This window comes from Nonomuraea sp. NPDC003707 (assembly GCF_053587055.1).
Map to the genome: position 1 here is coordinate 1 of NZ_JBSFNK010000015.1, position 57,006 is coordinate 57,006.

The 57,006-nt window shown below is 70.2% G+C and carries 51 protein-coding genes (1 of these 51 only partly in view); 11 read left to right on the forward strand and 40 right to left on the reverse strand.

All coding sequences use genetic code 11. The features are described 5' to 3' along the window. From ACWDRB_RS33755 to ACWDRB_RS33770, 4 genes are all read right to left on the reverse strand, one after another. Window positions 1-1,448 (reverse strand): DNRLRE domain-containing protein (locus tag ACWDRB_RS33755; RefSeq protein WP_449900544.1); only part of this gene is annotated, 1,448 nt, incomplete at its 3' end. A gap of 235 nt (window positions 1,449-1,683) precedes the next feature. Beyond that, complete coding sequence (locus ACWDRB_RS33760) at window positions 1,684-2,388, reverse strand: alpha/beta hydrolase (protein ID WP_350730048.1); 705 nt, start codon at window positions 2,386-2,388, stop codon at window positions 1,684-1,686. A 14-nt stretch (window positions 2,389-2,402) separates the two neighbouring features. Beyond that, window positions 2,403-2,693, reverse strand: coding sequence for an ATP/GTP-binding protein (locus ACWDRB_RS33765; RefSeq protein WP_319720101.1), 291 nt, complete (start codon window positions 2,691-2,693; stop codon window positions 2,403-2,405). Further along, on the reverse strand, window positions 2,690-4,135 hold the full coding sequence (locus tag ACWDRB_RS33770; RefSeq protein ID WP_449900547.1) for a 3-hydroxybutyryl-CoA dehydrogenase: 1,446 nt from the start codon (window positions 4,133-4,135) through the stop codon (window positions 2,690-2,692). Before ACWDRB_RS33770 ends, ACWDRB_RS33765 begins: the two co-directional genes overlap by 4 nt. A 36-nt stretch (window positions 4,136-4,171) precedes the next feature. Here ACWDRB_RS33770 and nucS point away from each other — a divergent pair, with 36 nt between their 5' ends. The 3 genes from nucS to ACWDRB_RS33785 all read left to right on the forward strand — a co-directional run bounded on the left by nucS (window position 4,172) and on the right by ACWDRB_RS33785 (window position 7,404). After that, complete coding sequence (gene nucS / locus ACWDRB_RS33775; protein ID WP_449900549.1) at window positions 4,172-4,834, forward strand: endonuclease NucS; 663 nt, start codon at window positions 4,172-4,174, stop codon at window positions 4,832-4,834. A 410-nt stretch (window positions 4,835-5,244) separates the two neighbouring features. Beyond that, window positions 5,245-6,717, forward strand: a complete 1,473-nt coding sequence (locus tag ACWDRB_RS33780) for an aldehyde dehydrogenase family protein (RefSeq protein ID WP_449900551.1) — start codon at window positions 5,245-5,247, stop codon at window positions 6,715-6,717. Between the two features lie 144 nt (window positions 6,718-6,861). Continuing rightward, the gene (locus tag ACWDRB_RS33785; protein ID WP_363962798.1) at window positions 6,862-7,404 is read left to right on the forward strand and encodes a TetR/AcrR family transcriptional regulator; all 543 of its coding nucleotides are present in this window, start codon (window positions 6,862-6,864) and stop codon (window positions 7,402-7,404) included. A gap of 104 nt (window positions 7,405-7,508) precedes the next feature. Here the strand turns inward: ACWDRB_RS33785 and ACWDRB_RS33790 are convergent, their stop codons facing one another. From ACWDRB_RS33790 to ACWDRB_RS33805, 4 genes are all read right to left on the reverse strand, one after another. Then, on the reverse strand, window positions 7,509-7,826 hold the full coding sequence (locus tag ACWDRB_RS33790; RefSeq protein WP_350730039.1) for an STAS domain-containing protein: 318 nt from the start codon (window positions 7,824-7,826) through the stop codon (window positions 7,509-7,511). Between the two features lie 76 nt (window positions 7,827-7,902). Further along, on the reverse strand, window positions 7,903-9,069 hold the full coding sequence (locus tag ACWDRB_RS33795) for a sensor histidine kinase (RefSeq protein WP_449900553.1): 1,167 nt from the start codon (window positions 9,067-9,069) through the stop codon (window positions 7,903-7,905). Then, a complete protein-coding gene (locus ACWDRB_RS33800; RefSeq protein WP_449900556.1) occupies window positions 9,070-10,179 on the reverse strand; it encodes an ABC transporter permease in 1,110 nt (369 codons plus the stop codon). Next, complete coding sequence (locus ACWDRB_RS33805; protein WP_449900558.1) at window positions 10,176-11,072, reverse strand: ABC transporter ATP-binding protein; 897 nt, start codon at window positions 11,070-11,072, stop codon at window positions 10,176-10,178. The genes ACWDRB_RS33800 and ACWDRB_RS33805 overlap by 4 nt, the downstream gene beginning before the upstream one ends. A gap of 127 nt (window positions 11,073-11,199) precedes the next feature. Between ACWDRB_RS33805 and ACWDRB_RS33810 the strand changes: the two genes are divergently transcribed. Beyond that, on the forward strand, window positions 11,200-11,790 hold the full coding sequence (locus tag ACWDRB_RS33810) for a cob(I)yrinic acid a,c-diamide adenosyltransferase (RefSeq protein WP_357727568.1): 591 nt from the start codon (window positions 11,200-11,202) through the stop codon (window positions 11,788-11,790). 25 nt (window positions 11,791-11,815) lie between these two features. On the opposite strand, the gene ACWDRB_RS33815 is transcribed toward ACWDRB_RS33810, so the two are convergent. The 24 genes from ACWDRB_RS33815 to thrC form a co-directional block, all read right to left on the reverse strand. Next, window positions 11,816-12,193 carry a DUF2550 domain-containing protein gene (locus ACWDRB_RS33815; protein ID WP_364244776.1) on the reverse strand — a complete coding sequence of 126 codons (378 nt, stop codon included), beginning with the start codon at window positions 12,191-12,193 and terminating at the stop codon, window positions 11,816-11,818. A 23-nt stretch (window positions 12,194-12,216) separates the two neighbouring features. Then, window positions 12,217-12,618: a F0F1 ATP synthase subunit epsilon gene (locus ACWDRB_RS33820; RefSeq protein WP_350730028.1), complete on the reverse strand. Its 402-nt coding sequence runs from the start codon at window positions 12,616-12,618 to the stop codon at window positions 12,217-12,219. Window positions 12,619-12,719: 101 nt separating this feature from the next. Next, on the reverse strand, window positions 12,720-14,168 hold the full coding sequence (gene atpD / locus ACWDRB_RS33825; RefSeq protein WP_355191421.1) for a F0F1 ATP synthase subunit beta: 1,449 nt from the start codon (window positions 14,166-14,168) through the stop codon (window positions 12,720-12,722). Window position 14,169: 1 nt separating this feature from the next. Continuing rightward, a complete protein-coding gene (locus tag ACWDRB_RS33830) occupies window positions 14,170-15,072 on the reverse strand; it encodes a F0F1 ATP synthase subunit gamma (protein ID WP_364244773.1) in 903 nt (300 codons plus the stop codon). Window positions 15,073-15,075: 3 nt separating this feature from the next. After that, on the reverse strand, window positions 15,076-16,725 hold the full coding sequence (gene atpA, locus ACWDRB_RS33835; RefSeq protein WP_355191420.1) for a F0F1 ATP synthase subunit alpha: 1,650 nt from the start codon (window positions 16,723-16,725) through the stop codon (window positions 15,076-15,078). A 23-nt stretch (window positions 16,726-16,748) separates the two neighbouring features. Beyond that, window positions 16,749-17,558, reverse strand: a complete 810-nt coding sequence (locus ACWDRB_RS33840; protein ID WP_397369726.1) for a F0F1 ATP synthase subunit delta — start codon at window positions 17,556-17,558, stop codon at window positions 16,749-16,751. Continuing rightward, window positions 17,558-18,106 (reverse strand): F0F1 ATP synthase subunit B, encoded by a 549-nt coding sequence (locus ACWDRB_RS33845; RefSeq protein WP_397369727.1) that lies wholly within the window; start codon window positions 18,104-18,106, stop codon window positions 17,558-17,560. The genes ACWDRB_RS33840 and ACWDRB_RS33845 overlap by 1 nt, the downstream gene beginning before the upstream one ends. Before the next feature lie 34 nt (window positions 18,107-18,140). Continuing rightward, on the reverse strand, window positions 18,141-18,371 hold the full coding sequence (gene atpE / locus ACWDRB_RS33850) for an ATP synthase F0 subunit C (protein WP_344876161.1): 231 nt from the start codon (window positions 18,369-18,371) through the stop codon (window positions 18,141-18,143). Between the two features lie 71 nt (window positions 18,372-18,442). Continuing rightward, complete coding sequence (gene atpB, locus ACWDRB_RS33855) at window positions 18,443-19,243, reverse strand: F0F1 ATP synthase subunit A (protein WP_449900568.1); 801 nt, start codon at window positions 19,241-19,243, stop codon at window positions 18,443-18,445. Window positions 19,244-19,316: 73 nt separating this feature from the next. Further along, on the reverse strand, window positions 19,317-19,478 hold the full coding sequence (locus ACWDRB_RS33860) for an AtpZ/AtpI family protein (RefSeq protein ID WP_364244820.1): 162 nt from the start codon (window positions 19,476-19,478) through the stop codon (window positions 19,317-19,319). 121 nt (window positions 19,479-19,599) lie between these two features. After that, window positions 19,600-20,022, reverse strand: coding sequence for a hypothetical protein (locus tag ACWDRB_RS33865; RefSeq protein ID WP_397369729.1), 423 nt, complete (start codon window positions 20,020-20,022; stop codon window positions 19,600-19,602). A 130-nt stretch (window positions 20,023-20,152) separates the two neighbouring features. Next, window positions 20,153-21,433, reverse strand: a complete 1,281-nt coding sequence (locus tag ACWDRB_RS33870) for a glycosyltransferase family 4 protein (RefSeq protein ID WP_449900570.1) — start codon at window positions 21,431-21,433, stop codon at window positions 20,153-20,155. A gap of 57 nt (window positions 21,434-21,490) precedes the next feature. After that, window positions 21,491-22,756, reverse strand: a complete 1,266-nt coding sequence (locus tag ACWDRB_RS33875; RefSeq protein ID WP_350730012.1) for a serine hydroxymethyltransferase — start codon at window positions 22,754-22,756, stop codon at window positions 21,491-21,493. A gap of 457 nt (window positions 22,757-23,213) precedes the next feature. Next, entirely contained in the window at window positions 23,214-23,588 is a 375-nt protein-coding gene (locus tag ACWDRB_RS33880) for a hypothetical protein (RefSeq protein WP_350730010.1), read from the reverse strand. Further along, entirely contained in the window at window positions 23,588-25,642 is a 2,055-nt protein-coding gene (locus tag ACWDRB_RS33885) for a hypothetical protein (protein WP_449900574.1), read from the reverse strand. Before ACWDRB_RS33885 ends, ACWDRB_RS33880 begins: the two co-directional genes overlap by 1 nt. A 90-nt stretch (window positions 25,643-25,732) precedes the next feature. Further along, window positions 25,733-26,380 (reverse strand): L-threonylcarbamoyladenylate synthase, encoded by a 648-nt coding sequence (locus ACWDRB_RS33890; RefSeq protein ID WP_355191410.1) that lies wholly within the window; start codon window positions 26,378-26,380, stop codon window positions 25,733-25,735. A 28-nt stretch (window positions 26,381-26,408) separates the two neighbouring features. Then, on the reverse strand, window positions 26,409-27,263 hold the full coding sequence (gene prmC, locus ACWDRB_RS33895; protein WP_185071361.1) for a peptide chain release factor N(5)-glutamine methyltransferase: 855 nt from the start codon (window positions 27,261-27,263) through the stop codon (window positions 26,409-26,411). Continuing rightward, window positions 27,260-28,312, reverse strand: a complete 1,053-nt coding sequence (gene prfA, locus ACWDRB_RS33900) for a peptide chain release factor 1 (RefSeq protein WP_350730007.1) — start codon at window positions 28,310-28,312, stop codon at window positions 27,260-27,262. Before prfA ends, prmC begins: the two co-directional genes overlap by 4 nt. An 80-nt stretch (window positions 28,313-28,392) precedes the next feature. Continuing rightward, complete coding sequence (rpmE, locus tag ACWDRB_RS33905; RefSeq protein WP_106248153.1) at window positions 28,393-28,611, reverse strand: 50S ribosomal protein L31; 219 nt, start codon at window positions 28,609-28,611, stop codon at window positions 28,393-28,395. Window positions 28,612-28,733: 122 nt separating this feature from the next. Further along, window positions 28,734-29,369, reverse strand: coding sequence for a response regulator (locus tag ACWDRB_RS33910; RefSeq protein WP_185071359.1), 636 nt, complete (start codon window positions 29,367-29,369; stop codon window positions 28,734-28,736). Between the two features lie 57 nt (window positions 29,370-29,426). Further along, window positions 29,427-30,692: a sensor histidine kinase gene (locus tag ACWDRB_RS33915; protein ID WP_449900580.1), complete on the reverse strand. Its 1,266-nt coding sequence runs from the start codon at window positions 30,690-30,692 to the stop codon at window positions 29,427-29,429. 140 nt (window positions 30,693-30,832) lie between these two features. Then, window positions 30,833-32,953: a transcription termination factor Rho gene (gene rho, locus ACWDRB_RS33920; protein ID WP_449900583.1), complete on the reverse strand. Its 2,121-nt coding sequence runs from the start codon at window positions 32,951-32,953 to the stop codon at window positions 30,833-30,835. A gap of 456 nt (window positions 32,954-33,409) precedes the next feature. Then, complete coding sequence (thrB, locus tag ACWDRB_RS33925; RefSeq protein ID WP_363962786.1) at window positions 33,410-34,336, reverse strand: homoserine kinase; 927 nt, start codon at window positions 34,334-34,336, stop codon at window positions 33,410-33,412. A 12-nt stretch (window positions 34,337-34,348) separates the two neighbouring features. After that, complete coding sequence (thrC, locus tag ACWDRB_RS33930; protein ID WP_350730001.1) at window positions 34,349-35,407, reverse strand: threonine synthase; 1,059 nt, start codon at window positions 35,405-35,407, stop codon at window positions 34,349-34,351. A 158-nt stretch (window positions 35,408-35,565) separates the two neighbouring features. Here thrC and ACWDRB_RS33935 point away from each other — a divergent pair, with 158 nt between their 5' ends. Further along, the gene (locus ACWDRB_RS33935; protein ID WP_449900588.1) at window positions 35,566-37,062 is read left to right on the forward strand and encodes a glycosyltransferase; all 1,497 of its coding nucleotides are present in this window, start codon (window positions 35,566-35,568) and stop codon (window positions 37,060-37,062) included. A 29-nt stretch (window positions 37,063-37,091) separates the two neighbouring features. On the opposite strand, the gene ACWDRB_RS33940 is transcribed toward ACWDRB_RS33935, so the two are convergent. Then, entirely contained in the window at window positions 37,092-38,738 is a 1,647-nt protein-coding gene (locus ACWDRB_RS33940; RefSeq protein ID WP_449900590.1) for a glycosyltransferase, read from the reverse strand. Beyond that, the gene (locus ACWDRB_RS33945) at window positions 38,735-39,820 is read right to left on the reverse strand and encodes a glycosyltransferase family 2 protein (protein ID WP_449900593.1); all 1,086 of its coding nucleotides are present in this window, start codon (window positions 39,818-39,820) and stop codon (window positions 38,735-38,737) included. Before ACWDRB_RS33945 ends, ACWDRB_RS33940 begins: the two co-directional genes overlap by 4 nt. A gap of 223 nt (window positions 39,821-40,043) precedes the next feature. Here ACWDRB_RS33945 and ACWDRB_RS33950 point away from each other — a divergent pair, with 223 nt between their 5' ends. The 4 genes from ACWDRB_RS33950 to ACWDRB_RS33965 are packed head-to-tail and all read left to right on the forward strand — an operon-like array spanning window position 40,044 to window position 45,677. Then, on the forward strand, window positions 40,044-40,481 hold the full coding sequence (locus ACWDRB_RS33950; protein ID WP_449900595.1) for a hypothetical protein: 438 nt from the start codon (window positions 40,044-40,046) through the stop codon (window positions 40,479-40,481). Then, window positions 40,478-41,977, forward strand: a complete 1,500-nt coding sequence (locus tag ACWDRB_RS33955; protein WP_449900597.1) for a glycosyltransferase — start codon at window positions 40,478-40,480, stop codon at window positions 41,975-41,977. The genes ACWDRB_RS33950 and ACWDRB_RS33955 overlap by 4 nt, the downstream gene beginning before the upstream one ends. Then, a complete protein-coding gene (locus ACWDRB_RS33960; RefSeq protein WP_449900602.1) occupies window positions 41,974-43,989 on the forward strand; it encodes a glycosyltransferase in 2,016 nt (671 codons plus the stop codon). The genes ACWDRB_RS33955 and ACWDRB_RS33960 overlap by 4 nt, the downstream gene beginning before the upstream one ends. Next, window positions 43,986-45,677: a glycosyltransferase gene (locus tag ACWDRB_RS33965; protein WP_449900604.1), complete on the forward strand. Its 1,692-nt coding sequence runs from the start codon at window positions 43,986-43,988 to the stop codon at window positions 45,675-45,677. Before ACWDRB_RS33960 ends, ACWDRB_RS33965 begins: the two co-directional genes overlap by 4 nt. On the opposite strand, the gene ACWDRB_RS33970 is transcribed toward ACWDRB_RS33965, so the two are convergent. The 4 genes from ACWDRB_RS33970 to ACWDRB_RS33985 form a co-directional block, all read right to left on the reverse strand. After that, a complete protein-coding gene (locus ACWDRB_RS33970; protein WP_449900606.1) occupies window positions 45,674-46,963 on the reverse strand; it encodes a homoserine dehydrogenase in 1,290 nt (429 codons plus the stop codon). The genes ACWDRB_RS33965 and ACWDRB_RS33970 overlap by 4 nt on opposite strands. Continuing rightward, window positions 46,960-48,342: a diaminopimelate decarboxylase gene (gene lysA / locus ACWDRB_RS33975; protein ID WP_449900608.1), complete on the reverse strand. Its 1,383-nt coding sequence runs from the start codon at window positions 48,340-48,342 to the stop codon at window positions 46,960-46,962. The genes ACWDRB_RS33970 and lysA overlap by 4 nt, the downstream gene beginning before the upstream one ends. A 124-nt stretch (window positions 48,343-48,466) precedes the next feature. Further along, window positions 48,467-49,102, reverse strand: a complete 636-nt coding sequence (locus ACWDRB_RS33980) for an anticodon-binding protein (protein ID WP_449900610.1) — start codon at window positions 49,100-49,102, stop codon at window positions 48,467-48,469. A 22-nt stretch (window positions 49,103-49,124) separates the two neighbouring features. Then, window positions 49,125-50,969 (reverse strand): hypothetical protein, encoded by a 1,845-nt coding sequence (locus tag ACWDRB_RS33985; protein WP_449900612.1) that lies wholly within the window; start codon window positions 50,967-50,969, stop codon window positions 49,125-49,127. A gap of 72 nt (window positions 50,970-51,041) precedes the next feature. On the opposite strand from ACWDRB_RS33985, the gene ACWDRB_RS33990 reads away from it, so the two are divergent. Together ACWDRB_RS33990 and treS are read left to right on the forward strand one after the other, a co-directional pair. Next, complete coding sequence (locus ACWDRB_RS33990) at window positions 51,042-52,676, forward strand: asparagine synthetase B family protein (RefSeq protein ID WP_449900614.1); 1,635 nt, start codon at window positions 51,042-51,044, stop codon at window positions 52,674-52,676. 264 nt (window positions 52,677-52,940) lie between these two features. Then, the gene (gene treS / locus ACWDRB_RS33995) at window positions 52,941-54,656 is read left to right on the forward strand and encodes a maltose alpha-D-glucosyltransferase (RefSeq protein ID WP_449900616.1); all 1,716 of its coding nucleotides are present in this window, start codon (window positions 52,941-52,943) and stop codon (window positions 54,654-54,656) included. On the opposite strand, the gene ACWDRB_RS34000 is transcribed toward treS, so the two are convergent. Together ACWDRB_RS34000 and ACWDRB_RS34005 are read right to left on the reverse strand one after the other, a co-directional pair. Beyond that, a complete protein-coding gene (locus ACWDRB_RS34000) occupies window positions 54,643-56,910 on the reverse strand; it encodes an FtsX-like permease family protein (protein ID WP_449900618.1) in 2,268 nt (755 codons plus the stop codon). The two genes, treS and ACWDRB_RS34000, sit on opposite strands and share 14 nt — an antisense overlap. Then, on the reverse strand, window positions 56,907-57,006 hold the 3' end of the coding sequence (locus ACWDRB_RS34005; RefSeq protein WP_350729980.1) for an ABC transporter ATP-binding protein. The gene runs 629 nt beyond the window's last position; only the last 100 of its 729 coding nucleotides appear in the window; the start codon falls outside the window, past its right edge; the stop codon is at window positions 56,907-56,909. The genes ACWDRB_RS34000 and ACWDRB_RS34005 overlap by 4 nt, the downstream gene beginning before the upstream one ends.

Genomic DNA, 57,006 nt, shown 5'->3' on the forward strand with positions numbered 1-57,006 from the left:
CGGCCCTTGACCGAGTTGTCGGTGTCCTTGAGCTTGGCCCACAGCTTGGGAGTGGCCGTGCTGATGACCGGCCGCCCGTCACCGGAGACGCAGGGGCCGCCCGGGTCCGACCAGGCGTCGGCGGCCACTGGGTCGGTCGGGATCGAGTTGTACTCGATGACGGCGACCGGGTTGTTCTTGAACTTCTTCCAGGCCCAGAGGTCGGTCTCGCTGGTGGCATAGAGACCGATGGTCATGGTGTTCCACTTCTTGGCGGCGGCGTCGGCGGCCCACGACGTGACGTCGAACTCCACACCGCCGGGCGCGCAGGACCCCGTGCCATAGCCCTTGGCCACGTTCACCGTGGAGAGCAACCTGGTCTTCGCCGGCGGGTTCTTCCAGGTGGTGCTCTTGCTGATCGCGCCGGTCCCCCAGGCCTCCACCTTGCGGGCGCTGCAGGAGTACGACCACGTCTCATACGTGCGCAGCGTCGCCTTGATGATCTGCTTGCCGTGGATGGTCGCGCCGGTGGCCATCTGGAAGAACGAGCGGTTCGTCTGGGTGGAGCTGATGTGGCCGACCCGGGCGATGTCGCTGGAGTTGAGATAGTTGGAGGTGGGCCAGTTGCTCCAGACCGCCGTCCACGAGCCTCGCGAGGCCGAGAAGTACGGGTCCAGGTAGACGGGGAACTTGGTCTTCGGATCCGCCAGCATCTTCCTGTCCGGCTTCAGCCGCAGCTGCCTGCCCGCCAGCTCCACGCCCATCGCGGACTCGCGGGCCTCCGGGGAACGGCCTTCCCTGAGCGCCTTCAGACCGGCGATGCCCTCGGAGTCCCACATCTTCGGCGTGGGCGCGATGAAGATCGTCCCTCCGCTCTCGTCGACGGCCTCCAGGTTGCCCGCCTTGTCCGTTTTCACCGACAGGCCGGTGACCGAGAGGGGGTAGGCGAGCTCGGTCAGGCCCGCCGCGGCCTCCCGGGACTTGACCACCAGGATGTGGGAGAAGCCGTCCACGTCCGCGGTGACCTGCAGGTCCACGCCCGGCATGACCTCGGGGTAGGTGGCGGTGTCGCCGTTCAGCGTGGGCTTGGGCAGGGTGCCCTGCCAGCCCAGCTCCAGGGACTTGGCGCCGCGCGCCATGCGGGCGAGCGGTCCGGAGCCGCCGCCGGAGAACGTCAGGTCGGCCGCCGTGGCGACCGTCTCGACCGCGCCGTCCGGGCGCAGGCGGAGCGTGGTGTCCACCGGGACCCAGCCGCCGGACTTGCGCACGCGCACCGGGCGGACGTACTGCTCCAGGGTGAACGTGCCGTCGGGCTTGGCCCAGACCTGGCGGGTCTCGCTGCGCTGTGTTTCCACCTCGACGGGCTTGCCGGTGCTGCGGGCGAGGGTGAGCGCGGAGTCCTCGGGTGGTTGGACGGTCTGCGGTGGTTCCACTGTCTTCGCCGCGACGGCGGGCACCGGGTCAGGCACCGCCAAGATCGTGAAAGCTAACGCCGCCGCAACCAACCCACGAACTGCCCGCATACGTCCTCACCCATGGTGAGCAGGGGTTACGCGCGAGAAGGCATACCCGCCCGGCGTCTCCACGATCTTCGGTTGACGATCGGATTTTCACTCTGACAACACGAGAGGTCTAGAGTTTTGCTCATTCTGCTCAAATTTCCTTCATAAACATGATTTGTCCGGAAATTTCCGTCATGGCACATCAGACGTCCGTGGGCAGCGGCGATGCGGCCGGGTTGACCCGCTTGACGATCTCGTTCAGCACGATGCGGACGTACGGCTCCCCCACCCACAGGTGCTTGGCCCCGTCCACCCCGATGACCTCCGCCTGGGGCACTCTCGCGAACCTCGCGCGGGCCTCCTCGGGCCGCAGGTAGTCGTCGAACTCGGGCACCAGCACCGTCAGCGGCCGGCCGAACCGCGCCCAGGCGTCCAGGTCGTGGTCGGTGGCCCGGTGCAGCGGGGGAGAGAGCAGGATCGCGCCCTCCACCAGCGGGTCGTGCGCCCACTTCAGCGTCAGCTCCGTGCCGAACGACCAGCCGACCACCCACACCTGGGGCAGGTCGTGGTACTCGGCGTACTCCAGCGCCGCCGCCACGTCGAACCGCTCGCCCTCTCCCCCGTCGAACGTCCCCTCCGAGGTGCCGCGCTCGGAGGACGTGCCCCGGGTGTTGAAGCGCAGCACGGCCAGGTCGGCGAGGGCGGGCAGCCGGTTGGCGGCCTTCTTGTAGACGTGGCTGTCCATGAACCCGCCGTGGGTGGGCAGCGGGTGCAGCGTCACCAGCGTCGCGACGGGGGGACGGTCGAGGGGCAGTGCCAGCTCACCGACCAGGGTCAGGCCGTCGCCCGTCTCCAGCTCGATCGGCTCGCGCCGGGCGGGCAGCACGGTGGCCGCGCGAATCTCCACTTCGGGGGTTCCCTTCAATAACGGGTGCGGCCGGGGCCGCGGTCGAGTCTCTTGCGCCAGCAGGCGGTGTGCCAGTGACGGCGCTCCTCGTCGCCTCCCGGCCAGTTGGGCCAGGCGACGAGGTGCGACTGGCCGCTGCGGATCTCCTGGTCGCAGCCCGGACATCGGTAGTCCTTGGTCGAGGAGGCGCCGGTGAGCATGCGCACCTTCCACTCGCCGTCGGGCCATTCCTCCACTTTGTCCAGCCCGGTCGGGAAGCCGAAGGGACGGGAGGACTCCCTGCGGCGGGCGCGGCGTGGGCTCATGGACGCGGGAATCGGCTGACGCCGGCGGTGACGAGCTGGTCGAGCAGAGGGGCGGGCGCGAAGGCGGGCTCGCGGTATTCGGCGTAGAGGGCTCTCAGCCCGTCGCGGACCTTCGCCAGGCCCAGCGACTCCAGCATCTCGAACGGCCCGGCGGGATAGCCGCAGCCCAGGCGCATGGCCGCGTCGATGTCGTCGATCGAGGCGTACCCGGAGTCGTGCATCCGCACGGCGTCGTTGAGGTAGGGGAACAGCAGGGCGTCGACCACGAACCCCGCCCGGTCCTTGCACGGCACCGGCGTCAGCCCGGCGATCTTCACCAGATCCCTGGCGGCGCTCGCGGCCTCCTCCGAGGTCAGCACCGTGGCGGCCAGCTCGGCCACCTGGTCGCCGGCGAGGTGCACGCCGACCATCCTGGCGGGGTCGGGGAGGCGTACGGCGTGCTCGATCACGGGACGGTCGGCCAGGCGCAGCACGACGTCGGGGTCCTCGGACTCCTTGAACCCGGCCGCCCGCAGCCGCTCCGCCAGCCCGTCACCGCCGGCCCCGGCCACGCCGAACGTGCCCAGCCTCGACTTCGCCGGCTCCTCCTGCGGCGAGTCGCCGTAGAAGCCCCGGCCCGACTTGCGGCCCAGCAGCCCGGCCGTGACCAGCTCGCGCAGCAGCGGCGCGGGCGCGTGCCGCCGGTCGCGCGTCTCGTCGAACAGCACCTCCATCACCCCGTACGCGGTGTCGAGGCCGATCAGGTCGAGCAGCGTGAACGGCCCCATCGGCAGCCCCACGCCCAGCTTCATCGCGGCGTCGATGTCGTCGCGCCCGGCCACGCCCAGCTCCATGAGCGCCGCTGCCTGGTTGAGGTAGGGCAGCAGCAGCCGGTTGACCACGAACCCGGCCCGGTCGCCCACCGGCACGGCCGTCTTGCCCAGCCTGCCCGCCAGCGCCGCGACATCCGCCACGAGGCCGGGCGCGGTCACCACCGTCCCCACGACCTCGACCAGCTTCATCACCGGCGCCGGGTTGAAGAAGTGCATCCCCACGACCTGCCCCGGGCGGCCGGTCGCGGCGGCGATGGCGGTGACGGACAGCGAGGAGGAGTTGGTGGCCAGGACGGTCCCGGGCTCGCAGATCCGGTCGAGGTCCTTGAACAACGCGATCTTGTAGTCGAGGATCTCGGGGATCGCCTCCACCACCAGATCGACGTCCCGCAGGTCCTCGCGCGAGGTGGTCAGCGTGATGCGGCCGAGGATCTCGTCGCGCTGCCCGGGGGCCAGTTTGCCCTTGTCGACGGCCCTGCCGGTGGAGCGCTCGAGATGCCCGCGACCCCTGGCCAGCGCCTCGGCGTCGGCCTCGACCCCGATCACGCGCAGGCCGGCCCGCGCGAACACCTCGGCGATCCCGGCTCCCATCGTGCCGAGCCCGACCACTCCCACCCGTTCGAACGCCATGCGTCCAGTTTTCCAGAGCCGCTAAGGTGGGGCGTCATGCGGCTGGTCATCGCGCGATGCAGCGTGGATTACATCGGACGGCTCACGGCGCACCTCCCCATGGCGCCCCGACTCGTGTTGATCAAGGCGGACGGGAGCGTGAGCATTCACGCCGACGACCGCGCCTTCAAGCCGCTCAACTGGATGAACCCGCCGTGCAAGCTCAAGGAGGGCGACGGCACCTGGACCGTCACCCACGGCAAGACCGGCGAGAAGCTGGTCCTGACGATGGAGGAGATCCTCCACGACTCCAGCCACGAGCTGGGCGTCGATCCCGGGCTGATCAAGGACGGCGTGGAGGCTCACCTGCAGGAGCTGCTCGCCGAGCACATCACGACGCTGGGGGACGGCTACTCGCTGATCCGGCGCGAGTACATGACGGCGATCGGGCCGGTGGACATCCTGTGCCGGGACGGCCTGGGGGCGACCGTGGCGGTGGAGATCAAGCGGCGGGGGGAGATCGACGGCGTCGAGCAGCTCACGCGCTATCTGGAGCTGCTCAACCGCGACCCGCTGCTGGCGCCCGTGCGCGGCGTCTTCGCGGCACAGGAGATCAAGCCGCAGGCGCGCGTGCTCGCCACCGACCGCGGCATCGACTGCGTCACCCTCGACTACGACGGGCTGCGCGGCATCGAGCCGGAAAATCCGACTCTGTTCTAACGCCGAACTCATCCCCTGACAAGCTGTCCGTGACCCGTTGAATGCTGTACCTCGATTTTCTCAAGGGTGCTCGGCCTCATCGTGTTGACGGCGGCGGGCGCCGCGCGCGAGCCCTGGGACCTGCGCGTGGAGCCGGTCGACGGTGAACCGGCCGACCGCCAGATGAGACTGGCTCGGGTAGTGGTGTCCACGAACTCGGGCCGGCTCGCCATAGGTCGTGAACAGAACCCGCACAGCCCCCCACGGTTGAAATAAAGGGCTTTGGAATCGCGCCACATATTCACACGAATGGGGCCCGGCCCGCCAATTCCCTAACGCACGTCCCGCCGCGGCGAGACAGCACTCTGCGCGATCGTCCTACTGCGGAGAGCTCTCTAGTAAGCGATGGCTTACCGGACTATCGTGACGTCATGACGACGCTCACGTTCGACTCGCTCAACCCGGCGACCGGTGAGGTCGTCGGCACCCATCCCCGGCAGGGCCCCGACGCCGTACACGCGGCCGTGGGCCGCGCGGCCGAGGCGGCGGCCTGGTGGGCCGGGCTCGGCCACGCCGCGCGCAGGCAGCGGCTGCTCGACTACAAGGCCGTCCTCACCAGGCACCTGAGAGAGCTGAGCGGGCTCGTGCACGAGGAGACGGGCAAGCCGGTGGGCGACGCGACGCTGGAGATCGTGCTGGCGATCACCCACCTCGACTGGGCCGCCCGCAACGCCCGCAAGGTGTTGGGCCGCCGCCGGGTGAGCACCGGCATGGTCGGCCTCAACCTGGCCGCCACGCTCGAATACCTCCCCCTCGGCGTGGTCGGGGTGATCGGCCCGTGGAACTACCCGGTCTTCACCCCCATGGGCTCCATCGCCTACGCCCTCGCCGCCGGCAACGCCGTGGTGTTCAAGCCCAGCGAGCTCACCCCGGGCATCGGCGTGCGGCTGGCCGAGCTGTTCGCGGAGTCGGTGCCCGAGCATCCCGTGTTCCAGGCCGTGACCGGGCTGGGCGAGACCGGGGCCGCGCTGGCCGCCGATCCGAGGGTCGGGAAGGTGGCGTTCACCGGCTCGACCGCCACCGCCAAGCGGGTCATGGCGGCCTGCGCCGAGAACCTGACGCCCATCGTGGCCGAGTGCGGCGGCAAGGACGCGTTCATCGTGGACGCCGACGCCGACCTCGCCAGGGCCGCCGACGCCTGCCTGTGGGGCGCGATGTCCAACGCCGGCCAGACCTGCGTGGGCGTCGAACGCGTCTACGTCGTCGACGCCGTCTATGAAAGTTTCATGCGCGAGCTGTCCGGCCGGGTGACAAAGGTGAGGGCCGGCGAGGACTACGGCCCGATCACGATGCCGGGCCAGGTGGACATCATCCGGCGCCACATCGACGACGCCACCAAGTCCGGAAAAATCGTGACCGGTGGCCCCGACTCCGTCCGCGCTCCCTACGTGGAGCCCGTGATCGTCGAGGACGTGCCGGAGGACTCCCCCGCGGTGCGCGAGGAGACGTTCGGCCCGACGATCACCGTCCGCCGCACCCGCGACGCCCAGGAGGCCCTGGAGCTCGCCAACGCCTCCGCGTACGGCCTGGGCGGGACAATCTTTTCCGGGAACACGCGCAGGGCGATGGAGCTCGCCCGCAGGATGCGTACCGGGATGACCGCCATCAATTCGGTCATCTCATTCGCCGGAGTGCCTGCGCTGCCCTTCGGCGGAGTGGGAGACTCGGGGTTCGGACGGATCCACGGGGCCGACGGTCTACGCGAGTTCGCCAGGCCCAAAGCGATCTCCCGCCAGCGCTTCGCGATGCCGGGGATGAACCTGACCTCGTTCACCCGAGGGCCCTCCGAGCTTGAGCGGCTGATCAGGCTCGTGACCTTCTTGCATGGGCGACGTAAAAGATAACATTCTTACCCTTTCCCAAAACGGATCATCCGTCCATAATTGTGTGCTCTGGGGGCCACGATCATGTTGGACGGGTGGAATGTGAACCGGTCTTACCGGGGAATGTCGGCTGAGCAAAGGCTGGCAGACAGACGGGAGCGGCTGATGACGGCCGCCTACACGCTATACGCGAAGCCGGGGTTCACGGCGACGACCATCGAAAGGCTGTGCTCGGAGGCGCGGATCTCCAACCGCGCCTTCTACGAATGTTTCGGTGGACGCGAGGAACTCCTCCAAGCGCTGCACGAGCGCTGCGTGGAAGAAAGCCTGGCCGTGGTGGCCAAGGCGGTCCAGGAGGCGCCGAAGACACTTGACGATCGAGTCAAGGCGGGGATTCGCGCCTATATCGAGTTCACCACGGCGGACTGGCGACGGGCCCGCATCATGCATGTTGAGGTTCGCCGATCAGGAGATGTCCTGACACTGTCCCGTCAACGCGCGGTGGACGCGTTCGCGCGGCTGGTCGAGGAGGCGTCGGCCGATTTCCCCCACGCTGCGGGGCTGAATCGGCGACTGGTGGCACTCGGAGTAATTGGAGCGCTACAAGAGTTACTCATCGAGTGGCTGCACTCGGACGAGCAGCCGCCGATCGACGAACTCGCCGACGTGGCCGTGCACATCTTCATCCGCAGCCTCGGCACACCGTGACCATTCGCCGGCCATTCATAATGGACGGCCCGGAATCACCATTTTGCGGCACACAATAAAAGAGCGGGCAACGGCTGATCGTTGCCCGCTCTCGATATGTCACATCAGGCCACCGCGGCCGCGGGAACCTCCATGTGCAGCACCCGATTCAGCCGGGTCACCGCGAGTATCCGCATGATCCGCGGGGGCACCCCCCGAAGAACGAGGCGGCGCTGCACGCTGAGCGCGCGCCGATGCGAGCCCACCAGCACTCCGAGGCCGGTCGCGTCGATCATCTCCAGCCGGGAGAGATCCAGGATCAGGTCGCCTTCACCGGAATCGAGAGCCTCGTGCAGGCGCTCCCGCACACCAGCCGACGTGCCGGCGTCGAGTCTGGCGCCGATCCGCACCACCTGGGCACTCGGATTGCCCCGGACGCGCATGCCACCTCCTCAATCAACACGGTGTAGTCACCTCCGCACGCGGAGCGTTCAGAGAGGTGAACCCGTGTTCTCTCCCCTACCCACCCAGCGGAAGTGACACGACTGCGGTCAGGATGAACTCTCCGCCTTCCGTCGGATGGGCGCCCAGCTTCCCGCCCACGGCGGCCAGGCGCTCCCCCATGCCCGTCAGCCCGCTCCCGAGGTCGGCGGCCCGCCGCCGCTGCACCCCGTCGTTGCGGACGCTCAGCTCCGCCTCCTGCGCCGTGAAGCGGATCGAGATGTCGCAGAACGTCGCGGTGCTGTGCTTGAGCACGTTGGTCACCGCCTCGCGGACCGCGTACGCGAACACCGGCGCCACTCCGTCGGGCAGCTCCCGGTAGGGCAGGTGCACCTCGCAGCGGACCCCGGCCGCTTCGAGCACGCTTTTCACGCTGTTCAGCTCGGCGGCCAGGTCAAGCTCGCGGTAGCCGCGCACGGCCTGCCGCAGCTCCCTGAGCGCCTTCCTGGTCAGTGCGTTGACCTCGGTCATCTCGGCCTTGGCCCCGTCGGCGTCCACGTCCGACAGCCGTACGGCCAGCTCGGTCTTGACGGCGATGGCGGACAGCTGGTGGCCGACCAGGTCGTGCAGGTCCCTGGCGAAGCGCAGCCGCTCCTCGGCCAGCGCCAGCCGCGTGTGCGCCTCGCGGCCCTCATGAGCCTGTACGGCGAGCGACCAGATCCACATCCACATCCGGTTGGACGGCGGCATGATCGCGCACCAGACGGCGTACATGATCACGTAGAAGACCAGCGCCTGACCGACGCTCAGGCCCGTGCCCATGATGGCCGCCCCCAGTGCCACGGCCGAAACGCCGATCCCGACGCCCACCGCCCACGTGCCGACGGCCAGCAGGTAGACCGTGCGCCTGGGGACCTGGAGCGTGGCCAGGCCCAGCCAGCAGACGAGCACGAAGCCCCAGCCGAACGGCTCGCCCCCGCCCAGCGCCGCCGCGACCACGGCGAAGCCCCCCGCCAGCACCACCTCCCGGACGGGGTAGCGGCGATCCAGCGCCGCGCTGATGATGCGCGGGCAGAGCCAGGTGAAACAGATCAGGGCGATCACGGCGGGCACGGCCCGCCACCACTGGAGCCTCCCCTCCCCGAAGGCGACCACCGAGGTCAGGATGACCAGCAGCCACACCGCGACGAAGTTCGAGAGGAGCACTTTCCAGGTGAGGCGCCGCGCCCGCTTGATCGCGTCCATCTAGCCCGCGCGCAGCACGTCGGCGAGCTTGAGCCGGGCCCCCGTCCGGAGCACGGCGCGCTCGTAGATCTTGGCGCCGAAGCCCAGGACCGCGAGCACGGCCAGCGCCATGGCCCCCATCGACAGCGCGACCTGCCACATCGGCACCTCGGTCGCCGCCATCCGCACCGGCATGATCATGGCGGAGAACGGCGGTATGTACGACAGGACCGTGGCCAGCGTACCCGTCGGGTCGTTGGTGGCGTAGAAGGCCACGAAGTACGTGACCATGATGAGCATGGTCATCGGCGTCATCACGCTGCTCACCTCCTCCTGGCGCGAGACCAGCGAGGCGAGGGCGGCCGCCAGCGTGGCGAAGAAGGCGTACCCGAGCACGAACCACACCAGCACGCCCACCACCAGACCCGGGAGCCCGGGCGGGAAGTCGGAGGCGATCCCGGAGGCCGCGGACGCGGCCAGGCCGACGGCCAGGATCGTGACCAGGTTGATCAGGCCGAGCACGCCCAGCCCGATGATCTTGCCGCCGAGCAGCTGCCACGGCCGGATCGTGGAGAGCAGGATCTCCACGATCCTGCTGCCCTTCTCCTCCACCACGCCCATGGCCACCATCATGACCTGACCCATGAGCAGCATGAAGAGCACGAGGACGAGAACCACGGCGATCCCGGCGCGGGCGGACTCGTAGCGGGTGTCGGCGCCCACGGACTCCATCTTCAGCGGCGGGATCGACATTCCCGCGGCGCCCAGCTTCACCTCGCGGTTGACGCTCTGCAGGAGCACGCCGAGCTGGCTGTCGATCTCGCCGTCCGTGAGCACCCGGGTGCCGTCGACCAGCACCGCGTCCACGTCCCCGTCGAGCACGGCCTTCTTGGCGGCGGCCTCGTCGGGGAAGCTGCGCCACTCGATCTGCGCGTCCGGCGCGGCGGCCTTCAGCGGGAGCTGCTGGGAGTTGACGGTGCCGAGCGTGTACTCGTCCGGCCCGCCGAGGATCTTGGGTGCGAAGGTCACCGCCGCCACCAGCACGGCCGTGATGAGCAGGCCGATCGCGAACGCCTTGGTCCGCACCTGCGTGGTGATCTCCCGCCGGGCGACCAGCATCAGTCCGTTCACGCCACGGCCTCCTTGAAGATCTCGGTGAGGGTCGGCTGCTCGACCCCGAAGTGCTCGACGTGCCCCGCCTTCATCGCGCGGCGCAGGATCTCCTGGTCGTCGCCGTCCGTGGTGTGCAGGACGTGCCTGTCGCCGTTCACGGTGACCGTGCCCGGCAGGCCGTCCGCCCAGCCGGGGGACGGGTCGCGGACGACCACGCGCAGCGTGTCGCCCTCGGCCGCCCGCAGGTCGGACACCGTGCCGGTGGCCACCATGCGGCCGGCCGAGACGATGCCCACCGAGTCGCACAGCCGCTCGACCAGCTCCAGCTGGTGGCTGGAGAAGATCACCGGCACGCCGCCCCGGCAGCGCTCCTGCAGCGCCGTGGCCAGCGCGTCCACCGCGATCGGGTCCAGCCCCGAGAACGGCTCGTCCAGCACCAGCACCTCGGGGTCGTGCACCAGCGCCACCGCGAGCTGCACGCGCTGCTGGTTGCCCAGCGAGAGCGTCTGCACCGCGTCGCCCCTGCGCTCGGTGAGCCCGAGCCGCTCGAGCAGGTCGTCGGTGGCCTGCTTCGCGGCCGGCGCGCTCAGACCGTGCAGACGGCCGAAATACTCGATCTGCTCGGCGACCCGCATCTTCTGGTACAGCCCCCGCTCCTCCGGCATGTAGCCGAAGCGCCGCCGGTCGTCGTAGCCGAGCGGCCTGCCCTGCCAGCTCACCGAGCCCGAGTCGGCCTGAAGCACGCCCATCACGATGCGCATGGTCGTCGTCTTGCCGGCGCCGTTCGCGCCCACGAAGCCGAACATCTCGCCAGGCCGTACGGTGAAGCTGATGCCGTCCAGTGCGACCTTTCCGCCGGGGGAATCGGGGCCGCCCGCGAAGCGCTTGCGCAGCTCGCTGATCTCGAGCATCAGGTCATCTCCTTCGTCATGGGTAAATCGTGGCTTTGGAGGCGTTCGCCCTGCTAGTCGCGTAAATCACCGGCCCGACATGGATCCCGCGTCCCTTCCGGATGACATTTGTCATTAATCTGAAGCCATGACGCGCGCCGACAAGGACAAACCGGTCGTTCTCTCCCGGATCTACACCCGGGCCGGCGACGACGGCACCACCTCGCTGAGCGACATGAGCCGGGCGTCCAAGACCGATCCACGGCTGGCCGCCTACGCCGACGTGGAGGAGGCCAACGCCCACCTGGGGCTCGCGCTCTCGTTCCGCACGCTGCCCGCGGACCTCGTCGAGGTGCTCGCCCGCGTCCAGAACGAGCTGTTCGACGTGGGGGCGGACCTGGCCACGCCGGTGGTGGAGAATCCGGAGTTCCCGCCGCTGCGGGTGGAGCAGTCGTACATCGACTGGCTGGAAGAGCAGTGCGACCGGTTCAACGCCGACCTCAAGCCCCTGCGCAGCTTCGTGCTGCCCGGCGGCGACCCCGCGACGGCCGCGCTCCACGTGGCCAGGGTCACCGTCCGCAGGGCCGAGCGGTCGACGTGGGCGGCCCTGCAGGCGCACGACGACATGAACGCGCTGACCGCGAAATACCTCAACCGCCTGTCGGACCTGCTCTTCATCGCCTGCCGGGTCGCCCACGCGGGCGAGGAGATCCTCTGGAAGCCCGGCGGCACCCGCTGAGACGTGCGGCCTGCCCTCGATCGGGCTAGGCGACGTCCAGGTAGGCGCTGGGCGGCGCGGACTCCAGCCACGCGAGGAAGCCCGTCATCGCGTCGGCGCTCATCGCGAGCGAGATCCCGCGGGTGGTGCCGCCGCAGTCGACCGCGTAAAGGCCGCCGTCGATCTCGCGACGGGCGGAAACGACGAGGCCGCGCCTCGCGATAGCGTGGCGCGGCCTCAGTCGCACACCCAGGAGCGGGATCCAGTGGAGCTCCCCGTCGGCGTAGCGGGCTACCCCGCTCTGCCAGCCCCGGTCACCCTCCCGCAGGCGACAGGGCACACTTCCCCTGGAACGGGCCAGCGTGACCCCGCGCAGGACGATGAGGGCGGCAAACAATACGAGAATCAGAACCGTCGTAGCCATGCCGCCCCCAAAAGCCTGATCTGTTAAACCTCTTCGCCTGCCGCGCGGAGCCGGGCCCTGGCACGCTTGGCCTCGATCGCCGCGTCGGCGTCTTCCTGGTCGGCCTCGATCGAGGCCTGAGCCCGATCGAGAGCGTCACGGGCAGCCGCGACGTCGACCTCGGAACCGAGCTCGGCCACCTCGGCGAGCACCGACACCTCGTCGTCGGCCACGGAGATGAAACCGCCGTGCACGGCCGCCACGAGGTCGCCTTCGCCCTCCCGCTTCACGCGAAGCACGCCGCCCTCGACGAGGACGCCGAGCACAGGTGCGTGTTGCGGCATAATACCGATCTCGCCGTCCACGGTCTTGGCAATCACCATGTCGGCCTCGCCCGACCAGATCTCACGCTCGGGTGAGACAACCCCTACGCGTAGCTTCGCCACTTGTGTAGGTTCCTTTCCGATCTGGTGGTGGTGCCCCGTTCCTACCCCAAAGCACCACCGTAGGTGCAGCGGGCCGCCGAAGACGACCCGCTGCAGGGCGATTAACTACGCTCGAGTTCCTTGGCCTTGGCCACGGCCTGCTCGATGCCACCGACCATGAAGAACGCCTGCTCGGGCAGGTGGTCGTACTCACCCGCGCACAGGCCCTTGAAGGAGGCGATGGTCTCGTCCAGCGGAACGGTCTCGCCCGGCTGGCCGGTGAAGGCCTCGGCCGCGTACATCGGGTGCGACAGGAAGCGCTCGATGCGGCGGGCCCGCTGGACGGTGACCTTGTCCTCCTCGGACAGCTCGTCGATACCGAGGATCGCGATGATGTCCTGGAGCTCGCGGTACTTCTGCAGGATCCGCTTGGTCTCCTGGGCCACCCGGTAGTGCTCCTCGCCCACGATCTGCGGGTCGAGGATCCGGGAGGTGGAGTCGAGCGGGTCCACCGCGGGGTAGATGCCCTTCTCCGAGATCGGCCGCGAGAGAACGGTCTGCGCGTCGAGGTGCGCGAACGCGTTGTGCGGGGCCGGGTCGGTGATGTCGTCCGCGGGCACGTAGATCGCCTGCATGGAGGTGATCGAGTGACCGCGCGTCGAGGTGATGCGCTCCTGGAGCACACCCATCTCGTCGGCCAGCGTGGGCTGGTAACCCACGGCGGACGGCATACGGCCGAGGAGCGTGGAGACCTCGGAACCGGCCTGCGTGAAGCGGAAGATGTTGTCGATGAAGAGCAGCACGTCCTGCTTCTGCACGTCGCGGAAGTACTCCGCCATGGTCAGCGCCGACAGGGCGACCCGCAGACGGGTGCCCGGCGGCTCGTCCATCTGACCGAAGACGAGCGCGGTGTCCTTGAGGACGTCCGCCTCCTCCATCTCCAGCCAGAGGTCGTTGCCCTCACGGGTGCGCTCGCCGACACCGGCGAAGCACGAGGTGCCGCCGAAGTTACGGGCGACGCGGCGGATCATCTCCTGGATCAGAACGGTCTTGCCCACGCCGGCGCCGCCGAACAGACCGATCTTCCCACCCTGCACGTACGGGGTGAGCAGGTCGATGACCTTGATGCCCGTGACGAGCAGCTCGGTACGGGACTCGAGCTGGTCGAACGGCGGCGACGGACGGTGGATGCCCCACCGCTCCTCGATCTTGAGCGACGCGGTCGGCACGTCGAGCGTCTCGCCCAGCGCGTTCCACACGTGGCCCTTGACGACGTCGCCGACCGGCACCGAGATCGGGGCGCCGGTGTCCTGCACCGCCTGGCCGCGGACCAGGCCGTCGGTCGGCTGCATCGAGATGGTCCGGACCAGGTTGTCACCCAGGTGCTGGGCGACCTCCAGGGTCAGGGTCTTGGTGTCCTCGCCGAGGGTCACCTCGACCTTGAGCGCGTTATAGATCTCCGGCATCGCCTCGACGGGGAACTCCACGTCGACGACGGCGCCGGTGACACGTGCCACGCGGCCTGTGCCGGCCGCCGCGGCCTCTACAGTTTCAACAGCCTCTGCAGTCATTTCACTCTTTCCCCGCTGCGGCGTCAGCGAGCGCGTTGGCGCCACCGACGATCTCGCTGATTTCCTGGGTGATCTCGGCCTGGCGAGCCTGGTTCATCTGCTGGGTGAGCACCCGCATCAGCTCGTTGGCGTTATCTGTCGCGGACTTCATCGCGCGCCGCCGCGCGGCCTCCTCGGAGGCCGCGGACTGCAGCAACGCCGTGAAGATGCGCGACTCCACGTAACGCGGCAGGAGCGACTCCAGCACGTCGGCAGCGGTCGGCTCGAACTCGAAGTACGGCGGGATCGCGGTCGTCTCCGTCGCCTCGGTCTCCTCGACCTCCAGCGGCAGAACACGCTTGACCACGACGTTCTGGGTCAGCATCGAGACGAACTCGGTCGAGACGATGTGGATCTCGTCGATCCCGTTCTCGTCCTTGAACGAGTCGATCAGCGTCTGCGCGATCCCCTTGGCGTCGGCGTAGGACGGGTTCCTGGAGAAGCCGACCCACTGCCCGCCCATGTCGCGGCCGCGGAAGGAGTGCCAGGTGACACCCTTGCGCCCGGTGACGAACGGGACCACGGTCAGGCCGCGGGTCTCCAGCAGCCCGCGCAGGGCCTCGGCCTCGCGCAGCACGTTGGCGTTGAAGCCGCCGCAGAAACCGCTGTCGCTGGTGACGATGAGGACGCCCGCCTTGGTGGGGTTCTCCTTCGCCACGGTCAGCGGATGGTCGACGCTGGCCGCGTTGCTGACGACGCCGGTGACGGCGCGAGTGATCTCACGCTCGTACGGCAGCGCCGCCTGCATCCGCAGCTGCGCCTTCACGATCCGCGAGGAGGCGATGAGCTCCTGGGCGCGCGTGATCTTCGCGGTCGACTTGACCGAGCTGATCCGCCGCCGCAGCAGCCTTAGCTGGGCACCCATGTCCTACTTCTTCTCCGCCGGACGGACGACCTTCTTGATCTTCTCCTGGCCGACCTCTTCGGCGCCCAGCGGCGCCACCGGCTCGTCCTTGACCAGCAGCTCGCCCGACGAGGTGGTGAAGCTCTTCTTGAAGTCCGTGACAGCGTCCTTCAGAGCGGTCACCGTGTCGTCGGACAGGTCCCTGGTCTCACGGATGGTGTCGAAGATGCCCTTGTGCGAGGCCTGGATGAAGTCCAGGAACTCCGACTCGAAGCGACGGACGTCCTCGATCGGCACGTCGTCCAGCTCGCCCGTGGTGCCCGCCCAGATCGAGGCCACCTCGCGCTCCAGCGAGAACGGGCTGTACTGGGGCTGCTTGAGCAGCTCGACCAGCCGCTGACCGCGCTCCAGCTGAGCCTTGGACGCGGCGTCCAGGTCGGAGGCGAAGGCCGCGAAGGCCTCCAGGTCACGGTACTGCGACAGCGACAGACGCAGCGTGCCCGCGACCTTGCGCATGGCCTTGGCCTGCGCGGAGCCGCCGACTCGGGAGACCGAGACGCCGACGTTGATGGCGGGCCGCACACCGGCGTTGAACAGGTCGGTCTCGAGGAAGACCTGGCCGTCGGTGATGGAGATGACGTTGGTCGGGATGAACGCCGAGACGTCGTTGCCCTTGGTCTCGATGACCGGCAGGCCGGTCATGGAGCCGGCACCCATGTCGTCGGAGAGCTTGGCGCAGCGCTCCAGCAGACGGGAGTGGAGGTAGAAGACGTCGCCGGGGAATGCCTCACGGCCCGGCGGGCGGCGCAGCAGCAGGGAGACGGCGCGGTACGCGTCCGCCTGCTTGGTCAGGTCGTCGAAGACGATCAGGACGTGCTTGCCCTGGTACATCCAGTGCTGACCGATCGCCGAGCCGGCGTAGGGCGCGATGTACTTGTAACCAGCGGGGTCGGAGGCGGGAGCGGCGACGATGGTGGTGTACTCCATCGCGCCGGCCTCCTCCAGCCGAGCGCGCACCTGCGCGATGGTCGAGCCCTTCTGGCCGACCGCGACGTAGACGCAGCGGACCTGCTTGGTGGGGTCACCGGAGGCCCAGTTTTCGCGCTGGTTGAGGATGGTGTCGACGGCGATCGCGGTCTTGCCGGTGCCACGGTCACCGATGATCAGCTGGCGCTGACCACGGCCGATCGCGGTCATGGCGTCGATCGCCTTGATGCCGGTCGCCAGCGACTCCTTCACGGGCTGCCGCTGGACGACGGTGGGGGCCTGAAGCTCGAGGGCGCGAACGGCCTCGGCCTCGATGGCGCCCTTGCCGTCGAGCGGGATGCCCAGGGGGTCGACCACGCGGCCGAGGAAGTTGTCGCCGACGGGCACGGACAGGACCTCGCCCGTCCGGCGGACCGTCTGGCCTTCCTCGATCTTGCTGAAGTCGCCCAGGATAACGACACCGATCTCGCGGGTGTCGAGGTTAAGCGCCAGGCCGCGCGTGCCGTCCTCGAACTCGAGCAGTTCGTTCGCCATCGCCGAGGGAAGGCCGGAGACATGGGCAATGCCGTCGCCGGCGTCGACGACGGTCCCGATCTCCTCGCGCGCGGCGCCTTCCGGTTCGTACGCCTGGACGAAGCGCTCAAGCGCGTCCCGGATCTCGTCCGGCCGGATCGTAAGCTCCGCCATCTCTACTCTGTCTCCCTATTCGCCTAGCCGGCCAACCGGCGGCGGACTTCTTCGATTCGTCCCACAATGGTGGTGTCGATGATCTCGTCGCCGATGCGGACCGAGAACCCACCGAGCACTCGCTTGTCCACCTCGACGTTCAGGTGCACGTCACGGCCGTAGGAGGCGCTCAACCACGCCGTGAGGCGCTGCTTCTGCGCCTCGGTCAGCTCGACCGCGCTACGTACCACCGCCACGAGGCGCTGGCGCTGCTGGGCCACGAGCTGGATGAACTCCTCCAGGCCCGACTCCAGGCTACGCCCACGCGGATGCACTGCGACCTGCTTGAGCAGGCGCAGGCTGGTCGGAGCGACCTTCCTGCCTATCAGGTCGCCGAGCAGCTGCTCCTTGCCCGCCTCCGGCGCGGCCTGGTCGGCGAGCGCGCGACGCAGGTCGGGGTTGGCGGCGACGATGCGGCCGAAGCGGAAGAGCTCGTCCTCCACGTCGTCGAGCCTGGACTGGCTCTCCGCCTCCGCGGCCGCGGCGACGACGCCGAGCCGCTCGATCGCGTCGGCCAGGTCACCGGCCCGCGACCACCGGACCGAGACCGCGGCCTCGGTCGTGGCGATCGCGGCCTCGCTGACCTTGCCCGCGAGCAGCGCGCGCACGGTGGCCGCCTTCTGCTCGCCGGGCCTGGCCGGGTCGGACAGCGCCCGGCGCAGGCCGTGTTCGCGGTCGAGCAGATCCGCGATCGCGAACAGCTCGTCGGAGAGCGTCCCGAGGTCGGCACTGCCGGCCACCGCGTTGAACCGCTCCTCGACCTCTGCCAGCGACGTCCTGCTCAGACCTCGCATTAGCGCACCGCCTGCGGCGTGGACTCGAGCTCGTCGAGGAACCGGTCGACGATGCGGCTCTGCCGGACCTCGTCCTCGAGGGACTCGCCGACGATGCGGCCGGCCAGATCGGTCGACAGACGGCCGATCTCGGTGCGGAGCTGGGCGAAGGCCGCCTGGCGGTCCGCCTCGATCTGCGCGTGCGCGGCCTCGACGAGGCGGCGGGCCTCGGCCTGCGCCTCCTCACGGAGCTCGGCCTTGATCTGCGCGGCCTGCTCGCGAGCTTCCTCGCGCAGCCGGGCCGCCTCGTGCCTGGCCTCGGCCAGCTGGTCGCGGTACTGCTGCTGCAGGGCCTGCGCCTCGGCCTGGGCCTCCTCGGCTCTCTTGATGCCACCCTCGATGGCGTCGGTGCGCTCGCCCAGCGTCTTCTGGATACGCGGGACGAGGATCTTGCCGACGACGACGAGGACGACGAGGAACGAGAAGATGCCGACGACGAGCTCGAAAGTGTGCGGAATGAGCGGGTTAGCGCCCTCTTCCGCCGCGAGGAGCGTAGCTGCCTTAGTCATGGTTGCAGCCTTTCGTCAGGGGTTTCTTCTGGCCTTAGATGTTCGCGAAGATGAACGGCGCGACCAGACCGAGCAGGGCGAGGGCCTCGGTGAGAACGAAGCCGAGGAGCATGTTCTGGCGAATCAGGCCGTAAGCCTCGGGCTGACGCGCGATGGCCTGCACGCCCTGACCGAAGATGATGCCGACGCCGATGCCGGGGCCGATGGCGGCGAGACCGTAACCGATGGCGGTGACGTTGCCGGAGACCTCAGCGAGAACGCTCATTGCTGTATTCCTTTACTGGACGGCCGGTGAAGCGGAGTCTCACCGGTCATGGATATTCCGGTACGTGGATCTCAGTGATCTGGGTGCAGCGCGTTGCCGATGTACATCGAGGCCAGCATCGCGAAGAGGAATGCCTGCAGGAACTGGATGAACATCTCGAAGGCCGTGAAGACGATGGTCATGACCACGCCGATCACGCCCACCCCGGCGCCGAGCGGCGTCAGCTTCTCGAACAGGAACCAGAAGCCGACCATGCTGAAGAACGCCAGCAGCATGTGGCCGGCGAACATGTTCGCGAAGAGTCGGACCGCGTGCGTGAACGGCGCGATGATCAGGTTCGACAGGAACTCGATCGGCGAGAGCAGCAGGTAGATCGGCTTGGGCAGTCCCGGCGGGAACATCAGGTTCTTGAAGTAGCCGATCGGGCCCTGGTGCTTCATGCCCAGGTAGACCTTGAGCACGTAGATCGAGCCCGCGAGGACGATCGGGAACGCGATGTGCGAGGCCACCGGGAACTGGAGAATCGGGATGACACCCATGATGTTCCAGATGAAGACCAGGAAGAACAGCGTCAGCAGCAGGCCCATCCACCGGTCGGCGTCCTTGCCCAGGAAGGGCCGGGCGACCTGGTCGCGGACGAACATGTAGCCGTACTCGGCGACGTTCTGCACACCCCTCGGGACGATCTTGGGGTTGGCGAAGGCGGCCCAGCAGAAGCCGATCACCAGGACCGCGCTGAGGATGGCGAGAAGAACCGGCTTGGTGAACCAGTCGACCCCGGGAATGATCGGGGTAAAGGAGTTGAACAGCTCGTCAGGCGTGGGGGCCCGGAACTGGTCTTCAGGAGGAGCGAGGACCGTCAGCGCAATCACGCGGCGTTCCCTTCAACGTCGTAGTGTGGATCACAAGGGTTTTCCTCAGCGAAGCGATCTACTGCCGTATGGGCTAGCGACCGAACTTCCGGTATGCCAGGTAGCCACCGAGCACCAGCCCCAGGACGATGCCTATGGGGAAGAACGCGGACATGTCCAACCACCGGTCCAGCAACCAGCCGGCGCCTCCGTAGATAGCCATCCCGGCGATCAAGTAGCTCGGGACTGACCACATGGCGTCGGCGAAGTCGCGACCGTCCTTTTCGGGTCGGCGTTCGTGTGCGCTCATCGCGGCCTTGACGATAGCAGGCAAGTAGCGGACTAGTCATATCGGACCCCGCCCGTTTTACCTGCCGTCATGAATCGCCCTTCCCCGGGACCCCGGCTTCGGGGTCGACATAGAGGATCTTGGTCTTCATGAAGGCACGTACTTCGAAGCCGGTCCAGACAAGGGTGCAGACCACGACGGTCCAGGCGAACGCCTGGGTGTTCCAGGCCGTGGTGTCGCGGAACGAGGCCAGCACCACCATGATGGCGACGACCTTGACGAGGTAGCTGACCATCGCCGCGATCGCCATCATCTGGGGGGAGACCCGAGCGGCATAGGACACCGCTACCACGCTGATGCTGAAGAAAACCCCGACGAGCAAGGTGCCGATCGCGGCGCCCAGCGCTCCCTTGCCGCCAACCGTCAGGAGCGACACAGCCACGGCGACCACCCCAACCGCGAAGGTCGGAATCGCGGCGCTCTTGAGTACGCGCACGTCGTTGGCCTGCATCGGTGCTCCATCAACAAGTTATCAAGCGAGCGTTTGCTACCTCCAGAACCGGTGGGTCTGGAGTCCCTGCTCGTGAAAGATATCACAAGCTCACGGAAGACCGCTTTTACCTGCCGTTTCTAGTTCGCGATCAAGAACGGCTCGGAAAGGCGGGAATGACCGGTTTACCCTCGGCGCTCGCGCGAGCGCCGTCCGAAGGCGGCGCCTGTCTCCTGACCTGGGGGTCCTCGGGCAGGATCGGCGGCATCGGCCCCGTGGGAGGCCCGTCGTCGTCGGGGTTGTCGTCGCGTGGCGCCGCGTGCGCCCCGCCCCTGCCCCGCCAGCGCGGCAGGGCCATCAGCACCAGGACGGCCAGGGCGAGCACGATGACCGCGGGGAAGAGCAGGACGGGCACGCCGACCCTGGACATGCCGACGATGCCGAACGAGAACAGGAACGTCCAGGCGTACATGATGAGCACCGAACGCCGGTGCGAGTGGCCGATGTCCATCAGCCGGTGGTGCAGGTGACCGCGGTCGGGCGCGAACGGCGACAGGCCCTGCGACGTGCGCCGCACGACGGCGGTGATCAGGTCCATGAGCGGCAGCACCAGCACCGCCGCGGGGACGAGCAGCGGCAGCAGCACGGGGAACTTGTTCATCTCCACGATGGCCGACGTGTCCACCGGCGTCACCGTGACGATGGAGGATGCGAGCACGAGCCCGATCAGCATGGCGCCCGTGTCGCCCATGAAGATTTTCGCCGGGTGGAAGTTGTGCGGCAGGAAGCCCAGGCAGGCGCCGATGAGGACGGCGGCGATGGCGGCCGTCGCGGTGATGTTGCTGCCGGTGATGTCCTGGCTGATGATGATCGAGTAGGCCCAGGTGGCCATGCCCGCGATGCACACGATCCCGGCGGCCAGGCCGTCGAGCCCGTCGACGAAGTTGACCGCGTTGATGGTCACGACCACGACCAGGATGGTGATGATCGTGCTGAGCGTGTAGTCGAGGCTGGTCGAGCCGCCCCAGCTCTCCGGCAGCGGGATCGAGGTCAGCCGCATGTCGAAGAAGACCAGCACCCCGGCCGCCGCGATCTGGCCGGCGAGCTTGATGAGGGCGTCCATCCCCCACCAGTCGTCGAGGAAGCCGGTGAAGGTGATGAGCCCGCCCGCGATGATCAGCGCGGGCACCGGATTGGCGCCCGTACCGGCCAGAGCCTCGCCCGAATGGGTCAGCTGGCCGGCCAGCAGCAGCCCCACGACCAGGCCGCCGTATATGGCCAGGCCGCCCAGCCTGGGCGTCGGCGTGGTGTGCACGTCGCGATCGCGAATCTCCGGCATGGCGCCGATGCGGATGGCGAAGCGGCGCACCAACGGGACCAGCAGATAGGTCACCGCCGCGGCGATGAGCGCCATGAACAGGTATTCGCGCACGGACCTAGTTTCCCGGATCCTCCGGCCCACTGGGACCGGAAAACGACACAGACCAGCTTAATATTCGCTGAGATATGGCTGATGGATGGCCAGAAGGGCCGAGACTCTCTCCCGAACCTCCCCAGCGTCGGCCGGATGTCGCACCGCCCGGGTCACCAACGTCCCGACCTCCTTCAATTCCTGGGGCCCCATGCCCTGGGTGGTCACACACGGCGTGCCGACGCGGATCCCCGACGTGATCGACGGGGGCTCGGGATCGTACGGGATCACGTTCCGGTTGAGCGTGATGCCGGCCGCCGCGCACCTGCGCTCGGCCTCGGCGCCCGACACGTTGAGATCCCGCAGGTCGATCAGCGCCAGATGGGTGTCCGTACCGCCGGACACGGGCCGCATCCCCTGCCCGGCCAGCGCTTCCGTCAGCGCCCGCGCGTTCGCGACCACCTGCCTGGTGTAATCGGCGAACTCCGGGCGCATCGCCTCCGCGAACGCCACCGCCTTGGCCGCCACCACGTGCATCAACGGCCCGCCCTGGATGAACGGGAACACCGCCCGGTCGATCTTCCCGGCCAGCTCCTCCGTGCACAGGATGGCCCCGCCGCGCGGCCCGCGCAGCGCCTTGTGAGTGGTGAATGTCACGACGTCCGCGTACGGCACCGCCGACGGGATCGCGCCGCCGGCCATCAGCCCGATCGGGTGCGCCACGTCGGCCATCAGCCACGCGCCCACCTCGTCCGCGATGCCGCGGAAGACCGAGAAGTCGATCAGCCTGGGGTAGGCCGTGGCGCCGCACACGATGAGCTTCGGCTGATGCCGCAGGGCCAGATCCCGGACCTCGTCGTAGTCGATGAGTTCGGTGTCACGCCGCACGCCGTACGACACGACGTCGAACCATCTTCCCGAGAAATTCACCTTGGAGCCGTGGGTGAGATGGCCGCCGTGCGAGAGCGCCATGGCCAGCATGGTGTCGCCGGGTTGCAGGAGCGCGGCGTAGGCGGCCAGGTTCGCGGAGGCGCCGGAGTGGGGCTGCACGTTGGCGTGCTCCGCCCCGAACAGCTCGCGCGCCCGCTCGATCGCCAGCCGTTCGGCCCGGTCCACCACCTCGCACCCGCCGTAGTAGCGCCGTCCGGGGTAGCCCTCGGCGTACTTGTTGGTGAGGGTGGAACCGAGGGCGGCGAGGACGGCGGGCGAGGTGAAGTTCTCACTCGCGATCAGCTGGATCCCGCCGCGCACTCGCTCCAGCTCGTCGAGCAGCACCTGTGCGAGCTCCGGGTCCTGCCTCTGCAGCAACCCGAAGTCGGGACCGTAATAGGGTTCCCCACCCATTTCCCCACTGTACGACCTAATGTCCGTTTCTCCCAGACATGCCCCCTCCCCACTCCCTACCGGCAGCCACCGAGCCGCCCCGCAAGCCGCTCCCCTTAAGCGGCTCCTTCAGCCCGCTCCCTTAAAGCCGCTCCCTCAGGCCGCTGTCCCAAGCCCTCTCTCAGCCTGCCGCCCAAGCTCCTTCTTCAGCCCGCGCCCTAAAGCCGCTCCCTCGGCCCGTCCTCCTCTGAAATGACCCCCGCCATTTCCCTCAAGCCACACTTTTCCCGGCTGTCCCTCAAGCGGGTTCGCGCCACCGCGCCACAAGCGGCCTTCTCCCCTGCCCCCTCAAACGGCACTCTGAGCCGCCTCCCCCAAAGGGGACGCTCGGCCGTTTCCGCAAAGGGCACGGCTGGCCGCTTCCCCTCAAGGGACCTCCCGGGCACCTCCCTCGAAAGGACCTCAGCCGGGCGGCGGGCTACTGGAACGCATGCGGCGCGTTGGCCGTCGTGGGGATCCACCTGGGCGTGTCCGCCGCCTCGTCGCTGATGGCGGTCAGCACGGAGTGGCGGTAGACGGCCAGCCTGGTGCGCCATTCGCGGATGTCCTGGACATAGCGCTCGCCCACCGGCGCGTCCCACGTCTGAGGGCTCTTGGCCAGGCCGTACGCCTTGTCCAGCGCCGTTCTGAGCGTCTCCAGCTGGGGCAGGACGGTGTTCCAGGCCAGGACGAGGCGCTGGTAGTCGGGGTTGAACTCCCAGGCTCTCTGAGGGCTGTCCAGGGCTCCTGAGGGGGAGGCGGGCGGGGTCTCGTCGCGCTCCCTGGGCCTGGGCGCCGGCGGGTCGACGTACATCACGCGCTCCTTTCCGGCGTACCGGGGTCGATGTCGCCGGGCGGGCCGTCGGGCCGGATGTCCCTGGGCGCCCACTCGCCCTTGCCGTACTCGCCGGGCGGAACCTCTACGGAGGGCATGTCGAGGGGCTGGATCTCGCGGTGGTGATCCATGACCGTCCGCAGGGCGTCCAGGCTGGGTGGGGAGACGTCCACGGAGACGACGTCGCTGCCGTCGTTCGCCCAAACGTTGATGTCGGATGCGGCGGGGGAAGCGGCTTCTGCTCCGTATGCGATCTGCACCTGGACCGAGGGATTGGTCGGTGGGATCGCGACGGGCGCCCCTTGGCCCCGCGTCCCCTGATCACCGGTCGCCGGGCTATCGCCTCTCCCCAGCCCTCCCTGCTCCCCCGCCCCTAGACCACCCTGGCCGCCCTGGCCGTAGGTTCCCTGGTCGCCCGTTCCTCGGCTTTGGTCGCCGGTCCCTCGGTCACCCGTCGGCTGGTCACCGCCCGTCCGCTGACCCGCGTCACCGCCTGAGGGCTGATCCGGCGTCGTGTCCTTGGCACCCGGCATCGTGTCTTTGGCGCCCGGCGTGGTGTCCTTGGCGCCCGGCGTGGTGTCCGTGCCTCCAGGCGTCGTATCCGTGCCGCCATGCCTGGCGTCCGTGCCGCCGGGTGTGGTGTCCGTGCCATGGGGGGTGTCTGCGCCGCCGGGTGTGGTGTCCGTGCCGCCTGAGGTGCAGGCGTCGTTCGCGCCTGCGGTGGGAGCGGTGCCGTCCGTGGGGGTGGCGCCGTCCGTGGGGGTGGTGTCGTAGCCGGAGGTGTCCGCTAATCCCGGCATGTCCAGTGGCGGAATTTCCCGGTGGTGTCCCACCACCGTCTTCAGCGCGTCCAGGTTGGGCGGATTGGTGTTGACGGAGACCACGTCGCTGCCGTCGTTCGCCCAGGCGTTGACGTTCGCGGCGGTGGTGCTGTCGGCGGAAACCTTCGGCATGTCCGCCGGTTGCACCTTGTCGGCGTTCTCGAGGAGGTCTTCCAACTGCTCGGCCGTGGGCGGGTCGATGGGTATCTGCAGGACCTTTACGCCGTCCACTTCCACGATGTGCGGCTTGGTCGGATCCTGCTGGTCCTTGGCCGGAGTGTTGACCGCACCGCCGTCCGCCTCGGCGCCGCGGTCGCGCCTGCTGCCCACATCGTCGTCCTTGGGCTGGTCTACGGGCTGATCGCCGGTCTTACCGTCGCCTCCGGTGTCCTGGCCGGTCCCAGTGTCCTTGGCACCGTCGCATGTCTTCCCATCGGCATCGGAGTCCGACTTCCCGTCGGAATCCGTCTTGCCGTCAGCGCCGGTCTTGCCGTCCGAGTCCGACTTCCCATCGGCACCCGTCTTGCCGTCGGAATCCGACTTCCCATCGGCACCGGTCTTCCCGTCCGAGTCCGACTTCCCATCGGCACCCGTCTTGCCGTCCGAGTCCGACTTCCCATCGGCACCGGTCTTCCCGTCGGAATCCGACTTCCCATCGGCACCCGTCTTGCCATCCGAGTCCGACTTCCCGTCAGCACCCGTCTTGCCATCCGAGTCCGACTTCCCGTCAGCACCCGTCTTCCCATCCGAGTCCGACTTCCCATCGGCACCCGTCTTGCCGTCGGAATCCGACTTCCCGTCAGCGCCCGTCTTGCCGTCCGAGTCCGACTTCCCGTCAGCACCCGTCTTCCCGTCCGAGTCCGACTTCGCGTCGTCGCCCTTGGACGGGGGCTCGTCGGCCCGTGGGTTGTCGTACTTGTCCCGATCCCCCCGCACCTGCTTGGGATCGTCGTCCTCAGTAGCCCCCGCCCCCATCCGGGGCGGTTCGACGCGCTTCTCCAGCACCCCGAGCCGGACGTTGACGTCCTTGACCATCCCGTCGACGGCGTCCGCGACCTGCGCCGGGCGGTGGGTGGTCTGGGCGGCCAGCCCGGCGCGGTGCATGGCGGCCCTGACCTGGTCCTCGACCGTACGCATCTGCGTGGCCGCGTGTTTCACCTCGGTCAGCAGGTCACGGACCAGCTTGGGATCCATGCCGTCGAACTTGCCCATGGGCCACTCCCGGACGTAATCGCCGCTCCGGGCCTCACCGTAGTGTCGGCCGGAGCGCGATCGCAGCCGGGATAAGCAGACGGTATGGCGTCAGTCGTCGGTGGCGACGTATCCGATGATGCCGCGCAGCTTCTCCACCGGGATCGCCCCGCGCCGCAGCAGCCTGGGCACGGCGGTGGTGAGGTCGATGATGGTGGAGGGCGTGTTGTCGGTGGTCTTGCCGCCGTCGAGATAGACCTCGATCGAGTCGCCGAGCTGTTCCTGGGCCTCCTCCGCCGTGGTGGCGGCGGGGGCGCCGGAGCGGTTGGCGCTGGAGACGGCCATGGGGCCGGTCTCCTTGAGCAGGTCGAGCGCGACCGGGTGGAGCGGCATGCGGACGGCCACCGTCCCCTTGGTCTCCCCCAGGTCCCAGGAAAGGGCCCTGTTGGCCTTGCAGACGAGCGTGAGCGGCCCGGGCCAGAAGGCGTCTATCAGGTCCTGCCCGTACGGCCCGAGGTCGTCTATGAGCGCTGTGGCGGCTCTGACGGTGCCCACGAGCACGGGCGGCGGCATCTCGCGGCCCCGGCCCTTGGCGTCGAGCAGTGCCGTGACCGCCGCCGGCGTGAACGCGTCGGCGCCGATGCCGTAGACGGTGTCGGTCGGCAGCACCACGAGCTCGCCGCGCCGCACGGCGGCCGCGGCCTCCATCACGCCCACGGTCCGCTGCTCCAGGTCGGAGCAGTCAAAGCGTCTGGCCATCGGTCCTGTCACCTCGCTCGCATGGATCCTAGTCCTGGCCCAGCCGGGCCGTGACGAAGCGGTCCCTTCTGGTGAGGTCCTGGCGAAGGCGCACGTCGCGCCAGCCGTTGTCCTCGGGGAACGTCAGATAGACCGCCCTGCCCTGCTGGTCGGCGTGCTCGACGACCACCCAGCCGCCGGGCCGCAGCAGGCGGCGGGCCGTGCGCTCGACCGCGCGCACCTCGCCGAGCCCGTCCTCGCCGGAGCCGTACAGCGCCCTGGTGGGATCGTAGTCGCGCACCTCGGGGTCGCGCGGGATCGCGCCGGGCGGGATGTAGGGCGGGTTGGAGATGACCAGGTCGACCTTGCCGTTGAGCTCGGGCAGCGCCTCGGCCAGGTCTTCGGGGTGCAGGTGGGTGCGGCCCTGGCCGAGCTCGGAGATGTTGCGCTTGGCCCACGTGTACGCCCCGGGGTCGACCTCCACGGCGTGGACCTCGGCCAAGGCCACCTCCTGGGCGATCGACAGCGCGATCGCGCCCGAGCCGGTGCCGAGATCGACGACGAGCGGGGCGGTCACGTCCATCGCGCGCAGCGTCTCGATGGCCCAGCCCGCCACCACCTCGGTCTCGGGCCGCGGCACGAACACGCCGGGCCCGACCGACAACTCGAGGTAGCGGAAGTAGGCGTGGCCGGTGATGTGCTGCAGCGGCTCGCGGGCCTCGCGCCTGGCCACGCCCTCCCAGAACAGCGCGTCGAAGTCGGAGTCCTTGACCGTGTGGAGCTCGCTCCTGCGCACGCCGTGGACGAATGCCGCGATCTCCTCAGCGTCGGTGCGCGGTGAGGGAACACCTGCCTCGGCCAGCCGGGCGGTGGCGAGGGCGATCTCGTCCAGCAGAAATGTCATGAGTGTTGTGCGAGCTTCTCCGCCAACTCGGCGTCGATGAGGGCCTGGGTGACGGCGTTGAGCTCACCGTCGAGAACCTGGTCGAGGTTATACGCCTTGAAGCCGACCCGGTGGTCGGAAATGCGGTTTTCCGGGAAGTTGTAGGTGCGTACGCGCTCGGAGCGGTCGACCGTGCGGACCTGCGACTTGCGCTCGGCCTGCGCGGCGGCCTCGGCCTGCTCCTGCGCGATGACCAGCAGCCGGGCCCGCAGGATGCGCAGGGCCGACTCCTTGTTCTGGAGCTGGCTCTTCTCGTTCTGGCAGGAGACGACCACGCCGGTGGGCAGGTGGGTGATGCGGACCGCCGAGTCGGTGGTGTTGACGCTCTGGCCGCCGGGGCCGCTGGAGCGGTAGACGTCGATGCGCAGGTCGTTGGGGTCGATCTGGACGTCGACGTCCTCGGCCTCGGGGTAGACGAGCACGCCCGCGGCGCTGGTGTGGATGCGGCCCTGCGACTCGGTGACGGGCACCCGCTGCACGCGGTGGACGCCGCCCTCGTACTTGAGCCTGGACCACACGCCCTCGTCGCCCTTGGCCTTGATGCCGACCGTGACGTCCTTGTAGCCGCCCAGGTCGGAGGGCTGGCTGTCGATGACCTCGGTCTTCCAGCCGAGCCGCTCGGCGTATCTCAGGTACATCCGCAGCAGGTCGCCCGCGAACAGCGCGGACTCCTCGCCGCCCTCGCCCGCCTTGATCTCCATGATGATGTCCTTGTCATCGTTGGGATCGCGCGGGATGAGCAGGTGCCTGAGCTTCTCCTCGAGCTGGGGGATGCGCTCCTCCAGCTCGACCGCCTCGGCCGCGAACGCCTCGTCCTCACCGGCCAGCTCCTTGGCGGCGGTCAGGTCGTCGCGCGTCGAGTCGAGCTCGCGGTACGTCGTGACGATCGGCGTGAGCTGCGAATAACGCCTGCCGAGGGTGCGGGCCTTGTTCTGGTCAGCGTGCACGGCGGGATCGGCGAGCTGCAACTCCAGCTCGGAATACTCCTTGAGCAACTCGTCGAGGTTCACCGTGTGTCCTTAGTCTTGGGGCTTACACCAGCAACGCCGGCCCAGCGCACGCGCGTGCGTCCGGGCCGGCGTCGGTGAAGCTACTTGCCCGTGGCCTTCTTGCCGAAGCGCTTCTCGAAGCGGGCCACCCGGCCGCCGGTGTCGAGGATCTTCTGCTTGCCCGTGTAGAACGGGTGGCAGGCCGAGCACACGTCGGCGTGGATGACGCCGTTCTTGGCGGTGCTACGGGTGGTGAACGTGTTACCGCAGGAGCAGCTCACCTGCGTCACGTTGTAGTCAGGGTGGATGTCGCGCTTCATCGCTGTCCTTTCGGGGTGCGGCCGCCGGGTCGCCTTCACGCACGGCGTGAACCGGAACCGCTAAATGGTCAGCTACCAGTGTGCCAGATCGTCCAACCATCCCAGGCCATCGCGCATTCCCGTCAGCGCCCCAGATAGGTGAGTACGGCCAGCACACGGCGATGATCCTCGGGCGCCGGCCCCAGGGCCAGCTTGGCGAAGATACCGGAAATATGCTTCTCCACCGCGCCTTCCGTGACGACCAGCCGGGCGGCGATGGCGGTGTTGGAGCGGCCCTCGGCCATCAGGGCCAGCACCTCGCGCTCGCGGGGGGACAACGAGTCGAGCGGGGCGCCCCGGCGCTGGCGGCTCAGCAACTGCACGACGACCTCGGGATCGATGACCGTGCCGCCCGCCGCCACCTGCCGCACCGTCTCCAGGAACTCGGCCACGTCCGCCACCCGCTCCTTCAGCAGGTAGCCGACGGCCCTGCCGATGAGGTCGCCGGCATAGCGCTCCTCCACGTACTGCGACAGGACCAGGATCGGGAAGTCCGGCCTGGCCACACGCACCTGCAGCGCCGCCCGCAGGCCCTCGTCGGTGTGCGTCGGCGGCATGCGTACGTCGACGATGGCCAGGTCGGGCTCGTGCTCCAGGACCGCGGACACCAGCGCGGGCCCGTCGGAGACGGCCGCGACGGTCTCGATGCCGCCGTCGGCGAGCAGACGCGCGAGCCCTTCGCGCAGGAGTACGGAGTCCTCGGCGATGACCACGCGCATGGCCACATGACTACAGTGGACAGCGTTCAGCTGTCCACTGCAGGCGACGGTATGCGCCTACCACTCGCAGGGCAGCTCCGCACGCACGAGAGTGGGCCCGCCCACGGGGCTGTGCAGGACGAGCACGCCGTCGATGGTGGCCGCCCGGTCGGCCAGCCCCGACAGGCCGCCGCCCGGGCAGACGACGGCCCCGCCGATGCCGTCGTCCCAGACGTCCACGACCACGCCTCGATGGTCCCTGAGCACCGTCACCGACGCCTCGGTGGCGCCGGAGTGCTTGGCCATGTTGGTCAGGCTCTCGGCCACGATGAAGTACGCGATGCTCTCGACCGCGGCGGGCGGCCGCTCCCGCAGCTCGACGGAGACGTCCACGCGGATGGGCGCCCGCGCGGCCAGCCCCGACAGAGCCGCGTCCAGGCCGCGGTCGCTCAGGATGGCCGGGTGGATCCCCCTGGCCAGGTTGCGCAGCTCGGCGATGGCGGCCTTGGTGCCCGCGTGGGCCTGCGCGATGAGCATCCTGGCCTCCTCGGGCTCGCTGTCGAACTTCGACTGCGCCCGCCCCAGGTCCACCGCCACCGACAGCAGCCGCTGCTGCGCGCCGTCGTGCAGGTCGCGCTCGATCCGGCGCCGCTCCGCCTCGGCCGCGTCGATCCCCCTGGCCCTGCTGGCTCTCAGCCGCTCCTCCTGGCTGCCGCCGAGCAGCACCGTCGCCAGCGTCCCGTGCAGCCAGGCCATCCCGCGTACGAGGTACGCCGCGAGCACGAACACCAGCATCCCGAAGACCATGGCGACGACGGCTCCCGGCCAGCTGTCGATGGTCAGCTCCGTGTAGACGTCCGCCACCGCCCACAGCGCCATCAGGACGGGCTGGATGATCAGCACCACCGCCGTGAACCACAGCACGACCGACACGGCGGTCTCGACCAGGCCGAGCGGGAGCAGCATCAGCAGGTAACCCAGGTCCTGCCAGGTGGCCGCGTCCCCCAGCAGCCAGCGGAGATGCGCGCCCAGCCCGCGTTCGGGCCTGACCCGGTACGGGTCGGCGATCTTCACGCCGAACGCCGCGTACATCAGCCGCCTCTCCAGCATCGCCCCGCCGCGCCACATCAGCACCGTGGCCATCATCAGCGGCACGCCGACCCAGACGACAGTGAGCGTGAGCGACGTGGGCACGGCGACGGACAGCGCGACGAACCAGCCGACCCCGGTCACCCCCGTGATCAACAGGTACGGCGCCGCCCGCCACGTCATGGGGTCCACCACGACCCCCAGCGGCCCCTTGGCCCCGAACGGCACCCGATCCTTCAACGCGGCTGATCGCATGCCTTCAGCCTGCACGCGCGAGAGGCCGCCGTGAATCCGGATGGCAACCGGCGTAGGGGTAGGGCTACCCCCACCTACCGAGCCGGCGCGCGAAAGGGGCGGCACGGGGCCGAACCCCATGCCGCCCCTCTCAGGAGCCGCTAGTCGCGGTCGTTGCTCACCGTGGTCTTCTGGACCTGCAGGAGGAACTCCGCGTTGGACTTGGTCTCCTTCATCTTCTCCAGGAGCAGCTCGAGCGCCTGCTGCATGTCGAGCGCGTGCAGCACCCGGCGCAGCTTCCAGACGATCTGGAGCTCGTCCTTGCCCATGAGGATCTCTTCCTTACGCGTGCCGGACGCGTCCACGTCCACCGCGGGGAAGATGCGCTTGTCGGCCAGGGAGCGGTTGAGCTTGAGCTCGGCGTTGCCGGTGCCCTTGAACTCCTCGAAGATGACCTCGTCCATCTTGGACCCGGTCTCGACCAGGGCCGTGGCGAGGATCGTCAGCGAGCCGCCGTTCTCGATGTTGCGGGCGGCGCCGAAGAAGCGCTTGGGCGGGTAGAGCGCCGTGGAGTCGACACCACCCGACAGGATGCGCCCGGACGCCGGGGCCGCCAGGTTGTAGGCGCGGCCGAGGCGGGTGATCGAGTCGAGCAGGACGACCACGTCGTGGCCCAGCTCCACCAGGCGCTTGGCCCGCTCGATGGCGAGCTCGGCGACCGTGGTGTGGTCTTCGGCCGGACGGTCGAAGGTCGAGTGGATGACCTCGCCCTTGACCGACCGCTGCATGTCGGTGACCTCTTCGGGCCGCTCGTCCACGAGCACGACCATCAGGTGGCACTCGGGGTTGTTGCGGGTGATCGCGTTGGCGATGGCCTGCAGCACCATCGTCTTACCGGCCTTGGGCGGCGAGACGATGAGGCCGCGCTGGCCCTTGCCGATCGGCGAGACGAGGTCGATGATCCGCGTGGTGAGGATGTTCGGCTCGGTCTCGAGGCGCAGGCGCTCCTGCGGGTAGAGCGGCGTCAGCTTGTTGAAGTCAGGCCGGTTGCGGGCCTGGTCCGGGTCCATGCCGTTGACGGTGTCGAGGCGGACCAGGGCGTTGAACTTCTCGCGCCGCTCGCCGTCGCGGGGCTGCCTGACGGCGCCGGTGATGACGTCGCCCTTGCGCAGGCCGTTGCGGCGGATCTGGGCGAGCGAGACGTAGACGTCGTTGCTGCCCGGCAGGTAGCCGCTGGTCCTGACGAACGCGTAGTTGTCGAGGATGTCGAGGATGCCGGCGATCGGGATGAGCACGTCGTCTTCACCGACGACGGGCTCGCTGCCCTCGAAGCGGTCACGGCCGCGGCCGCGGTTGCGCTCCCTGAAGCGGCCCCGGCGACCGCGCCCGCGATCGTCGTCGTCGCCGCCACCGCCGCGCTGGTCGCCGCGCTGGTCGCTCCGGCCCGCGTCGGCGGCGCGCTCGCGCTGCTCGCCGCGGCCACCGTCACGGCCACCGTCACGGCCACCGTCACGGCCACCGTCACGGCCACCGTCACGGCCACCGTCACGGCCACCGTCACGTCCGAGGTCACGACCGCTGTCGCGCCCGCCGTCACGGCCGAGGTCACGGCCACTGTCGCGCCCGCCGTCACGGCTGTCACGGCTGTCACGGCTGTCACGGCCGCCGTCGCGGCTGCTCTCGACACGACCGCCCTCACCGCGGTCGCTGCCGGAGCGGTCGCCCCGCTCACGGCGCTCACCGCGGCTGCGGCGCTCGCGACGGCTCTCGCCGCGCTCGGCGCGCGTGTCGCTCTGGCCGCTCTCCACGGCCTGGGCCTGCGGCTCCGCGACCGGCTCGGCCGGCGCGGCGGCCGCGACGGGCTCGGGGGCCACGGCGACGGGCTCCGCCGGCTGCGCGACGGGCTGGGCCGCGGGCTCCTCGGCGGTCTTGGCGCGGGAACGTTCCCTGCGCGCACGGGTGGGCCGCTCGGCGGCCGGGGCGGCGTCAGCCGCGGCGGCGGCGGGCGCCTCGGTGGCCACGGCGGGAGCCGAAGCCGCCTCGCCGGAGCCGCCACCCTGCTTCTCCTGGATGGCCGCGATGAGCTGGCTCTTCCGCATGCGCCCGGTCCCGCTGATGCCCAGCTCCGCTGCCATCTTCTGCAGCTCGGGCAGCACCTTGGCGGACAGGCCGGTGCCGGAGCGACGCGCACGGGTGGCCTTCGCCGGTGCGCGGGTGGGGGTGTCGCCGGACGCCGGCTCTGCGCCTGATGCGTCGGAGAGGAGTTCGGTGGTGTCGCTCAACTAAAAGGTCCTTCCCAGGGGTCGGGCGCCGGTTTCGTTCTGCCGGGCGTCCCGGAGGTGCTTGCGATCCGGCGGGACAGACCGGGTCGGGGTGCACGCTGTGATCTTCGGCTGTCGCTGTGGACGGCCGCCACTCTTGGGGAGAGGCTCGTCCAAGCCGCCACAGGGCCGTGGCGCGTGGCTGACACCCCCCAGATTGCTGTCGCCAACCAGATGTCGATGTGATCGAACGCGCAGGTCCCCGTCGTCGCCGCCTCGTTTCGAGCCAACCGGGTGTGGGCCAACCGGAGGCAACGGAGTCCGGGGAGACAGCCGCGCTGCTCACGCCTCGCGACGTGAAACATGATGCAGCGATGTGTGGCTGACAAGCACGCACCCACCAAGGGGGCATCTGGTGCGGCTACCAGCCTAACATCACCAGCGCACACGGCTATTCCCTGAAGGTCTAAAGAGGCATCAGCGTGTCTCGGGGAACTGAACGTTCGCACCAACCGGGTCGACGTCCATTTGCTGGATGTGCCAGTCATTACCCACTTCTGGCGCGATCAAATCCTGCGTATCCGATGTCGAAAACGCAAGGACCGTGGGACCCGCTCCCGAAACGACCGCGGGCACGCCCACTGCACGGAGACGTTCTACCAGATTCGCGGTGTCCTGCATCGCAGGCGCGCGGTAATGCTGATGGAGTCGATCTTCGGTGGCGGCGAGCAGCAGCTCGGGCTCCGGTTGCCGGGTCAGCGCCGCGATCAGCAGCGCAGCCCTGCCGGCGTTGAACGATGCGTCCTTGTGGGGCACGTCCTTCGGCAGCAGCCCCCGTGCGGTCTCCGTGGCCAGCCGGGTGACAGGAACGACCACGACCGGGCGGATGCGCTCGTCGGGAGCCAGTTTCACCATATGCGGCGCCCCGGAGTGGTCGTACCAGGCCACGGTCAGTCCGCCGGCCAGACAGGGGGCCACGTTGTCGGGATGGCCCTCGATCTCCGTGGCCAGCGCGAAAACATCGTCGTCCGAAAATCGCCCGCGCTCAGAAAGTTGTTCGCCCTCAGCCAAAGCGCGGGCCGCCAGGATGCCCGCGCAAAGGGCAGCCGACGAGGATCCCAGCCCGCGCGCGTGCGGAATCCTGTTACGGCAGTGCAGGCGGATCCCGCTGGGCTGCGTGATCCCCATGCGATCGAAGGTGGCCCGCATCGCCTTGACGACCAGGTGGCCTTCTCCGAGATCCAGCTCACCCGCGCCCTCGCCCTCGACGGTGACGCGAACCCCGGCCTCGTCGGTGAGCGCGGCCTCGACGTCGTCGTACAGGCTCAGCGCCAGCCCGAGCGCGTCGAACCCGGGACCCAGGTTCGCCGAGGTGGCGGGCACGCGAATCTCAACGGTCCGCACATGAACTCCCTGTCAGGCGAGGTTGAGCGCCGCCGCGGCGGCGTGGACGTCGATGGGGATGACGACGGGCGCGGGCGCGCCCGAGATCGCCCAGTCGGGGTCCTTCAGCCCGTTGCCGGTGACCGTGCAGACGATGCGCCGGCCCGGGTCGACGAGCCCCTGCGAGTGGGCCTGGAGAAGCCCCGCGACGCTGGCGGCCGAGGCCAGCTCCACGAACACGCCCTCCTCCTGCGCCAGCAGCTTGTACGCCGCCGCGATCTGCCGGTCGGTCACCGCCTGGATGACGCCGCCCGACTCGTCGCGCGCCGCGGTGGCCAGCGACCAGGAGGCCGGGTTGCCGATGCGGATGGCGGTGGCGATCGTGTGCGGATGGGACACGGGAGCGCCCTGGACGATCGGCGCCGCCCCGCTGGCCTGGAAGCCGAACATGCGTGGCCGCTTGGTCGACACCCCGTCGGCCGCGTACTCCTGGTAACCCATCCAGTACGCCGAGATGTTGCCCGCGTTGCCCACCGGGATGCAGTGGATGTCCGGGGCGTCACCCAGCGTGTCGACGATCTCGAACGCCGCCGTCTTCTGGCCCTGCAGCCGGAACGGGTTGACCGAGTTGACCAGCGCGATCGGGTAGCTGGACGACAGCTTGCGGGTCATCTCGAGACAGTCGTCGAACGACCCCTCGACCTGCAGCAGCGTGGCGCCGTGCACGAGCGCCTGGGCCAGCTTGCCCATGGCGATCTTCCCCCGTGGCACCAGCACGGCGCAGGTCAGCCCGGCGCGTACGGCGTAGGCCGCCGCCGACGCCGAGGTGTTGCCGGTGGAGGCGCAGATGACCGCCTTGGCCCCCTCCTCGACCGCCTTGCTGATGGCCATGGTCATGCCGCGGTCCTTGAAGCTGCCCGTCGGGTTGGCTCCCTCGACCTTCAGGTAGACGTCGCACCCCGTCAGCGCCGACAGACGGTTCGCGGGGACCAGCGGCGTGCCACCCTCGAGCAGCGTGATGACAGGCGTCTTCGGAGTGACAGGAAGACGCTCGCGGTATTCCTCGATGAGGCCACGCCACGACCTGCTCATGATGACTCCCTACCTGCGGTGTTGGGCACAGAGTGTACGGGGTGCGGCAGGCCGCCGCGGATCCGCGTCCACCGGCCGGACACATCCATTGGACAGGGGCACTATTCAGGAAATTCTCAGCATCTCCCGATAAGGTCTCGGGGCAGGGGGTCACCACCATGGACGCGCGTCCTGCCTTGACGCAGAACGACTATTCGCCGATCGCGGCGCCGGAGCTCGGCACCTGGTCACCCGCCCTTTCCGTGAGCGTGGTGATACCCGCTCACGGCGGGCAGGACCGGCTCGACCTGACACTCGCGGCGCTGGCGGCGCAGACGTACCCGGACCATCTCATGGAGGTCCTCGTCGTCGACGACGGCAGCGAGCCTCCCATCCTGCTGCCCGAGATCCGGCCCGCCAACACCCGCGTCGTACGGGTGCGCGACGGCTGGGGCATCTCCAACGCCGTCAACACCGGCGCCAAGGCCGCCGACGGCGAGATCATCCAGCGTCTCGACGCCGACATGGTGGCCTGCCGCGAGCACATCGAGGCTCTGGCCCGCTGGCACCACGTGACGGACTATCTCGTCACGATCGGGATGAAGAAGTTCGTGGACGCGCCGCCGGTCACGCCGCGCCAGGTCTTCAGGGCGGGGCATCTGGGAGAGCTGTTCGACCTGGCCGGGGCCGTGTCCAGCTCCACCGAGGCGACGATCGCCAAGACCGACGGGCTGCGCAAGAGCCGCAACCCGTACCACGTGTGCACGGGGCCGACCTTCGCCCTGCCCCGGGAGGTCTTCCACGCCGTGGGCGGTCTCGACCCGAACGTGGCGCGGGGCGAGGACACCGAGTTCTCCTACCGGCTGGCCATGCACGGCGTGGTGTTCGTCCCGGACATGGACGCGCAGGCCGTGCACCTCGGGCTGCCCGCGCAGCACCGCGACAGGGAACGCGCCGTGCGGGCCGTGGAGCCGTACCTGGCGCACCGGATCCCGCTGCGCAGGGACCTGCGCAAGGACCGGGGGCGGCGGTGGCTGGTGCCGTACGTGGAGATCGTGCTCGACGTCACGGACACCTCCGAGTCGGTGGTGCGGCAGGCGGTGGCGGCGGCGCTGGACGGCAAGCTGCAGGACGTGGTGGTGACGCTGGTGGGGCCGTGGTCGCGGCTGAACTCCGGGCGCCGGTCCGTCCTGGCGGATCCGTGCTTCGAGCTGCGGCTGATGCGTGACCTGTTCGCGCACGACGATCGCATCCGCCTGATCGACGAGGCCGCCCCCACGCCCGCGCCCACGCCGTTCCGCTACCGGGGGCCGGTCGACGTGCCGCTGCACCGGGCGACGCTGGAGCGCATGATCGAGTCGGTGCAGAAGGACCTCACCGGCGTGCTGATCGTCGACCTGCCCGACGGGCGCACGGCCCGGCTGGAGCGCACCTCCGCCCTCGGCCGCGCCGTCCTGCTCGCCGACCCGGGGACCGCCGACGTGGACGACCTCATCGCCACCACCCACGGGGTACGCCACGAGCCGCCGGACCGCTACTGGCCCGTGCCGGCTCCCGCGCGACCCGAACCGGTCACCATCCCCGCCCCGACTTCGGCCGCCGCCCCGGTGACCGTCTCGGTGCCGCCGGAGAACACGCTGCTGCGCCGTCTCAAGTCCGCCCTCCGCCCCAGCTGACCCCCCGGACACGCGAAGGGGCGGGCGGGTCAGCCGCGCAGGCGTTTGCGCAAGGCTCGTTTCATGGTCGTCGACACCAGGACCCGCAGGCTCTGCTGGGCGCGGCCGGCGGCGGCCAGCTGGCGGCGCAGCGTGCCGACCTCGCGCCGCAGCTCCACGGTCGACTTGCGCCAGCGCCCCGCCTCGTCCCGCCACTTGGCCACCTGCGCCCGCAGCCGCTCCGCCTCCTTGGCCAGCCGGGCCGTCTCGGCCTGCGCCTCCAGGCGCGCCCGGTACGCCCCCCGCCGCCCGAGGATCGCCCCCGGCTCGGTCGTGAAGCCGTACGTCTCCGCCTCCACCCAGGTGACGCCCGACACCGAGTCCACCGCGTCGTCCAGGTCCTCCCCCGGCGTCACCACGATGCGGGCCCGGGCGAAGGCTGACGCGCGTTCCAGGCGGGCCGCGAGGACCCCCTGGGACGACTCGCGGAGCAGCACGTTCACCAGGCCGAGCCCCTCGTCGCGGGCCAGGTCGAGCAGGCGGGCGAGCGAGTCCTCGCCGGGGACCCAGCCGGACGGCAGGCGCAGCACGAAGGGCACGGCGGGGTCGACGGAGTCCGTGGCGGACAGGCGTACCCGGCCTTCATGGCGATAGTGGCCCTGGACCAGCACCAGGTCGAGGTCGGGATCTTGCAGGGGGGAGCGACGGTCGCGGTCGAGGGTGTCCCAGGGCCCGAGGACGAGCACGGACAGGTCGGGTAACGTGCCGGCGAGCAGCGCGTCCACCGTCGCGCGCACCGAGTCGTAGCCCGCCGTGCCGTCCACCACCACGGTGACGTACGGCACCTTCCACTGCCGCCCGGGATGCCCACGCAACCACCGGTAGGCCGGGATGCGGTCGGCCACGAACGCGTGGCTCACCCGGTCGATCGGCTGTTTGCCGCGCATCCGCATGGTGGGCCCGAGGTGGTAGGCGCGGGCCGACGCCTCCGGCACGAAGACGGCGCCCGCCTGGCCGAGCCGGTAACCCATCTCGGTGTCCTGGCCCAGGATCAGCTCGTCGTCCATGGGCCCGGCGGCCTCGATCAGCCGGGCGTTGACCGAGGTCGCGCCCCCGACGTGCAGGCTGAACGGGCGCTGGGGGTTGTCGGTGAGGCCGTCGGTGCGCTCGACGAGATCGACGATCCAGGCGTGCGGCTCCGCGGGTTCGAAGTGCCTCTCCAGGTCGTCGGGGAGCTCGCGTGGCACCTCGGCGTCGGTGAAGCGGATGTAGCCGGTGACGACCAGGTAGGGGGCGGCGTGGTGCCAGCGCATGTGGGCCGCGATCGCGCCCGGGGTGAGCACCACGTCGGAGTCGAGCCAGTGGATCACGTCGCCGGTCGCCTCGGCCAGCCCGGCGTTGCGGGCGCTGGCCCGGCCCGGCTCCGCGCAGACGATCAGGCGCGTCCGCTCCGGGCGGACGGCGGGCAGGCGCAGCGGGGGCGCGCTGCCGTTGTCGACGACGATGACCTCGGTCAGCTCCGCCGGGTACGTCTGCCCGGCCAGCCCGGCGAGCACCAGGTCGAGCTTGTCCTGCCCGCCGTAGGCCGGGATGACCACGCTGACCGTGAGCTCCGGGGTGAGGTCTTCCTGGAGGGGTTCGAGGGTCCGGTAGTCGTTGCCGCGCACCCTGGCCGCACCGGTGACATCGGTGGTCATGCGGCTTCCATCAGCAGGCTCGGGCGGAAGCCGCGCCACTGGTTGGCGGCCACCTTGAGGAAGTGGGCGAGGGGCAGCTGCCAGGTGTGCTCGTCGCCGAGCCCCCGACGCAGGACGTAGCCCAGCCCGTGGGTACGGTAGACACGCGCTCCAGCCTTTTGCGCTGCTTTGAGAAACTCGAGATCAACTGCCCGCGATAGCCTAGGAAATCCCCCAATTTCTTGAAATTTCGCCCGGGAAATCAAGATCGTCCCTCCGGCCACATGATCGGCCCACACCTCGCTCGGATACGCCGCCCCACTCGCGAAAGTCGTCCGCCGCACCGTGGCCCGCAGCGGCTCCAGGTAGAAGAACTCGGCCGTCGTCCCCACCACGTCGGCCCCCGAGTACGCCAGCGCCATGAGCAGATCCCCCAGGTGGCGCGGCCCGTACCAGTCGTCGTCATCCCATTTCACCAGGTAGTCGCCGCGCGCCAGGGCCGCCGACCGGTTGAGCACCTCTCCGAACGGAACGTCCTGCGGGACCTCGATCCATTTCACGGGCAGCGAACACGACTCGACCGCCTCCCGCACCTCCTCGAAGCCCACCCCGTGCAGCCCAAGCAGCACCTCGACCTCGACGTCCCGCTGCCGGCCCATCTGGGTCAGCGCCGTCCCCACCATCCCCGGCCGCTTGCTCGACATCACAATGCTCACCGAAGGGCTGACCGAGGGCCTGGAGACGCGGTGCCCCACGCGGCGCAGGCGTACGCTGTGCTCCTCCCGCCGCAGGTCGGCCAGCGAACGCGCGGTCCCGTCGGCCGCGTGGCCGAGCCAGTCGCGGTCGGTGAGCAGCGCGGCGAGGTCGCCGGGCACCCACGGCGCGGCGCGGTCGGCGGTCAGCGGGACCCCGGCGGCCGCCAGCCGCAGCAATCCCTCCAAGGGCACCTCGGCGGCGGGCCACTCGATCTCCAGACCGCGCAGCGGGCGCAGCGCGGGCACATCGGGGCGCCGGCCCTCCACCGCCCAGCCGTCATGCGCCCAGTGCAGGCGGGCCAGCCCCTTCTCCGGCGTACGAGCGAAGCCACAAGGGGTGATGGACATGGGCCTCCTTGGGACTTGGTCGGCGCCTACCTTACGCCCGTTTTACTCACTGGTAGACGCGGCCTCCACATTCGGCAGGCCCTACGCCGCAGGTGGAGTGGAGGTGATTCTCAGTTTTCCTCCAGGAAGGTGTGGCACGGTAGGTGCCTGTTGTTTATTAAGGTGTCAATAATCCCGTGATGTCCTCGACGCCTCTGATGTTCCAAACGAAAGGTATGCGCGGATGCTCTCGCCCCGCCGACTGGCAGCGACCGCCGCACTCCTCGCAGCTCTCACCGCCGGCGTGCTCGCCCTGCTCATCCTCGCCGGCCTGATCACTTTCGGCGCGGCAGCGGTCACGGTGGCCTTCCTGGTCACCCTGGCGGCCCTCGCCTTCCTCGTGCTCACCGTGCGCCGCCTCGACGGCAAGGCGCGCCGCATCGATCTGCGGATCAAGAAGTACGAGGCCGAGCTGGCGAGGACCACGACCGCACTCAAGAACATCGAGACCAGGCTGGACCTGCTGGTGCAGGCCGTCGAGGACTCCGCCGGACGGCGGGCCGACGACCTCGGCGCCATCCTGGCCTCGCTCGGGGAGGACCGGGTCAACGCCATGGCGCGGGCGCGAGAGGTGGAGGAGCTGCGCGCGGAGGTTCGCGCGCTGGCCAGGGACTCCGTATGACGCGGGTCAGGCACAACGACTACGGGGCGCTGCGGCCGCCGGCGGTGGGGGCGTGGGAGCCCACGCTGCGGGTTTCCGTGGTCATCCCGGCCTACGACTGCGCGGAGGCGCTGGAGCGCACGGTCCCGGCGCTGGCGCGGCAGACGTACCCGGCCGAACTGGTCGAGGTCGTGGTCGCGGACGACGGCAGCGAGCCGCCGCTGGAGGTGGCGGGCGCGCGGGTGGTACGCGTGGCCGACGGGTGGGGACGCGGCGCGGCCCGGCAGGCCGGGCAGCTCGCGGCCACCGGGGACGTGATCCACTGGCTCGACTCCGACATGCTCCTCGCGGACGACCACATCGAGGCGCACATGCGCTGGCACCACCTGATCGACCACGCGGTGGTGATCGGGGACGTCCGGTTCGTCGAGGAGCCGGGCGAGGAGGGCGTCCAGTCCGAGTACACGAGGAAGACCTTGGAGTCGACCCGGTGGCTCAAGGACGCGGGCGCGAGCGCGTACCTGCTGCACACGGGCGCGTCCACGTCCGTACGGGCCGAGCTGCTGCGCGCGGCGGGCGGCGTGGACACCTCCCTGAACATGGCGGAGGACACCGAGCTCGGATACCGGCTGGCGCAGGCGGGGGCGGTGTTCGTCCCCGACGCGCAGGCCAGGGCCTGGCACGTCGGCGCCTCCACCGTGATGCTGCGGGAGAAGGAGGTGCACCGGCACAACTGGTCCTTCCTGGGCGATCTCATCCCCGATCTGCGCTGGCTGCGCAGCCATCCCCGGCGTCACTGGCGGGTGCCGTACGTCCAGGTCGTCGTGACGGCGACCACCTACGAGCAGACGCGGGCGAGCGTCGACTCGGCCCTCGCGGGCACCCTCGCCGACGCGGCCGTCACCCTCGTCGGCCCCTGGGCCAAGCTGACCGGCGAACGCCGCTCCAGCCTCGACGACCCCCTCCTCGACCTGCGCCTGCTGCACAATCTCTACGCGCACGAGCCCCGGGTCATGTTCGCGGAGAGCGTACCCGCCTCCGCCGCGCCCGCCCCCTTCCTGCTCCGCGTTCCCACCGGGTGGACACTGGGCGCCGACACGCTTTCCAGGCTGCTGAGCCACGCGGACGGCGACCTGCTCGGCCTGGTCAGCGTCGCGCTGTCGGAGGACGCCTCCGGGGTCGCGGCCGCCCGCCTGGAGCGCACGGCCGCCTTCTCCCGCGCCGCGCTCCACGAGGGCCGGGACGACGACCTGGTGGACGAGATGTTCGGGTCGGAGTGGGTCAGCGGGAGCGAGTACGGGTTCGCGCCGGCGGAGGAGGCCGAGCCGCTGGCCGGCGAGCCCGCGAAATGGCGGGCGCTGGCCGGGGAGCGGCAGCGGGAGGTCAAGGAGCTGCGGACGGAGGTGGAGCGGCTCGCGGCCGAGGTCGAACGGTTGTCCGCCGAGCCGCCCGCCGACGAGGCCGCGGGACGGGGCGGGCTGAGCTCGCTGATCAGGCACCTGCGGAGCGCCGGATGATCCGTCAACTGCTGGCGGAGCTGCCCGGAGCGCGGGTCTTCTTCGCCGGGATCGACGACGTCGCCCCCCTCTACGCCACACCCGCCGGGGTTGGCGCGACCGCCCGCCGGCGCTCCTCGGGAACGTCCTGCGAGGCCCGGCAGGTGGTGGACCTCGATCGGGACCTGCTGGAGCCGCCCCACGAGGCCGAGCAGGTGGGCGAGGTCCTCGTGCTCGCCAGGACACCGGCCGACCTGCGCAGGATCGCGACCCTGCACAAGCTGCTGCCACATGCCGAGCGGGTGGTCGTGGCCGTGCTCGACACGCCCGCCGCCCACCCCGCACCGGTCCCCACCCCCACCCCCGCGCACCGGTGGCGGTCCTTGACGGATCTGCGGGTCTACCAGCCCAGGAACCGGGTCTGGGTGGTCGACGCCCGGTTCTCCTCCGTCACGCCCGCGGGCCGTACCGTGACCGCGACGGCGCGGGCGTTCGCGGGCCACCGCCTCGACGTGATCGCGGCCCCGGCGGCGGCGATCGCGGGCGTCGGGGCGGCCGACTGGCGCCCCGGCGACCCCAACGCGACCCCCGCCGAGGTGACCGGCCCGGTGCCCGAACGGGTCGGCGCGCCGGGCAGCGACGTGGTCCTGCGCACCCTCGGCCACCCGTCGATGGAGAGTGCGAGCGCCATTCAGGACGCCGCGGCACCGGCCGACGACGACGCCGAAACCGTGGAGTGGGCAGGGGACCAGACGCCCATCGAGCGGCCGACGTTGCGGGCGGTGACCTGGGAGCACCTCGGACGGCCGGGCATGGCCGACTCCCCGCTGGCCGATCCCGACGTGCTGGGCGAGCCCTCCATGGTCCCGCCCGTGGACGAACGCCTCGTGAACCCCCAAGGTTTCGTCACCACCCCCTCCCGTGGCCTGGCCGCCCTGGTGGAACGGGACGGCCGGTGGTCGGTGGTGCTGGACGACAAGGTCGTGACGTCGTTCGCCGAGTCCGGCGGGGTCACCGACGCCGACGTGGCCAGGCTCCGCCAGATCCGCGGCGTCGACGTGGACTGGCGGCACGCGCACAGCGGTCCCCTGGCCGCCGTACGGGTGCTGACCGGCCTGGCCGCCGCCGGGGTGCCGCTGCGCGCGCAGGCCGTGCCGCGCTGGGCGGGAGCGCTCGGCGAGGAGATCGTCGAGCTCGTCGAGCACTGCCCGGACCTCTCGGACGACCTCCGGCGCGAGGAGCACAGCATCCGCCTGCGCCGCGCCGCGCTCCGTACGCACGGCGTCGCCGCGAGGTGGGAACAGCTCGGCGCGCCCGCTCCCGCGCCCCCGCTCACCTCGGTCCTGCTGGCCACGCGCCGCACCGACATGGTGTCGTTCGCGCTCGACCAGGTCGCCCGCCAGCGCGGTGCCGAGCTCGAGGTGATCCTCGCCCTGCACGGCGTCCCGAAGGGCCACCCGGACGTGGCCAAGGCGATCGAGGCGTTCGAGGGCCAGCTGACCGTGTTCGAGGCGGATCGCCAGGACGTGTTCGGCGAGGTGCTGAACCACGCGGCCGCCATGGCCTCGGGTTCGTTCCTGCTGAAGATGGACGACGACGACTGGTACGGCCCCGACTTCCTGTCCGACCTGCTGCTGGCGCACTCCTACTCGGGCGCCCAGGTGGTGGGCACGGTGCCGGAGTTCGTGTACCTGACGTCCATCGACGTCACCGTGCACCGCAGGCAGGTCACCGAGCAGATCACCAGCTTCGTCGCCGGCGGGACGATCCTGGTGGAGCGCTCGGCCTTCCAGGCGGTGGGCGGGTTCCGGCCGTTGCGGCGCTCGGTGGACACCCAGTTCCAGGAGGCCCTGCAGGCGGCCGGGGGCCAGATCTACCGTACGCACGGGCTCGGCTACATCCTGCGCAGGGGCCCGGCGGCCAACCACACCTGGCAGGAGCCGATCGGGACGTTCCTACAGCGCAACAGACAGCAGTGGCGCGGCTTCCGCCCGAACGCCCTCATGGCCCTGGACGGGAGCCCTCTCCCATGACCGGCATCCCCCGCATCCGCCGCAACGACTTCGGCGTCCTCGCGCCGCCCGCCCTGGGCGCCTGGGAGCCCACGCTCACCGTCACCGTCGTCATCCCGGCCCACGACCGCCAGGAGACGCTGGACCTCACCCTGGCGGCCCTGTCCGCCCAGAGCTACCCCGAGCACCTGCTCGACGTCATCGTGGTGGACGACGGCAGCGCCACCCCGATCCACCTCCCGGAGCTCGTCCCGGCCAGGACCAAGCTGATCTCCAGCCCGCCGGGCGGCTGGGGCCGGGCGTGGGCCGTTCAGACGGGTCTGGACACGGCGACCGGCGAGGTCGTCCTCGTCCTGGACGCCGACATGGTCCCGCACCGGCGCCACGTGGAGGCCCAGCTGCGCTGGCACCACCTGGCCCCGTACGTGGTGGTCCTGGGCTGGATCGACTTCACCGCCGCGACCGACCTCCCGACGCAGGAGCAGGTACGCCAGGCGCTGGAGTCGGACGAGGAGGGCGAGCTCTTCCCGCTGTCACCGCACCGCCACGACTGGGCCGAGCAGATCATCCACGACCACGACGGCCTGCGTACCGCCCCCAGCTCCCTGGCCACCCGCATCCACGTGGGCGCCACGGCGTCGTACCCGGCCGGGCTCCTGCGCTCGATCGGCGGCCTGGACACCTCCCTGGTGCTGGCCGAGGACACCGAGCTGGGCTACCGGCTCACCCAGGCGGGCGTGGTGTTCGTCCCGGACCCGGAATCCCGTGCCTGGCACGTCGGGCTGCCGACGGCGATGCGCGACTTCGCGGCGCTCAAGCGCTACAACGACCCTTTCGTCGCCGACCGGGTCCCCTACCGCCGCTATCTCCGCACGGATCCGGGCCGCCAGTGGCTGGTGCCGTACGTGGACGCGACGGTGCCGGCGGGCCCGTACGAGGACGTGCGGGCGACGGTGGACGGCCTCCTGGCCGGCACGATCCCGGACGTCAGGGTCACCGTCCCCGGCCCCTGGGAGTCCCTGACGGCCGAACGCCGCTCCCCGCTCGCCGACCCGCACCTCGACCTCCGCCTCATCCAGGCCAACTTCGCCGGCGACCCCCGCGTCCACCTGACCGAACCCCTGGAGGGGACGGCCCCGTTCCGGCTCTCGGTGCCGCCCGGCTGGGTCCCGTCGGAGGACACGGTGGAACGCCTGGTGGACCACATGGAGCAGTACGACCTGGGCGCCCTCTGCCTGGCCCTGGACGAGACGGCGCACGGCGTCACGATGGCCAGGCTGGACCGCACGGCAGCCGAGTCGAGAGCCGCCCTGGTGGCCGCCCCTGACGACGAGTGGGACGACCTGATCGACGCCCTCTTCGGCCTGGAGTGGCTGGACGGGGAGAGCTGGGGATTCAAGCGCCGCCCCGCCGTCTACCCGCCGCGCAAGAGGCCCGTCCCGGAGCTCGACCGGCTCAGCGCCGAGCACGAGAAGAAGATCGCCCTCTACCGCAAGCGCACCGCCGCCCTCCGCGCGGAGCTCGCGCAACTGCGGCGGGAGACGGGCAAGAACGCCAGGGACGCGGCGCGCTGGCGCGAGAAGGCCGAGGCCTGGCGCAGGGAGGCGGTCCGCCTCGCCCGCGCCCAGAACCGCACGGTGCTCAAGCGAGCCGTCCGCAAGGTCCGCGGCCTGGCCTTCCCCGACGACTCCCCCGCGCGCGAAGGCTAGTCGTCGCCCTCCACGCGCATCACGCCGGCGACGGCGCGGACGATGTCCAGCTCGCGCAGCCCCTCCATGGTCGCCGACAGCGCGGCGTCCGTGGCGCGGTGGGTGACGATGACGAGCTGGGCGTCGTCGCCGTGCCCCTCCTGGCGCACCGTCTGGATCGACACGTCGTGCTTGGCGAACAGCTCCGCCACCCGCGCCAGCACGCCCGGCTTGTCGGCCACGTCGAGCGCCACGTGGCAGCGCGTGACCGTGTCGCCCATGGGATGGGCCACCAGGTCCGCGTACGTCGACTCCTCCGGCCCGCGCGTGCCCGCCAGGCGGTTGCGGGCGACGGCCACCAGGTCGCCGAGGACCGCGGAGGCCGTCGGCGCCCCGCCCGCCCCCTTGCCGTAGAACATCAGCTGCCCCGCCGACTCCGCCTCCACGAAGACCGCGTTGTACGCCTCCCGCACCCCGGCCAGCGGATGCGAGCGCGGGATCATCGCGGGATGCACCCGCACCCCGAACGAGCGGCCGTCGTCGGAGCGGGCGCAGATGGCCAGCAGCTTGATGACGTAGCCCATGGCCTTGGCCGAGGCCACGTCGGTGGCGGTGATATCGGTGATGCCCTCGCGGTGCACCTCGGCGGCCGTGACGCGGCTGTGGAAGGCGAGCCCGGCCAGGATGGCGGCCTTGGCGGCGGCGTCGAAGCCCTCGACGTCGGCCGTCGGGTCGGCCTCCGCGTAGCCGAGCGTCTGGGCCTCCTCCAGGGCGTCGGTGAAGGACGCGCCCGTGGTGTCCATCTTGTCGAGGATGTAGTTGGTGGTGCCGTTGACGATGCCGAGCACGCGCTTGACGTGGTCGCCCGCCAGCGACTCGCGCAGGGGGCGCAGCAGCGGGATGGCGCCGGCCACGCTGGCCTCGAAGTAGAGGTCGCCGTTGCCCTGCCTGGCGGCCTCGTGCAGGGTGCCGCCGTCCTCGGCCAGCAGCGCCTTGTTGGCGGTGACCACGGACTTGCCCTTGGACAGGGCCGCGACGATCAGCGCGCGGGCGGGCTCGATGCCGCCGATGACCTCGATGACGATGTCGACGTCGTCGCGCGTGACCAGCGCCTCGGCGTCGGTGGTGAGCAGCGAGGGGTCCACCTCGACGTCGCGCTTGCGGCCGAGCCGGCGTACGGCGACGCCGGCCAGCTCCAGCGGGGCGCCGATGCGCGCGGCCAGGTCGGCGGCCTGCTCGTGCATGAGCCTGATGACCTGCGAGCCGACGACGCCGCAGCCCAGCAGCGCCACTTTCAGCGGTTTCACAGCTGCCCCCTCAACAGGTCGTCCTCGGTCTCGCCCTGCACGATCACGCGCGACTTGCCGCCGGAGACGGCGACCACGGCGGGCCTGGGCAGGTAGTTGTAGTTGCTGGCCAGCGACCGGCAGTAGGCGCCGGTGGCCGCCACCGCGATCAGGTCGCCGGGGGCGAGGTCCGCGGGCAGGTGGAAGTCGCGCACGATGATGTCGCCGCTCTCGCAGTGCTTGCCGACCAGGCGGCTGAGCATGGGCTCGGCGGTGCTCTCGCGGCTGACCAGCGCCGCCGTGTATTCGGCGCCGTAGAGGGCGGTGCGCACGTTGTCGCTCATGCCGCCGTCGATGCTCACGTACGTGCGCAGGCCCTCGACGTCCTTGACGGTGCCGACCGAGTAGAGGGTGATGCCGCCGGGCCCGACGATGGTGCGCCCCGGCTCCACGGTCAGCCTGGGCACCGGCAGGCCGGCGTCCGTGCACACCTTGGTGACGATCTCGCGCAGCCCGTCGGCCAGCTCCTTGATGTCGGGCGCCTCGTCGCCCTCGACGTAGGCGATGCCGTAGCCGCCGCCCAGGTCGAGCTCGGGCAGCACGACGCCGTGCTCGTCCTTGATCTGCACGAGCAGCGCGGTCAGGCGCCTGGCCGCCACCTCGAACCCGGCCGTGTCGACGATCTGGGAGCCGATGTGCGAGTGGAGCCCGACGAGCTCGAGCTGCGGCAGGGCGAGGATCCGGCGTACGGCCTCCGCGGCCGCCCCGGTGTTGAGCGACAGCCCGAACTTCTGGTCGTCGTGCGCCGTCGCGATGAACTCGTGCGTGTGCGCCTCGACCCCGGTGGTCACCCGGATCATCACCTTGGGCCGCTTGCCCAGCTGCTGGGCGAGGTGGCCGAGCCGGGCGATCTCCTCGTACGAGTCGACCACGACGTGGCCGACCCCGACCTCCAGCGCCCTGGTCAGCTCGGAGACGGACTTGTTGTTGCCGTGCATGGTGATGCGCTCGGGCGGGAACCCGACGCTGAGCGCCACCGCCAGCTCGCCACCGCTGGCCACGTCGAGCCCGAGGCCCTCGTCGTCGAGCCAGCGGACGATCTCCTTGCACAGGAACGCCTTGCCCGCGTAATGGACCTCGGAGCCGGCGAAGGCCGTGGCGTAGTCGCGCATGCGCGAGCGCACGTCGTCCTCGTCGAGGACGTAGAGCGGCGTGCCGTGCTCGCGAGCCAGCTCGCGCACGTCGACGCCGCCGACAGTGAGCGTGCCATCGGTCCGGGTCGACGTTCGCGGCCAGATCGCCGGGTTGATCCGGTTGAGGTCGGCGGGCGCCAGCGGAGGGCGCTCGTGGGGCAGCATCTCGGCGTGCCGGTCCCCGGCGGGATGGACGAATCGACTCACCTGATCGAGGCTATCGGAACCGCAACTAAGCCATGACCCTCTGCCCACGTATCGAGACGCGATCAAGCACCAGAAGGGATATTTTTACGATTTTTCGCCGTTTGGCCGAATATTTTGCGACCCGCTACATCCGTTCCGGCCCAGGAAGCACACCCGTCACAGCCTCGGCCAGCCGCACCCGCGCCGTGTGCACCGGCCCCGGCGCCTCGTCGCCGACCGGGACGGCGGGCGCGTGCTCGTGCGCGTCGTGATAGGCCAGAGCCAGCCGCACGAGGTATGTCTCCCACCCCGGCTCCCTGCTCACCTTCCGGCCGGGCAGCTCGGCCAGCACCCGCAGCACCCGCCGGTCGTACGGGCCGTCGAGCAGCTCCCCCCTGAACCCCTCGCAAGGCACCCCCAGCTCCCGCGCCCACCTGAGCACCGCGCGGGCCCGGGCGTGCCCGTACCGCACCACGAACCCCGGGTTGTCCCAGGTCCGCGGGAAGTCCGGCCACGGGGGCTCCGGGATGTCGAGCGGCTCGACGCCCGCCACCAGCTCCCCCGGCTCGCCGACCACGATCCGCAGGAACCCGTCCCGCCGGACCTCCACCAGGGACACCCCGTCCAGCTCCCGCACCCGCCCGGCGAGCGGCTCGGCAGGGACCTTCCGGCGCAGCGCCGCGGCGGAGACGTAGACGGCCTCCCCCTCCCACGTCCCCTCGGGCACCGGCGGCTCCCCCAGCACCTCGGCCAGTTCGTTGGCCAGTTCTGAGGGTGTCATGGCCGAACCCTAGCCCGGGGGCTCAGATGAGCGCGTGCGGCTCGGCGGAGCCGTACTCGACCAGGTGGGCCGCCCCGAGCAGCCAGCGGTCCTCGTCGCGTACCCGCACGTAGCCGAACCGGTCGGCCGAGAACACCTTGATCCCGTCCGTCCGGCACTGCCGCATGAGCACCTCGTCCCACCCGTCCGTGAGGTCGGCGAAACCGATCTCACGCAGGGTGTTGCGGCGGGCCAGGAGGGTCGCCCCGGCGATCTCGGGGAGGTAGGCGTACTCGGCCTCGGGCTGCTTGAGCAGCGTGGCCTGCGGCTTGCGGAGGTGGGCGTAGAAGGCCGCCTTGCCGACGATGTCGGCGGTGCTGAAGAGGAAGGCCCGCCGCAGGTCCGACAGGTAGTGCGGGCCGTAGACGTCGCGCGGGTCCATGACCGCCACCAGGTCGGCCTCGCACAGGTCGATGCCGGCGTCGAGCATCGCGCCCTCGGTCATCGCCGGGTGCGGGCGGCGGTAGACGACCTCCACATCCGGCAGCACGTCGCGGGCCCGCAGCTCCGACTCCGGCGGCCCGATGACGATGAGCTGGTCGACCCCCGACTGCTTGGCGACCTGCGCCAGCGCGTGCTCCATCAGGTACGGGTCCATGATCGGCAGCAGCACCGAGGTGTTGAGCGTGGCGCGGGCGCTGGGCAGGCCGATCGCGTCGAGGAGCTCGTCGACCCGCTCGGTCATCGTGCCCATCTGGTACGCCCGCCGCAGCGCCACGTGCGCCCGCCGCGTGTCGGCCTCGGTGCCGATGGGCGTGCCGCAGGCGGCGAGCTCGGCCAGCCGCCACTGGGGCGTGCCCGGCGGGCAGTCCACCGCGGCCGGCCAGCGGTAGGAGGTCAGCACGTCGGGGTACGTCAGGTGCCCGGGCAGGAGCTGGTCCAGCGTGAGGAGCCGGTCGATGCGCCCGCCGGAGAGCGGCAGCGGGTTGTGCACCCGCGGCTGCACCCCGAACTGCAACCGCGGCCAGGCCACCGTGAGATCGGTCGTGAACCGGTGCTCGAACAGCTCGGCCGCCGCCGCGTACGCGGCCACGTCGCCCCGCGTGTGCCAGAAGACCGTGCGGATGCCGCGCTCGGCGCACCAGGCCAGCAGCGCCTTGAGCCCTTCGCCCGGCTCGCCGGTGATCTCCTCGGCCCACGGGCCGTGCTCGACGGACTCGACCACCAGCAGGTGCGGCACCTCCAGCGGGAGCACCCTGGCGAAGTCGCGCGGCGTGAAGCCGGTCGTCTGCCGCCACTCGTACCGCAGCAGCGCCTCGACATGCGGGTCGGCGATGACCGCGGCCGTCAGGTGCGGCCTGGTGTTGGGTCCCGTCGGCACCCGGAAGGGCTTGAGCTTGAAGGAGGCGCCCCCGAGCGTCCTGGTCGTGGTGGTGGCCTGGAACGCCGCCCCGGGGCGCTCGTCCTTGGCCTTGGCGGCCGTGGGGGGCTTGCGCTTGGGCGCGATGGGCCGCTTGACGGGCTTGGCCGCGCCCCTGAGCCCCTTGGCCAGCCTGACCGGGTTGCTCTTGCCGCTCTTGATCGCGTCGCCGAGGCGGTTCCAGCGGGCGACCTTGATCGAGGACAGCTTCCAGTTGGCCACCTCGGCCTGGAAGCGCTGCTCGGCCAGCTCCCTGCGCAGCTTGTCGGCGGCCGCCTGCTCGACCTCCAGCCGATCCTCGGCCTCGCTCAGCCGCTCGGCCAGCGACCTGGCCTCCGCGGCGCTCTGCTCGGCGGCGGCCAGCTTGGCCTCGGCGGCGTCCAGCAGCCTGGCCAGCTCGGCGGCGCGCTCGGCCTGCGCGACAGCATCCCGCAACGCCCGGCGAGTGCTTTCCAGCTCCGTAGACAATTGACCCTCCGCTCCCTCAGCCCGGCAAAGGATACTCTTTTTGCCTGAAGCGTCTCGAAGGGATGAGATCCGGTGCAGTTCAACGTGCGACCCTACGTCTGCGGCGCTCTCGGCCGGATCGACCCCGCCATACTCGGCAAACTGACCGCGGCGGGCCCGAGACTCCTGCCCGCGCTCCAATCGGCCGACGCGGCGCTGTTCAGCTCGGCGCCGCTGCCGCCCTACCACCGCCTGGGGCACGCGTACGCGTTCTCCTGGGGCGAGCGCAAGCCGTCCGGCGACGACGACTGGATGACGGTCGCGGAGACGTTCGAGACTCCCGGGCTGATCGGCGATGCCGACAGTGTCACGCTCCACACGGGCGCCCTGGGCCTCGTGGACGTCTACTACGTCCGCCTCGGCGACGCGGTCTACTTCTCGTCGCAGATCCAGCCGCTGCTCAGCCTGGTGCCGGTCGAGATCGACTGGTCGGCGTGGGCGTCGATCCTGCAGGTCACGTTCCCGCTGGGCGAGGCGACGCCGTACTCGGGCGTCAAGCGGCTGCCCGGCTCCAGCGCCCTGGTGTGGCGGCACGACAGGATCGCGACCGAGCGCAGGCTGCCGCGCTGGCTGCGTTCCGAGCCGTACGAGCGGTGGATCAGCCCGCGCGAGATCGTCGAGCTGCTCGACGAGGTCTACCAGGACTACGACGGCCGCAAGCTGCTCGTGCCGGTCAGCGGCGGCTACGACTCGCGGCTGCTGGCCGGCGTGGCCAAGGCCCGCGGGATGGACGTCGAGTCCTGGACGACCAGCCCGGACGACGGCACCGACACCGACATCGCGTTCGCCAGGTCGATCACCAGGGAGCTGGGCATCCCCCACCGGGTGATCACCCAGGACGCGGCCGACTACCCGGACGACGTCGTGGAGGTGGCCCGCAGGCTCGAATACCTGACGCCGCACCACGCCTGGTACGCGCCCTTCGCCAAGGAGGTCCACAAGGCGGGCCGGATCCTGGTCGACGGCCTGGCCGGCGGGCCGCTGCTGAAGAACTTCATGGTCAGCGGGGCCGCGCTGGAGGCCACGACGCAGGCCGAGCGCTCGGCGGCCGTGCTCGGCTCGCTGTCGCTGGGGGCGCCCTCGCAGCCGTTCCTGTCCAAGGCCGCCGCCCAGTGGATGGAGGAGACCGTGCGCGAGCAGTTCCTGGCCGCCACCTCCATGCTCCACGGGCACCGCGCCGAACTGCCGCTGTCGGTGCTGCACACCAGGACCGTGCGCGGCATCGCGCGCTCCGCGGTGAACCTGGTGGGGCCCGAGGCGTCGTTCGCGGCGCCGTTCATCGACCCGCGCTTCTTCGACGCCGCGTTGTCGGTCGGCGTGGCCCGCAAGGACAAGGGCCGTTTCTACCGCGAAGTGCTCCACGCGGCCAATCCACGGGTGGCCGCACTCCCCTCGACGAATGTGGTCAAGCAGCCGCTCCAAAGGGTGCCGCTGCGTTCGACGGCCGCCCCTGCCCGAAATTATTCGCACCGCATGCTGGAGACTGTGGTGAGGAGCGTGCCGGGACTGCTGTCGGACGAGCTGCACGAGGTGGTCTCAGGCGGTCCCGACGCTTTGACCAGGTTCAACGGCTGGAACGATCGTTTCTGGGTGCGGGGGTTGGTGCTCTTCGGGCTGTGGCTGAGCGACTTCGAGAACGACCTCTCGGACCTCGCGCCACCTTTTTAGTGAACTCTCGGTAACAGGGCGATTACGTACGGATCTCACGGGTATTAACCCTGGTACAGCAGAAGCGGGTTCCGGAAAGCCAACGGGCTGGTAGTGTTCGGCCCGTAAGCGCCGCACAAACGGGCACCAGATCACAAATCCGGTCTCGTTCTAGGGCAGTGGGGTTCGCAGGGATGACGACTCCACGCGGCGCGGTCACCAGATAGTAACGCCGGGGCAACCGGTGACTTCGTCCTGCCCACATCTCTTCCTGTGAGCGACATTATGATCAACGCATCCCCATTGCCGGAGCCGATCTCCGAGGCGTTCGTCTCGGAGGATCCTGCCTGGTACAAGCGGGCGGTGTTCTACGAGATTCTCGTCCGGGGGTTCAAGGACTCCAACGGCGACGGCACCGGCGACCTTCGCGGTCTCATCGAGAAGCTGGGCTACCTCGAGTGGCTCGGCGTGGACTGCCTGTGGTTGCTGCCGCTGTACGAGTCGCCCCTGCGCGACGGCGGATACGACATCTCGGACTACATGAAGATCCTCCCGGACTTTGGGGACCTGGGTGACTTCGTGCAGCTGATCGAGAAGGCTCACGAACGTGGCCTGCGGATCATCACCGACCTCGTGATGAACCACACCAGCGATCGCCACCCCTGGTTCCAGGCGTCCCGGCACGACCCCGAGGGTCCGTACGGCGACTTCTACGTGTGGTCGGACCATCCTGGCGCCTATCCCGACGCCCCGATCATCTTCATCGGCGCCGAGGAGTCCAACTGGACCTACGACCCGGTGCGCAAGCAGTACTACTGGCACCGTTTCTTCCACCACCAGCCGGACCTGAACTATGACAACCCGGCGGTGCAGGAGGCCATGCTGGAGGTCCTGCGGTTCTGGCTGGACCTGGGCATCGACGGTTTCCGGCTGGACGCGGTGCCGTACCTGTTCGAGCGTGAGGGCACCGCGTGCTCGGGATTGCCGGAGACGCACGCGTACCTGAAGAAGGTCCGGGCCGAGGTGGACCGCCTCTACCCCGACCGGGTGCTGCTGGCCGAGGCCAACGGCTGGCCCGAGGACGTGGTCGAATACTTCGGCGACCCCACCACCGGGGGCGACGAGTGCCACATGGCCTTCCACTTCCCGCTCATGCCGCGCATCTACATGGCGGTCAAGAAGGAGACCCGCGAGCCGATCTCCGAGATCATGTCGCGCACGCCCAAGCTGCCCGACAAGGCGCAGTGGGGCATCTTCCTCCGCAACCACGACGAGCTCACGCTCGAGACGGTGAGCGAGGAAGAGCGCGACTACATGCACAAGGAGTACGCCAAGGACCCGCGCATGCGGGCTTACCTGGGCATCCGCCGGCGTCTGGCCCCGCTGCTCGAGAACGACAGGGACCGGATCGAGCTGTTCACGGCCCTGCTGCTGAGCCTGCCGGGCTCGCCGGTCATGTACTACGGCGACGAGATCGGCATGGGCGACAACATCTGGCTGGAGGACCGCGACTCGGTCCGCACGCCGATGCAGTGGAGCCCCGACCGCAACGCCGGGTTCTCCTCCGCCGACCCCGGACGGCTCTACCTGCCCGCGGTCATGGACCCGATCTACGGCTACCAGGCGGTCAACGTGGAGGCCCAGCAGCGCCATGAGGGCTCGCTGCTCCACTTCACCCGCAAGATGCTGGAGATCCGGCGCAACCACCCGGTGTTCGGCGTGGGGGCGTACACGGAAATGTGGTCGTCGAACCCCTCCGTGCTCACCTTCGTCCGCGAGGACCGCGACGACATCATGCTCTGCGTGAACAACCTGTCGAAGTTCCCGCAGCCGGTCGAGCTGGACCTGCGCAGGTTCGAGGGGATGGTCCCGGTCGAGGCGCGGGGCGGGGTGGAGTTCCCGCCGGTCGGCGAGCTGCCGTACCTGCTGACGCTGCCGGGGCACGGCTTCTACTGGTTCGCGCTGAAGAAGAAGGAAAAGGCCGCTCTCAGCGCGACGTGACCGGCACCTGGGCACGGGCCGCGCGGCGGGCGGGAATGAGCGCCACCGCGAGGGCCGTGCCCACGGCTCCCACGACGGCGACGGCCAGCGTCAGGGCGGAGGGCGCGCGCCCGATGCCCGCGCCGACGCCGCTCGTGTGACCTTGCAGGTCGATCAGCCCGGTCACCACGGACATGCCCGCCGCGGCGCCCACGCCGACGCCGAGCACGACCAGCAGCCCGGTGCCCGTCACCAGCGTGGCCATGACCTGGCGCGGCGTCAGCCCCATGGCCTTGAGCACGGCCAGGTCGAACGCGTGGTCGCGCAGCCCGAGCGCGCTGGCGGTGAGCAGGTTGGCCAGGCCGATCAGCATCAGCACGGCGATCAGCGCCACGATCACCACCCGGATGATCGACAGCCGGTCCGCCGGGTTGACCGCGGCCTGCACGTCGAGGCTCTCGGCCGACTCCGACAGCAGCCGCCCGCGCACCTCGGCGGGGTCCGCGCCCCTCTTGAGGGCGAGCGCGTAGTACTCCGGCGGCACCGAGTCCTTGGCCGCCAGGCTGTCGAGCCCCACGGAGATCACCTCGCCGTCGAGGTCGGGCTCGACGGTCCTGCCGACGATCCTGACGATCAGCGGCGTGCCGCCCACGGTCAGCCGCACCCGGTCGCCGATCTTGATGCCCAGCAGGTCGAGCAGGCCCTGCCCGGCCACCGCCTCCCCCTGACGGCCGTACATGCGTCCCTCGACCACCGGGAACGGGTACGGCTCCGTCGAGCTGCCGATGGCCCGGACGCGGACCGAGCGGGCCATACCGGGCGCCAGGGCGTCCACGTCGGTGCCCGGATAGACCGTCTCCACGCCCTCGTCCAGCTTGGCGACGCGCTCGGCCTCGGCCGGCTCCGCCTTGCCCGGCCTGACGTACAGGCTCGCGTGCTGGCCGACCTGCTCGGGGTGGTCGGCGAAGTTGTCGAGCGTCGCCCAGACGCCGAGCCCGATCGTGACCATCATCATCGGCACGGCCAGCCCGAACGCCGTCAGGAACGCCGGCACGCGCCTGGTGAAGGCGTCCCTGGTGCCGAGGACGAGGGCGGGCGGGAGGCGTACGAGGAGGGCCAGCCGGGCCAGCCTGGACAGGCGGCCGCGCGGCGGCAGGGCGGGCGCGTCGGGGATCGGCGGCGTGCGGCCGCCGCGCCACGCGGGCAGCCCCACGGCGGCCAGCACCACCAGGGCCGTGCCCGCGACGATGGCCAGCACGGGGATCGGCGCCACGGACGTCGCGCCGAGCATCGCCGCCATCACGCCCCAGCCCACCACGGCGCCGATCGCGACGCCGAGCAGGCCCAGCGCGCCGTGCTCGGCCAGGAGCAGCAGCGCGAGCTGGCCCCTGGTGAAGCCCATCGACTTGAGCGTGGCCAGGTCGCGGAGCTGGGCCAGCACCCGGCCGCCGGCCGCGTTGGCCAGGGCGAGCGCGGCGGCCACCAGCCCGACCACGCCGAACAGTGCCAGCAGCGTGCCCAGCAGCCGGTTGTCCAGCTCCATGGCGGCCCTGACCTCGCGCCAGGTGTAGACCCGCTGGAGCTTGTCCTCCAGCATGACGACCACGCGCTGCGAGACGACCTGCGTGGCGTCGGGGTCGGCCAGGCGTAGCCCGGTCACCCACTCGCTCCGGCCCAGCATGGGCTCGATGCGGTCGAGCATGACGGGCAGCACGTAGGCCAGGCCGGGCGTCCACTGGGGGTAGAAGCCCTGCTCGGCGGAGTCGGCGATGCCGCGTACGTACAGGGTGTGGCGCTTGCCGTCGAGCGCGATGATCGTGAAGGGCGCGCCGATCCTGAGCCGCAGCGAGGTCGCGAACGAGCGCTCGACGACCACCCCGTCGGGCTGGGAGGGGTCCAGCCACCTGCCCTCGGCCACCAGCGGGTGCGCCACCTGCGGCGGCGCGGCGGGCATCGCCCGCAGCGCCGCGGGCTCCTTCTTGCCCTCCTGTGCCACGGTCACGGGCGCCGAGCGGTACGGGCCCGCGATCTGCGTCACGCCGTCGATGCCGCTCAGGTCAGCCTGGGGGCTGTCGTCGGTGTAGAGCCAGACGTGGGCGCCGTCGGTCTGGGCGAACAGGCTGCGCCACGGGTTGGTGCCCTCCTCGAGCAGGGTCGCCGCGGTGATCAGCGCGGCCACGATCCCGGCCACGGTCAGCACCGTCAGCACCGCCTGACCCTTCCGGGCCCGCAGGTCGGCCTTGATCCACCGGCTCCCCGCCAAAGACGCGCTCATCGGAGGTCGATCACCTCGCCGGCCGTGCGCGTGCGGCGGCGCGCGATGCGGCCGTCGTCCACGATCTCCCCGTCGAACAGCGACACCAGCCGGTCG

What these genes read in the sequence shown, in the direction of transcription:
- ACWDRB_RS33765 (WP_319720101.1), bottom strand. Translation starts at nt 2,693, where the DNA reads ATGAGCCCACGCCGCGCCCGCCGCAGGGAGTCCTCCCGTCCCTTCGGC.
- ACWDRB_RS33770 (WP_449900547.1), bottom strand. Translation starts at nt 4,135, where the DNA reads ATGGCGTTCGAACGGGTGGGAGTGGTCGGGCTCGGCACGATGGGAGCC.
- nucS (WP_449900549.1), top strand. Translation starts at nt 4,172, where the DNA reads ATGCGGCTGGTCATCGCGCGATGCAGCGTGGATTACATCGGACGGCTC.
- ACWDRB_RS33780 (WP_449900551.1), top strand. Translation starts at nt 5,245, where the DNA reads ATGACGACGCTCACGTTCGACTCGCTCAACCCGGCGACCGGTGAGGTC.
- ACWDRB_RS33785 (WP_363962798.1), top strand. Translation starts at nt 6,862, where the DNA reads ATGACGGCCGCCTACACGCTATACGCGAAGCCGGGGTTCACGGCGACG.
- ACWDRB_RS33790 (WP_350730039.1), bottom strand. Translation starts at nt 7,826, where the DNA reads ATGCGCGTCCGGGGCAATCCGAGTGCCCAGGTGGTGCGGATCGGCGCC.
- ACWDRB_RS33795 (WP_449900553.1), bottom strand. Translation starts at nt 9,069, where the DNA reads ATGGACGCGATCAAGCGGGCGCGGCGCCTCACCTGGAAAGTGCTCCTC.
- ACWDRB_RS33805 (WP_449900558.1), bottom strand. Translation starts at nt 11,072, where the DNA reads ATGCTCGAGATCAGCGAGCTGCGCAAGCGCTTCGCGGGCGGCCCCGAT.
- ACWDRB_RS33810 (WP_357727568.1), top strand. Translation starts at nt 11,200, where the DNA reads ATGACGCGCGCCGACAAGGACAAACCGGTCGTTCTCTCCCGGATCTAC.
- ACWDRB_RS33815 (WP_364244776.1), bottom strand. Translation starts at nt 12,193, where the DNA reads ATGGCTACGACGGTTCTGATTCTCGTATTGTTTGCCGCCCTCATCGTC.
- atpD (WP_355191421.1), bottom strand. Translation starts at nt 14,168, where the DNA reads ATGACTGCAGAGGCTGTTGAAACTGTAGAGGCCGCGGCGGCCGGCACA.
- ACWDRB_RS33830 (WP_364244773.1), bottom strand. Translation starts at nt 15,072, where the DNA reads ATGGGTGCCCAGCTAAGGCTGCTGCGGCGGCGGATCAGCTCGGTCAAG.
- atpA (WP_355191420.1), bottom strand. Translation starts at nt 16,725, where the DNA reads ATGGCGGAGCTTACGATCCGGCCGGACGAGATCCGGGACGCGCTTGAG.
- ACWDRB_RS33840 (WP_397369726.1), bottom strand. Translation starts at nt 17,558, where the DNA reads ATGCGAGGTCTGAGCAGGACGTCGCTGGCAGAGGTCGAGGAGCGGTTC.
- ACWDRB_RS33845 (WP_397369727.1), bottom strand. Translation starts at nt 18,106, where the DNA reads ATGACTAAGGCAGCTACGCTCCTCGCGGCGGAAGAGGGCGCTAACCCG.
- atpE (WP_344876161.1), bottom strand. Translation starts at nt 18,371, where the DNA reads ATGAGCGTTCTCGCTGAGGTCTCCGGCAACGTCACCGCCATCGGTTAC.
- ACWDRB_RS33860 (WP_364244820.1), bottom strand. Translation starts at nt 19,478, where the DNA reads ATGTGGTCAGTCCCGAGCTACTTGATCGCCGGGATGGCTATCTACGGA.
- ACWDRB_RS33865 (WP_397369729.1), bottom strand. Translation starts at nt 20,022, where the DNA reads ATGCAGGCCAACGACGTGCGCGTACTCAAGAGCGCCGCGATTCCGACC.
- ACWDRB_RS33875 (WP_350730012.1), bottom strand. Translation starts at nt 22,756, where the DNA reads ATGGGTGGGGAACCCTATTACGGTCCCGACTTCGGGTTGCTGCAGAGG.
- ACWDRB_RS33880 (WP_350730010.1), bottom strand. Translation starts at nt 23,588, where the DNA reads ATGTACGTCGACCCGCCGGCGCCCAGGCCCAGGGAGCGCGACGAGACC.
- ACWDRB_RS33885 (WP_449900574.1), bottom strand. Translation starts at nt 25,642, where the DNA reads ATGGGCAAGTTCGACGGCATGGATCCCAAGCTGGTCCGTGACCTGCTG.
- ACWDRB_RS33890 (WP_355191410.1), bottom strand. Translation starts at nt 26,380, where the DNA reads ATGGCCAGACGCTTTGACTGCTCCGACCTGGAGCAGCGGACCGTGGGC.
- prmC (WP_185071361.1), bottom strand. Translation starts at nt 27,263, where the DNA reads ATGACATTTCTGCTGGACGAGATCGCCCTCGCCACCGCCCGGCTGGCC.
- rpmE (WP_106248153.1), bottom strand. Translation starts at nt 28,611, where the DNA reads ATGAAGCGCGACATCCACCCTGACTACAACGTGACGCAGGTGAGCTGC.
- ACWDRB_RS33910 (WP_185071359.1), bottom strand. Translation starts at nt 29,369, where the DNA reads ATGCGCGTGGTCATCGCCGAGGACTCCGTACTCCTGCGCGAAGGGCTC.
- ACWDRB_RS33915 (WP_449900580.1), bottom strand. Translation starts at nt 30,692, where the DNA reads ATGCGATCAGCCGCGTTGAAGGATCGGGTGCCGTTCGGGGCCAAGGGG.
- thrC (WP_350730001.1), bottom strand. Translation starts at nt 35,407, where the DNA reads ATGAGCAGGTCGTGGCGTGGCCTCATCGAGGAATACCGCGAGCGTCTT.
- ACWDRB_RS33935 (WP_449900588.1), top strand. Translation starts at nt 35,566, where the DNA reads ATGGACGCGCGTCCTGCCTTGACGCAGAACGACTATTCGCCGATCGCG.
- ACWDRB_RS33940 (WP_449900590.1), bottom strand. Translation starts at nt 38,738, where the DNA reads ATGACCACCGATGTCACCGGTGCGGCCAGGGTGCGCGGCAACGACTAC.
- ACWDRB_RS33945 (WP_449900593.1), bottom strand. Translation starts at nt 39,820, where the DNA reads ATGTCCATCACCCCTTGTGGCTTCGCTCGTACGCCGGAGAAGGGGCTG.
- ACWDRB_RS33950 (WP_449900595.1), top strand. Translation starts at nt 40,044, where the DNA reads ATGCTCTCGCCCCGCCGACTGGCAGCGACCGCCGCACTCCTCGCAGCT.
- ACWDRB_RS33955 (WP_449900597.1), top strand. Translation starts at nt 40,478, where the DNA reads ATGACGCGGGTCAGGCACAACGACTACGGGGCGCTGCGGCCGCCGGCG.
- ACWDRB_RS33960 (WP_449900602.1), top strand. Translation starts at nt 41,974, where the DNA reads ATGATCCGTCAACTGCTGGCGGAGCTGCCCGGAGCGCGGGTCTTCTTC.
- ACWDRB_RS33965 (WP_449900604.1), top strand. Translation starts at nt 43,986, where the DNA reads ATGACCGGCATCCCCCGCATCCGCCGCAACGACTTCGGCGTCCTCGCG.
- ACWDRB_RS33980 (WP_449900610.1), bottom strand. Translation starts at nt 49,102, where the DNA reads ATGACACCCTCAGAACTGGCCAACGAACTGGCCGAGGTGCTGGGGGAG.
- treS (WP_449900616.1), top strand. Translation starts at nt 52,941, where the DNA reads ATGATCAACGCATCCCCATTGCCGGAGCCGATCTCCGAGGCGTTCGTC.
- ACWDRB_RS34000 (WP_449900618.1), bottom strand. Translation starts at nt 56,910, where the DNA reads ATGAGCGCGTCTTTGGCGGGGAGCCGGTGGATCAAGGCCGACCTGCGG.